71 protein-coding genes and 1 other annotated feature (1 of these 72 running past the window's edge) are annotated in these 55733 nt (G+C 44.5%); of the genes, 7 read left to right on the top strand and 64 right to left on the bottom strand.

What is annotated here, in order from left to right; translation table 11 throughout:
* Window positions 1–165: 165 nt before the first annotated feature.
* The 6 genes from AB5I83_RS21480 (at window position 166) to AB5I83_RS21505 (ending at window position 5359) form a co-directional block, all read left to right on the top strand.
* Window positions 166–858: a hypothetical protein gene (locus AB5I83_RS21480; protein WP_448978435.1), complete on the top strand. Its 693-nt coding sequence runs from the start codon at window positions 166–168 to the stop codon at window positions 856–858.
* Between the two features lie 555 nt (window positions 859–1413).
* Window positions 1414–2130, top strand: coding sequence for an SDR family NAD(P)-dependent oxidoreductase (locus AB5I83_RS21485; RefSeq protein WP_448978437.1), 717 nt, complete (start codon window positions 1414–1416; stop codon window positions 2128–2130).
* On the top strand, window positions 2130–3152 hold the full coding sequence (locus AB5I83_RS21490; RefSeq protein WP_448978439.1) for an S-adenosylmethionine:tRNA ribosyltransferase-isomerase: 1023 nt from the start codon (window positions 2130–2132) through the stop codon (window positions 3150–3152). The genes AB5I83_RS21485 and AB5I83_RS21490 overlap by 1 nt, the downstream gene beginning before the upstream one ends.
* A gap of 13 nt (window positions 3153–3165) precedes the next feature.
* Complete coding sequence (locus AB5I83_RS21495) at window positions 3166–3504, top strand: VOC family protein (RefSeq protein ID WP_448978441.1); 339 nt, start codon at window positions 3166–3168, stop codon at window positions 3502–3504.
* An 83-nt stretch (window positions 3505–3587) separates the two neighbouring features.
* On the top strand, window positions 3588–4706 hold the full coding sequence (locus AB5I83_RS21500; protein ID WP_448978443.1) for a GAF domain-containing sensor histidine kinase: 1119 nt from the start codon (window positions 3588–3590) through the stop codon (window positions 4704–4706).
* Window positions 4707–4717: 11 nt separating this feature from the next.
* Complete coding sequence (locus AB5I83_RS21505; RefSeq protein WP_448978445.1) at window positions 4718–5359, top strand: response regulator; 642 nt, start codon at window positions 4718–4720, stop codon at window positions 5357–5359.
* 108 nt (window positions 5360–5467) lie between these two features.
* Here AB5I83_RS21505 and rpsI read toward each other — a convergent pair whose 3' ends face one another.
* From rpsI to AB5I83_RS21725, 44 genes are all read right to left on the bottom strand, one after another.
* Window positions 5468–5860: a 30S ribosomal protein S9 gene (rpsI, locus tag AB5I83_RS21510; RefSeq protein ID WP_167834112.1), complete on the bottom strand. Its 393-nt coding sequence runs from the start codon at window positions 5858–5860 to the stop codon at window positions 5468–5470.
* A gap of 20 nt (window positions 5861–5880) precedes the next feature.
* Window positions 5881–6318 (bottom strand): 50S ribosomal protein L13, encoded by a 438-nt coding sequence (rplM, locus tag AB5I83_RS21515; protein WP_167834111.1) that lies wholly within the window; start codon window positions 6316–6318, stop codon window positions 5881–5883.
* 166 nt (window positions 6319–6484) lie between these two features.
* Window positions 6485–7255 (bottom strand): tRNA pseudouridine(38-40) synthase TruA, encoded by a 771-nt coding sequence (truA, locus tag AB5I83_RS21520; protein ID WP_448978448.1) that lies wholly within the window; start codon window positions 7253–7255, stop codon window positions 6485–6487.
* Window positions 7256–7259: 4 nt separating this feature from the next.
* Window positions 7260–8057 (bottom strand): cobalt ECF transporter T component CbiQ, encoded by a 798-nt coding sequence (cbiQ, locus tag AB5I83_RS21525; protein ID WP_448978450.1) that lies wholly within the window; start codon window positions 8055–8057, stop codon window positions 7260–7262.
* A complete protein-coding gene (locus AB5I83_RS21530; protein WP_448978452.1) occupies window positions 8054–8923 on the bottom strand; it encodes an energy-coupling factor ABC transporter ATP-binding protein in 870 nt (289 codons plus the stop codon). Before AB5I83_RS21530 ends, cbiQ begins: the two co-directional genes overlap by 4 nt.
* Window positions 8899–9738, bottom strand: a complete 840-nt coding sequence (locus AB5I83_RS21535) for an energy-coupling factor ABC transporter ATP-binding protein (RefSeq protein WP_448978454.1) — start codon at window positions 9736–9738, stop codon at window positions 8899–8901. Before AB5I83_RS21535 ends, AB5I83_RS21530 begins: the two co-directional genes overlap by 25 nt.
* Window positions 9739–10134: 396 nt before the next feature.
* The gene (gene rplQ, locus AB5I83_RS21540; RefSeq protein WP_144481247.1) at window positions 10135–10497 is read right to left on the bottom strand and encodes a 50S ribosomal protein L17; all 363 of its coding nucleotides are present in this window, start codon (window positions 10495–10497) and stop codon (window positions 10135–10137) included.
* A gap of 79 nt (window positions 10498–10576) precedes the next feature.
* Window positions 10577–11521, bottom strand: coding sequence for a DNA-directed RNA polymerase subunit alpha (locus tag AB5I83_RS21545; RefSeq protein WP_102264870.1), 945 nt, complete (start codon window positions 11519–11521; stop codon window positions 10577–10579).
* 176 nt (window positions 11522–11697) lie between these two features.
* On the bottom strand, window positions 11698–12087 hold the full coding sequence (rpsK, locus tag AB5I83_RS21550; RefSeq protein ID WP_023626407.1) for a 30S ribosomal protein S11: 390 nt from the start codon (window positions 12085–12087) through the stop codon (window positions 11698–11700).
* A gap of 24 nt (window positions 12088–12111) precedes the next feature.
* Window positions 12112–12477 carry a 30S ribosomal protein S13 gene (gene rpsM / locus AB5I83_RS21555; RefSeq protein ID WP_167834106.1) on the bottom strand — a complete coding sequence of 122 codons (366 nt, stop codon included), beginning with the start codon at window positions 12475–12477 and terminating at the stop codon, window positions 12112–12114.
* A gap of 23 nt (window positions 12478–12500) precedes the next feature.
* A complete protein-coding gene (rpmJ, locus tag AB5I83_RS21560) occupies window positions 12501–12614 on the bottom strand; it encodes a 50S ribosomal protein L36 (RefSeq protein WP_003156543.1) in 114 nt (37 codons plus the stop codon).
* Window positions 12615–12648: 34 nt separating this feature from the next.
* On the bottom strand, window positions 12649–12867 hold the full coding sequence (gene infA, locus AB5I83_RS21565; protein WP_019157108.1) for a translation initiation factor IF-1: 219 nt from the start codon (window positions 12865–12867) through the stop codon (window positions 12649–12651).
* A gap of 227 nt (window positions 12868–13094) precedes the next feature.
* Window positions 13095–13841, bottom strand: coding sequence for a type I methionyl aminopeptidase (map, locus tag AB5I83_RS21570; RefSeq protein WP_214740735.1), 747 nt, complete (start codon window positions 13839–13841; stop codon window positions 13095–13097).
* A complete protein-coding gene (locus tag AB5I83_RS21575) occupies window positions 13841–14491 on the bottom strand; it encodes an adenylate kinase (RefSeq protein WP_167834104.1) in 651 nt (216 codons plus the stop codon). Before AB5I83_RS21575 ends, map begins: the two co-directional genes overlap by 1 nt.
* Window positions 14492–14547: 56 nt before the next feature.
* The gene (gene secY / locus AB5I83_RS21580; protein ID WP_448978459.1) at window positions 14548–15843 is read right to left on the bottom strand and encodes a preprotein translocase subunit SecY; all 1296 of its coding nucleotides are present in this window, start codon (window positions 15841–15843) and stop codon (window positions 14548–14550) included.
* On the bottom strand, window positions 15843–16283 hold the full coding sequence (gene rplO, locus AB5I83_RS21585) for a 50S ribosomal protein L15 (protein ID WP_167834102.1): 441 nt from the start codon (window positions 16281–16283) through the stop codon (window positions 15843–15845). The genes secY and rplO overlap by 1 nt, the downstream gene beginning before the upstream one ends.
* A gap of 31 nt (window positions 16284–16314) precedes the next feature.
* Window positions 16315–16497, bottom strand: a complete 183-nt coding sequence (gene rpmD, locus AB5I83_RS21590) for a 50S ribosomal protein L30 (protein WP_023626413.1) — start codon at window positions 16495–16497, stop codon at window positions 16315–16317.
* A 13-nt stretch (window positions 16498–16510) separates the two neighbouring features.
* Window positions 16511–17011, bottom strand: coding sequence for a 30S ribosomal protein S5 (gene rpsE / locus AB5I83_RS21595; RefSeq protein ID WP_167834101.1), 501 nt, complete (start codon window positions 17009–17011; stop codon window positions 16511–16513).
* 24 nt (window positions 17012–17035) lie between these two features.
* On the bottom strand, window positions 17036–17395 hold the full coding sequence (rplR, locus tag AB5I83_RS21600) for a 50S ribosomal protein L18 (protein ID WP_125482129.1): 360 nt from the start codon (window positions 17393–17395) through the stop codon (window positions 17036–17038).
* 32 nt (window positions 17396–17427) lie between these two features.
* Window positions 17428–17964, bottom strand: coding sequence for a 50S ribosomal protein L6 (gene rplF / locus AB5I83_RS21605; protein WP_167834100.1), 537 nt, complete (start codon window positions 17962–17964; stop codon window positions 17428–17430).
* A gap of 32 nt (window positions 17965–17996) precedes the next feature.
* A complete protein-coding gene (rpsH, locus tag AB5I83_RS21610) occupies window positions 17997–18395 on the bottom strand; it encodes a 30S ribosomal protein S8 (protein WP_023626417.1) in 399 nt (132 codons plus the stop codon).
* A 30-nt stretch (window positions 18396–18425) separates the two neighbouring features.
* Window positions 18426–18611, bottom strand: a complete 186-nt coding sequence (rpsN, locus tag AB5I83_RS21615; RefSeq protein WP_009499044.1) for a 30S ribosomal protein S14 — start codon at window positions 18609–18611, stop codon at window positions 18426–18428.
* 25 nt (window positions 18612–18636) lie between these two features.
* A complete protein-coding gene (gene rplE, locus AB5I83_RS21620) occupies window positions 18637–19176 on the bottom strand; it encodes a 50S ribosomal protein L5 (RefSeq protein ID WP_167834099.1) in 540 nt (179 codons plus the stop codon).
* Between the two features lie 26 nt (window positions 19177–19202).
* A complete protein-coding gene (gene rplX, locus AB5I83_RS21625; protein ID WP_226086356.1) occupies window positions 19203–19514 on the bottom strand; it encodes a 50S ribosomal protein L24 in 312 nt (103 codons plus the stop codon).
* A 34-nt stretch (window positions 19515–19548) separates the two neighbouring features.
* On the bottom strand, window positions 19549–19917 hold the full coding sequence (gene rplN / locus AB5I83_RS21630; protein WP_023626420.1) for a 50S ribosomal protein L14: 369 nt from the start codon (window positions 19915–19917) through the stop codon (window positions 19549–19551).
* A 40-nt stretch (window positions 19918–19957) separates the two neighbouring features.
* Window positions 19958–20221: a 30S ribosomal protein S17 gene (rpsQ, locus tag AB5I83_RS21635; RefSeq protein ID WP_023626421.1), complete on the bottom strand. Its 264-nt coding sequence runs from the start codon at window positions 20219–20221 to the stop codon at window positions 19958–19960.
* 19 nt (window positions 20222–20240) lie between these two features.
* Window positions 20241–20441 carry a 50S ribosomal protein L29 gene (gene rpmC, locus AB5I83_RS21640; protein ID WP_023626422.1) on the bottom strand — a complete coding sequence of 67 codons (201 nt, stop codon included), beginning with the start codon at window positions 20439–20441 and terminating at the stop codon, window positions 20241–20243.
* Window positions 20431–20865, bottom strand: coding sequence for a 50S ribosomal protein L16 (gene rplP, locus AB5I83_RS21645; protein ID WP_167834097.1), 435 nt, complete (start codon window positions 20863–20865; stop codon window positions 20431–20433). The genes rpmC and rplP overlap by 11 nt, the downstream gene beginning before the upstream one ends.
* Before the next feature lies 1 nt (window position 20866).
* Window positions 20867–21523: a 30S ribosomal protein S3 gene (gene rpsC / locus AB5I83_RS21650; RefSeq protein WP_079504263.1), complete on the bottom strand. Its 657-nt coding sequence runs from the start codon at window positions 21521–21523 to the stop codon at window positions 20867–20869.
* A 3-nt stretch (window positions 21524–21526) separates the two neighbouring features.
* Window positions 21527–21868: a 50S ribosomal protein L22 gene (gene rplV, locus AB5I83_RS21655; protein ID WP_079504264.1), complete on the bottom strand. Its 342-nt coding sequence runs from the start codon at window positions 21866–21868 to the stop codon at window positions 21527–21529.
* Window positions 21869–21886: 18 nt separating this feature from the next.
* Entirely contained in the window at window positions 21887–22165 is a 279-nt protein-coding gene (gene rpsS, locus AB5I83_RS21660) for a 30S ribosomal protein S19 (RefSeq protein WP_023626426.1), read from the bottom strand.
* A 57-nt stretch (window positions 22166–22222) separates the two neighbouring features.
* Entirely contained in the window at window positions 22223–23053 is an 831-nt protein-coding gene (gene rplB / locus AB5I83_RS21665; protein ID WP_167834096.1) for a 50S ribosomal protein L2, read from the bottom strand.
* 29 nt (window positions 23054–23082) lie between these two features.
* On the bottom strand, window positions 23083–23367 hold the full coding sequence (gene rplW / locus AB5I83_RS21670; RefSeq protein WP_044393909.1) for a 50S ribosomal protein L23: 285 nt from the start codon (window positions 23365–23367) through the stop codon (window positions 23083–23085).
* Window positions 23367–23990 carry a 50S ribosomal protein L4 gene (gene rplD, locus AB5I83_RS21675; RefSeq protein ID WP_167834095.1) on the bottom strand — a complete coding sequence of 208 codons (624 nt, stop codon included), beginning with the start codon at window positions 23988–23990 and terminating at the stop codon, window positions 23367–23369. Before rplD ends, rplW begins: the two co-directional genes overlap by 1 nt.
* Window positions 23991–24016: 26 nt before the next feature.
* Window positions 24017–24646: a 50S ribosomal protein L3 gene (gene rplC, locus AB5I83_RS21680; RefSeq protein WP_167834094.1), complete on the bottom strand. Its 630-nt coding sequence runs from the start codon at window positions 24644–24646 to the stop codon at window positions 24017–24019.
* 37 nt (window positions 24647–24683) lie between these two features.
* A complete protein-coding gene (gene rpsJ / locus AB5I83_RS21685) occupies window positions 24684–24992 on the bottom strand; it encodes a 30S ribosomal protein S10 (protein ID WP_009791329.1) in 309 nt (102 codons plus the stop codon).
* Window positions 24993–25843: 851 nt separating this feature from the next.
* Window positions 25844–27031 carry an elongation factor Tu gene (gene tuf, locus AB5I83_RS21690; RefSeq protein ID WP_167834093.1) on the bottom strand — a complete coding sequence of 396 codons (1188 nt, stop codon included), beginning with the start codon at window positions 27029–27031 and terminating at the stop codon, window positions 25844–25846.
* A 124-nt stretch (window positions 27032–27155) separates the two neighbouring features.
* The gene (gene fusA / locus AB5I83_RS21695) at window positions 27156–29234 is read right to left on the bottom strand and encodes an elongation factor G (protein ID WP_167834092.1); all 2079 of its coding nucleotides are present in this window, start codon (window positions 29232–29234) and stop codon (window positions 27156–27158) included.
* Between the two features lie 48 nt (window positions 29235–29282).
* Window positions 29283–29753, bottom strand: coding sequence for a 30S ribosomal protein S7 (rpsG, locus tag AB5I83_RS21700; RefSeq protein WP_023626435.1), 471 nt, complete (start codon window positions 29751–29753; stop codon window positions 29283–29285).
* A 40-nt stretch (window positions 29754–29793) separates the two neighbouring features.
* The gene (rpsL, locus tag AB5I83_RS21705) at window positions 29794–30216 is read right to left on the bottom strand and encodes a 30S ribosomal protein S12 (protein WP_023626436.1); all 423 of its coding nucleotides are present in this window, start codon (window positions 30214–30216) and stop codon (window positions 29794–29796) included.
* A gap of 101 nt (window positions 30217–30317) precedes the next feature.
* Window positions 30318–30566, bottom strand: a complete 249-nt coding sequence (locus AB5I83_RS21710; protein WP_167834091.1) for a 50S ribosomal protein L7ae-like protein — start codon at window positions 30564–30566, stop codon at window positions 30318–30320.
* A gap of 181 nt (window positions 30567–30747) precedes the next feature.
* Entirely contained in the window at window positions 30748–34350 is a 3603-nt protein-coding gene (gene rpoC, locus AB5I83_RS21715; RefSeq protein WP_448978466.1) for a DNA-directed RNA polymerase subunit beta', read from the bottom strand.
* Window positions 34351–34463: 113 nt separating this feature from the next.
* Window positions 34464–38024, bottom strand: a complete 3561-nt coding sequence (gene rpoB / locus AB5I83_RS21720) for a DNA-directed RNA polymerase subunit beta (RefSeq protein ID WP_448978468.1) — start codon at window positions 38022–38024, stop codon at window positions 34464–34466.
* A 245-nt stretch (window positions 38025–38269) separates the two neighbouring features.
* Window positions 38270–38872 carry a class I SAM-dependent methyltransferase gene (locus AB5I83_RS21725; RefSeq protein ID WP_448978470.1) on the bottom strand — a complete coding sequence of 201 codons (603 nt, stop codon included), beginning with the start codon at window positions 38870–38872 and terminating at the stop codon, window positions 38270–38272.
* A gap of 149 nt (window positions 38873–39021) precedes the next feature.
* On the opposite strand from AB5I83_RS21725, the gene AB5I83_RS21730 reads away from it, so the two are divergent.
* On the top strand, window positions 39022–39258 hold the full coding sequence (locus AB5I83_RS21730) for a hypothetical protein (protein ID WP_448978472.1): 237 nt from the start codon (window positions 39022–39024) through the stop codon (window positions 39256–39258).
* Between the two features lie 49 nt (window positions 39259–39307).
* On the opposite strand, the gene rplL is transcribed toward AB5I83_RS21730, so the two are convergent.
* The 20 genes from rplL to clpC form a co-directional block, all read right to left on the bottom strand.
* Complete coding sequence (gene rplL / locus AB5I83_RS21735; protein ID WP_167834087.1) at window positions 39308–39673, bottom strand: 50S ribosomal protein L7/L12; 366 nt, start codon at window positions 39671–39673, stop codon at window positions 39308–39310.
* Window positions 39674–39730: 57 nt separating this feature from the next.
* A complete protein-coding gene (gene rplJ, locus AB5I83_RS21740) occupies window positions 39731–40231 on the bottom strand; it encodes a 50S ribosomal protein L10 (protein WP_448978474.1) in 501 nt (166 codons plus the stop codon).
* Between the two features lie 32 nt (window positions 40232–40263).
* Window positions 40264–40400, bottom strand: a sequence feature (ribosomal protein L10 leader region).
* Between the two features lie 50 nt (window positions 40401–40450).
* The gene (rplA, locus tag AB5I83_RS21745; RefSeq protein WP_167834085.1) at window positions 40451–41143 is read right to left on the bottom strand and encodes a 50S ribosomal protein L1; all 693 of its coding nucleotides are present in this window, start codon (window positions 41141–41143) and stop codon (window positions 40451–40453) included.
* A gap of 303 nt (window positions 41144–41446) precedes the next feature.
* On the bottom strand, window positions 41447–41872 hold the full coding sequence (gene rplK / locus AB5I83_RS21750) for a 50S ribosomal protein L11 (RefSeq protein ID WP_142999694.1): 426 nt from the start codon (window positions 41870–41872) through the stop codon (window positions 41447–41449).
* 172 nt (window positions 41873–42044) lie between these two features.
* A complete protein-coding gene (nusG, locus tag AB5I83_RS21755; RefSeq protein WP_167834131.1) occupies window positions 42045–42578 on the bottom strand; it encodes a transcription termination/antitermination protein NusG in 534 nt (177 codons plus the stop codon).
* 178 nt (window positions 42579–42756) lie between these two features.
* Window positions 42757–42939: a preprotein translocase subunit SecE gene (gene secE / locus AB5I83_RS21760; protein ID WP_167834084.1), complete on the bottom strand. Its 183-nt coding sequence runs from the start codon at window positions 42937–42939 to the stop codon at window positions 42757–42759.
* Window positions 42940–42990: 51 nt separating this feature from the next.
* Window positions 42991–43140, bottom strand: a complete 150-nt coding sequence (gene rpmG, locus AB5I83_RS21765; protein WP_079504286.1) for a 50S ribosomal protein L33 — start codon at window positions 43138–43140, stop codon at window positions 42991–42993.
* A 156-nt stretch (window positions 43141–43296) separates the two neighbouring features.
* A complete protein-coding gene (gene sigH, locus AB5I83_RS21770; RefSeq protein ID WP_079504287.1) occupies window positions 43297–43947 on the bottom strand; it encodes an RNA polymerase sporulation sigma factor SigH in 651 nt (216 codons plus the stop codon).
* 68 nt (window positions 43948–44015) lie between these two features.
* Window positions 44016–44525: an NYN domain-containing protein gene (locus tag AB5I83_RS21775; protein ID WP_167834083.1), complete on the bottom strand. Its 510-nt coding sequence runs from the start codon at window positions 44523–44525 to the stop codon at window positions 44016–44018.
* A 2-nt stretch (window positions 44526–44527) separates the two neighbouring features.
* Window positions 44528–45286, bottom strand: a complete 759-nt coding sequence (gene rlmB / locus AB5I83_RS21780) for a 23S rRNA (guanosine(2251)-2'-O)-methyltransferase RlmB (protein WP_226087788.1) — start codon at window positions 45284–45286, stop codon at window positions 44528–44530.
* Between the two features lie 290 nt (window positions 45287–45576).
* The gene (locus AB5I83_RS21785; protein ID WP_448978500.1) at window positions 45577–45981 is read right to left on the bottom strand and encodes a Mini-ribonuclease 3; all 405 of its coding nucleotides are present in this window, start codon (window positions 45979–45981) and stop codon (window positions 45577–45579) included.
* Window positions 45982–45984: 3 nt separating this feature from the next.
* A complete protein-coding gene (gene cysS, locus AB5I83_RS21790; RefSeq protein ID WP_448978477.1) occupies window positions 45985–47382 on the bottom strand; it encodes a cysteine--tRNA ligase in 1398 nt (465 codons plus the stop codon).
* Window positions 47372–48058 carry a serine O-acetyltransferase gene (cysE, locus tag AB5I83_RS21795; protein WP_448978479.1) on the bottom strand — a complete coding sequence of 229 codons (687 nt, stop codon included), beginning with the start codon at window positions 48056–48058 and terminating at the stop codon, window positions 47372–47374. Before cysE ends, cysS begins: the two co-directional genes overlap by 11 nt.
* A gap of 549 nt (window positions 48059–48607) precedes the next feature.
* Window positions 48608–50065 (bottom strand): glutamate--tRNA ligase, encoded by a 1458-nt coding sequence (gene gltX, locus AB5I83_RS21800; protein WP_448978481.1) that lies wholly within the window; start codon window positions 50063–50065, stop codon window positions 48608–48610.
* A gap of 73 nt (window positions 50066–50138) precedes the next feature.
* Entirely contained in the window at window positions 50139–50621 is a 483-nt protein-coding gene (gene ispF, locus AB5I83_RS21805; protein ID WP_448978483.1) for a 2-C-methyl-D-erythritol 2,4-cyclodiphosphate synthase, read from the bottom strand.
* A gap of 41 nt (window positions 50622–50662) precedes the next feature.
* Window positions 50663–51358: a 2-C-methyl-D-erythritol 4-phosphate cytidylyltransferase gene (gene ispD / locus AB5I83_RS21810; RefSeq protein WP_448978485.1), complete on the bottom strand. Its 696-nt coding sequence runs from the start codon at window positions 51356–51358 to the stop codon at window positions 50663–50665.
* 161 nt (window positions 51359–51519) lie between these two features.
* Entirely contained in the window at window positions 51520–52611 is a 1092-nt protein-coding gene (locus AB5I83_RS21815; RefSeq protein WP_167834078.1) for a PIN/TRAM domain-containing protein, read from the bottom strand.
* Window positions 52612–52856: 245 nt separating this feature from the next.
* The gene (gene disA, locus AB5I83_RS21820) at window positions 52857–53930 is read right to left on the bottom strand and encodes a DNA integrity scanning diadenylate cyclase DisA (protein ID WP_167834077.1); all 1074 of its coding nucleotides are present in this window, start codon (window positions 53928–53930) and stop codon (window positions 52857–52859) included.
* Between the two features lie 4 nt (window positions 53931–53934).
* Window positions 53935–55314: a DNA repair protein RadA gene (gene radA / locus AB5I83_RS21825; RefSeq protein WP_167834076.1), complete on the bottom strand. Its 1380-nt coding sequence runs from the start codon at window positions 55312–55314 to the stop codon at window positions 53935–53937.
* 314 nt (window positions 55315–55628) lie between these two features.
* Window positions 55629–55733: the end of an ATP-dependent protease ATP-binding subunit ClpC gene (clpC, locus tag AB5I83_RS21830; protein WP_448978488.1), read on the bottom strand. Its footprint extends 2334 nt past the window's final position; the window shows 105 of its 2439 coding nt (coding positions 2335–2439); its start codon lies beyond the right edge, outside the window — the gene reads right to left on this strand; its stop codon occupies window positions 55629–55631.

Raw genomic sequence — 55733 nt, forward strand, 5'->3', positions numbered from 1 at the left:
CCGTTTTAGCTTCCATTCCTCTTTTTCGGGCAATGCAGAAGCTTTTGTCTGCTCTCACATTGTCCCCGAGCTAACCCGCCTTCTCCATTTCCTCTAATTTACTAACACCAAAAATGTTCATCTTAGGGCAAGCTAATCGAGAATACAGAGGAAGGGATGATTTCTATGTCTATGGAATGGTTTGATCGGGTAGTTGGAGAGCTGCAGGACCATCTTGAATCTATTTGTGAAAAATATGATCAGGAAGGCCAGATGGCTGTTGAGAGAGGCGCGAAACATCCGCGGATCCAGTTCTTTGTGGACTATGATGATGGCGAAAGAGATTATTTCTATATATTATACTTTGACCCGCATAATGAGGAATTTTATACGGAAACGATTGACGAAGACCTTGGGCAGCCAGCGCGTGTCATTCTTTCAGATATTGATGATATTGTTGATGCGGTTCACCAGGGTTTCCACGATTACATAAACGACGATGGTGACGAACTCGATATCGTTTATGCAACGGAGGAAGATGATACTGTCTATTATGAAGATGACGGAATCGGTGAAGATGATGAGCTGTATGTGGCTGAGCTGATCGATGAGGACGATATTCTCGAGGAAATCGATGTCGAGTGGGAAACTCCCGAAGTTACGGCCTTCCTAATGGAAGATGATGTGGAAGTGACCTATCAGTTTGGGCTTGTGCAGGATACAGGTGACGGAGTCCTTCGCCGCATCAATCGGATTTGGACAGAGGATGACGAAATGATTAAAGACGAAACGAACTTCATTTTTACAAAAGAAGAGGCCCCTACCATTATCGCGATGATTGCAAGCCACATGGATTCAATGCTGGGATACGAAGATTAAACTACTTAGGCGGAGGCACGGAATGGTGCCTCCGCTTTTTTCAGGCTTGGTTCACCATTAATGAGGACAAAATTAGGTTCCCACTTTACTTTCGCTTATAAAAGGAGCAAAATACGCGATTTATACAGCTTCCAGCACCTGTATTTTTAACTGGCAAAAGTTTTATTGGCGATGTTCACAACTTTATTGGCGATTTTCCGATTTTATTGGCGAAAATTTTATTTTTTTTGGCGATAATCACCTACTTATTGGCGAAAATCAAGTTTTATTGGCGACTTGGAAATTCCGGTCGTTTTTTTCCAGTGCGCCAACAATATGACTTCCAAAAAAACACCGAAGGTTAAACAGAACTCCTCCCCCAGCAAGCTTGCAAACGCAATTTAATTTCATAAGTCTCCTCTCTTCTCCCACCACATCCAAAAAACAACTAAATCAACAACCTCCCATTTTTCTCATCCAAAAGTTGTAGGAAAAGTTCAAGCTTTCTCCTGAGGGAAATTTTGTTAATTCCCTTTATGCTTAATACAACAAGCAAATAAGGAGAGATGATGATAAATGAATAAAAAAGTAGTGATGATAACTGGTGCCTCTAAAGGTTTAGGAAAAGCATTAACAATGGCATTCGCGAGGGAAGGAGCAAGACTTGCGATCTGCTCGAGGTCCGAGAAAAGCCTGGAGAAAGTAAAACAAGAAGCCGAGGTTTTTGGTGCAGAAGTATTGGCGATACGAGCGGATGTATCACAGCCTGGGGATGTGGAACGTTTCGTAGCTTTAACTCAGGAAGCATATGGACGAATCGATGTGTTGATCAATAATGCTTCCGTATTAGGCCCTAGTCCAATGCCTTTGCTTCTGGATTATCCTGAAGAGGATTTTGCAGAGGTGTTAAGAGTCAATGTAGTCTCAGCATTTCTAGTTAGCCAAAGAGTCATCCCTATCATGCTTGAGCGCAATGAAGGTTCCATTATCAATGTGACGTCTGCAGCTGGTCACGTTGGATATGCAGGCTGGGGCGCATATGGGATATCAAAATTCGCTGTGGAAGGCCTTACTCAAACTTGGGCAGATGAGTTAAGTGATACCAATGTTCGTGTCAATATGGTCGACCCGGGCGAGATGGACACTGAAATGCATCAATTAGCTGTTCCTGATTGCGATTACCCTTTAGCAAAACCTGAGGATGTCGTGGATATCTTCCTTCATTTAGCATCGGATAAGGCAAAAGACATTAATGGGCAGCGGTTTGAGGCCCAATCAGAGGGGGGATTGTAATGGAAACAGGTATAATGGATTTTCATCTACCTGAAAACCTGAATGCGAGCCTTCCTCCGGAAAAAAGAGGCTTAAGAAGGGATCAAGTAAGATTGATGACACTGAACCGAAAAACCGGAGAAATGAAACACGATCATTTTTATAATCTCCCCCACTACCTTCAGCCTGGAGATGTGATCATTTTAAACAATAGCCGCACCATCCCTGCTTCATTACATGGCAGCTGGTTAAGAAGAGGAGTTCATATTTCTCCAAGAGTGGAAATCCGTTTAGCGAGACGAATTTTTGATGACACTTGGGAAGCTCTCATCATCGCCAATCCAGTCAGAGTGGGTGATGTTCTGCGCTTTTCAGAAAAATTGACTGCTACGGTCATCGCTGAGAAGAAGACATCCCCGTTAAAGACAGTAAGATTCAACAAAAACGGGAGTGAGCTACTAGATCTAATCTATGTTCTTGGCTCCCCGATCCGGTATGAATATATCGAACAACCATGGGACCTGAATTATTATCAAAATGTCTTTGCCACCCACCCTGGTTCTGTGGAAATGCCATCTGCGGGCAGGGCCTTTAGCTGGGAGCTGCTCTTTGAATTGAAGAAGAAAGGCATTCAAATTGATTTCATTCAATTGCATACAGGACTGAGCTATCTGCTGGAGGATCATGTGGACCCAAAAGAAAATCCCGAGGAATATCACATATCAGAACATACAATGAAAAAAATTATCCAGGCTCATTCTTCTGGCAAAAGAGTCATCGCAGTGGGAACAACTGTCGTCCGTGCCCTTGAGAGTGCAGCGAGAAACGGAGATCTCTCAGGTGCTACAAATTTATATATTAACCAGGAGTCAAATCTAAAAATAGCAGACGGAATCATTACTGGTTTGCATGAGCCAAAGGCCAGCCATCTGGATATGCTGACTGCCTTTTTACCTGAACATCACTTGTTACATGCCTATCATCAGGCGATTGACGAAGGCTATTTATGGCACGAGTTTGGTGATATGAACCTGATCATATAGGAGGATGTATTTCATGCGCTTTCATCATTACGGACTGGAAGTGTCCAATCTTGAAGAATCAATAACGTTTTATACAAACTTAATGGGCTTAGAACTGGAAAGCAGGCATTCTTTTCTGGGGGAAGAGATTGCGTTCCTATCATCCACTCATTTCCGGCTTGAACTGGTATGTCATCCACATAGCACAAACTCTGCCCATCTATGTTTTGAAGTATCCGACCTTCAGCAAGTGATCAACACTTTCGGATCTAATCAGATCACTGAAGGACCTTATAAACTTCCCAACGGCTGGGAAACTGTCTTTTATCAAGGACCTAATCATGAAATAATCGAGTTTTTACAGACCTCATAAAGCGCACACCAGTTTTTAACATCCAATGGTGAAATATGAGCTATAATGACATTAGATACTAGGACGGTGAAGGTGATGCTGGAATGACTGAGGAAACGCAATATGAAGAAATCGGCATTCTAAAGGAAATTGCAGAGCTATTGAACGAAGGAACAGACACGAAGACCATGTTATCTGATGTCTTAAGAAGGCTTTTGCATATTACAGGACTTCATACTGGCTGGATCTTTCTTATCGATGCTCACGGAAACCACGAGCTTACAGCAGATTTCGCTCTTCCTCCTGCTTTAGCCTTTAATCAGAAGGAAAGAATGTGCCACGGTGAGTGCTGGTGTGTGAATAAATACAATAACCAAACCTTAAATAAAGCCACGAATATCATTGAGTGTAAGCGAATTGAAGACGCACTTGATGAAGGAGCTGGGGAGACCTGTGGATTGACCCATCATGCTACTGTCCCCCTTCGCGCTGGAAATGAACGGTTCGGCTTATTGAATGTGGGTTCGCCAAACAAAAAACATTTTCATAAAAATGAACTTGCTTTGCTTGAAGCAATTGCCTATCAAATTGGCACAGCATTAAAACGCATCAAACTTACACAGCGCGAACAAGAAACCGCTCTTGTTGCGGAAAGAAACCGGCTTGCACGGGACCTCCACGATTCGGTGAACCAGCTATTGTTCTCTCTCAGCCTGACCGCCAGAGCTGGAGTGGAAATGACAGAGGATGAAGAAGTAAAACAAACATTTAGCTATATGCAGGACTTGACTCAAGATGCACTTGGGGAGATGCGGTCACTTATTTGGCAGTTGAAACCTCAGGGTCTTGAAAATGGACTCGTCAGCGCGCTTAAAAGTTATGGGGAAATGCTTGGTCTGACGATTGTGGCTAAGGTGACGGGAGCGACCAGCATGCCCGGAAAAGTTGAAGAAGCTATATGGCGAATTGGACAAGAAGCAATCGCCAATTGTAAAAAGCATTCCGGTGTCCAAGAGGTATTTTTATCACTTCAAGCTTCCGAAAATGAGGCCATTTTAACGATTAAGGATGAGGGCTGCGGTTTTCACTATAATGATAACCTGTTAATTCCTTCATTAGGATTAAAGAACATGAAAGCAAGGACAGAAGCACTGAACGGCTTGTTTCAATTACGAAGCCAATTGGGAAGTGGAACTCAAATAAAAATAACCATTCCACTCTAGGGGGAGAAACAATGAGCATACGCATATTAATCGCAGACGATCATCATATTGTCCGAAGAGGCCTCGTCTTTTTCCTTAAAACCCAAAAAGACCTTGAAATTATCGGAGAAGCCGAAAATGGCAGGAAAGCGGTTGAAATGGCAAAAGAGCTCAAGCCTGATATTATCTTGATGGACTTAGCTATGCCTGAAATGGATGGAATTGAAGCGACGAAGATGATTAAAGCAGAAGAACCAAGCATTAAAATCATGATTCTCACTAGTTTCTCCGACCAGGACCATGTCATCCCTGCACTAGAAGCAGGTGCCTCCGGATTTCAATTGAAGGATATCCAGCCTGATGAGCTCGTCTCATCCATCAAGAAAATGGTTAATGGAGAGAGCCAGCTCCACCCGAAAGCCACATCCCATTTACTAGCCAATTTATCACACAGCAGCAATCCGAAAAAAAAGTTACTAGATGAATTAACGAAAAGAGAACTGGATGTCTTAAAAGAAATCGCGAAAGGAAAGAGCAATAAAGAGATTGCCGCCTCCTTGTATATTACCGAAAAAACGGTAAAGACCCATGTATCTAACTTGCTCGCGAAACTCGAGTTGGCTGATCGAACGCAGGCTGCTCTTTTTGCCGTGAAAAATGGATTGGTAAAATAAGAGAAATCAATAAACTGCAGCATATCCCTATTCAGCATTGAACAATGGAAAAATCAAAAAAAAAGCTCCCAACCAAAATGGTTGAGAGCTTTTTTGAAGCGCCAAAAATTAACGCTTTGAGAACTGAGGTGCACGACGAGCGCCTTTAAGACCGTATTTCTTACGTTCTTTCATACGAGCGTCACGAGTCAGTAGTCCAGCACGCTTAAGTGTTGGACGGAATTCTGGATCAGCTTGAAGCAATGCACGAGAGATACCGTGACGGATTGCGCCAGCCTGGCCAGTGTATCCACCGCCATTTACGTTAACGTGGATATCGTAGCTTCCTACAGTTTCAGTAGCAACAAGTGGTTGCTTAACTACTTCACGTAGAGCTGCGAATGGGATATAATCTTCAATTTCACGATCGTTGATTGTAATTTTTCCAGTGCCTGGTACTAAACGAACTCGCGCAACGGAGCTCTTACGACGACCGGTACCGATATATTGAACCTGTGCCAAGTTAATTACCTCCTTAATAATTATCCGCGAAGTTCGTAAACTTCAGGTTGTTGTGCTTGATGTGGATGCTCGTTACCAGCATATACATGAAGCTTTTTAAACATTTGGCGTCCAAGAGAGTTCTTTGGAAGCATGCCTTTGATTGCAAGTTCAAGCATCTTTTCAGCGTAGTTTGTACGCATTTCAAGAGCTGTTCTTTGCTTCAATCCACCTGGGTGCATTGTGTGGCGGTAGTAGATTTTGTCAGTCAATTTCTTACCAGTTAGTTCGATCTGAGAAGCGTTGATGATGATTACGTGATCACCAGTGTCAACATGTGGTGTGAAAGTTGGTTTATGTTTACCACGTAGAATAGCTGCAACTTCAGTTGAAAGGCGACCTAGAGTCTTGCCTGCAGCGTCAACTACGTACCATTTACGCTCGATATTGTTGGCATTTGCCATAAACGTTGTACGCATGAGTTTCCCTCCTAAATAGTCAAAAAAAAATCAAGTTCATTTGGTATATTTTCAAACACGATAAAGCTCTTCCGGGGCTGATCGTGGGTTTAAAATACATACATATGATATCTTAACCTGTGGTTGAGAGATTGTCAACACCAGGATTAGTTGTCATATCATTTTTTTAAAATTTATTTTCGAATCGAAGGTCTTCTTCTTCATAAAAAACCTTCCAGAGATACAGTCCTTGTCCTGGCGCGGTCTTGCCAGACAGGGTACGATCCTTCACTAAAAGCAGCTGCGGCATGCTGTCGGCAGGTCTTCTGCCTGTCCCTACCTCCAGCAAGGTCCCGACAAGGATCCTTACCATATTGTACAGAAAACCATCCCCTACGAACCTAAATACAAGCAGGCCGTTCTCTTCGAAAAAATCGATTTCCTGCAATGTCCTTACCCGATCTTCTACCTCGGTTTTGGCTGAACAAAAACTAGTGAAATCATGTTTGCCAAGAAGCAGCCTCGCCGCTTCCCTCATTGCGTCGAGGTCGAGATCATATTGGAACTGATAAGCAAAATTCCGCTGGAAAGGATCACGATGCTTGGATGGCAGCAAAAAATAGCGGTACTCCTTGCCGACAGCGTCAAAGCGTGCGTGGAAATCAGGTCTTGCATATTCAACCGAAATTACGGCAATATCATCAGGCAATAAGGAATTAAGCGCGATTTGCCACCTGGCAGGCTCAATTTCAAGTTTTGTATCGAAGTGAATCACCTGGCCGCGGGCATGCACTCCTGCGTCTGTACGGCCTGACGCACTGACTCTGATGCTCGTTCCCTTGTTCAGCTTTTCCAAAGCCCTTTCCAACTCTCCCTGGACAGTCCTTTTGCCAGGCTGTACCTGGTAGCCGGAAAAACCGGTGCCATCGTATGAAACTATGCATTTGATTCGCGGCATAATATTACCCTCTTAAAACAATTAATAGAACCGTGACAGCAGCCAGGAACAGGATCATCACAGTATCCGGCCCACCCCAGGTCAGCTGGCGGTATTTTGTACGTCCTTCGCCGCCCTTGTAGCCTCTTGCCTCCATAGCGACTGCTAGCTCCTCAGCCCGTTTGAAGGAGCTGATGAACAATGGAATCAGCAATGGAACAATTGCTTTGATCCGCTCTTTGATCGGTCCGCTGTTATACTCCACTCCCCTGGCAGTTTGCGCCTTCATGATTTTGTCGGTTTCCTGCATGAGCGTCGGTATGAATCTCAAAGAAATCGACATCATCAACGCCAATTCATGGACGGGGAATTTAAATTTCTTCAACGGGTTCAATAATGTCTCAAGGCCATCCGTAATCTCGATCGGAGTCGTGGTCAAGGTCAATAGTGACGTGATCAGAATCAGCAGCAGGAATCTCAATGAAATAAAGATACCTTGCCTGAGTCCTTCTTCATATATTTTCAGCCATCCCAATTCGAAGACGACATCGCCCTCTTTGGTCATGAAGATATGAAGCAAGAACGTGAAAATGACCAGCAAAAATACAGGCTTGAGGCCTCCGTATAGGAATCTTATCGGAACCTTAGAGAGTCCTACCATAATGAATGTATAAGCAGCTAAAACCCCATAGGTCACTGCATTGTTCGCGATGAACACAACAATGACGAACAGGAATACGGTGATCAGCTTGGAACGAGGATCCATCCGATGAAGAATGGAATCTCCCGGTACATAGCGGCCAAAAATCATTTTCTCTATCATTGACGGCCGCCCCCTTCCATGAACTCTGCCACCATTTCGGCGAGTTCTTCTTCGGAAAGGCTGATTTTCTTGAATTTTGTTCCGAAGGCTTCTTCGATCATTAATTGCAACCCTACTACTTCAGGTACATCAAGACCCAATTCGATCAATGCCTTAGGGTTCGAGAAAATCTCGTCAGGCGTTCCTTTTGTAAATACCTTCCCCTGATGCATGACGACAATATCATCTGCATAACGGGCAGCATCTTCCATACTGTGGGTCACGAGAACGGTTGATAGATTTCTTTTTTTATGAAGTGAATAAAATAAGTCCATTATTTCTTTGCGGCCTCGTGGATCAAGGCCTGCAGTAGGCTCATCCAATACTATGACCTCTGGTTCCATTGCCAGTACTCCGGCAATCGCTACCCGGCGCATTTGTCCGCCCGAGAGATCGAAGGGCGATTTTTCAAGAATTTCTTCAGGCAGTCCGACAAGATTGATAGAAGCTTTTGCCCTTGCCTTCGCTTCCTGCTCTGTAACACCAAAGTTCATCGGGCCAAACATAATATCCTTTTCGACTGTTTCTTCAAATAACTGATGCTCAGGAAATTGGAAAACAATGCCCACCTTTTCGCGGACACCCTTTAAATTCTTCTCCTTGCGTCCAGCCTTGATCTCCCTGCTGCCAATCAATACAGAACCTTTAGTAGGCTTCAAAAGGACGTTCAGGTGCTGCAGCACGGTTGACTTGCCAGAACCCGTATGCCCAATTACTGCAAGATACGTTCCTGAAGGTATATCGATGGAGACATCCGAAATAGCGAGTCGCTCGAAAGGAGAATCAGCCTGGTAACGATATTCTACATTTTTGAGTGAGATGTCCATAGTTCCGTCACCAGCTCTTCTTCTGTCAAATATGATTTAGATAATGCAATTCCTTTTTTTCGCATGATTTTACTCATTTTTACAGGGAAAGGAATATCCAGTCCCAGTTTAATCAGCTCTTCATCCATTTCAAAAATTTCTTCGGGACTTCCTTCACGGTATAGCTCCCCTTTGTTCATGACGATGATTCTATCCGCTTTCGCAGCTTCTTCTAGATCATGGGTGATCGAAATGACCGTTAAGTTTTCACGATCTTTCAACTCACGGACTGTATCGATGACTTCTGCACGTCCCCTTGGATCTAGCATGGATGTCGCTTCATCCAAAATAATAATCGACGGCTGCAGTGCCAGGACACCAGCAATGGCCACCCGCTGTTTTTGGCCGCCAGACAGATGGTGCGGCTCTTGATTTAGAAAGGTTCCCATATTGACTTTATCAAGTGAAGTCTGCACGCGCTCTACCATGATCTCTCTTGGTACGCCGTGATTTTCCAGACCAAAAGCCACATCATCCCGAACCGTTGTTCCAACAAACTGATTGTCAGGATTCTGAAAAACCATTCCTACATTTTCTCTTACATCCCAAATCGTATCCTCTGACAATGTGAACCCACATACCTCGATCGAACCTTCCTGCGGAAATTGCAGGCCATTTAAAAGCTTCGCAAGAGTGGATTTGCCAGAACCATTATGACCGACAATGGCCAGCCACTCACCTTCTGAAATATCAAAGCTGATATTATTTAATGCGGGAGTCTGCTGCCCTTCATAACTGAAAGATACATTTTCTATTTTCACTATCGGGTTGCTCATCTCCGCCCTCCTCTCAACTCTTCTTAACTGTCTCTTCTATTTGATTCTAATTCTATTGCAAAAAAATTTTTGGATATAAAAAAAGCCTGCACCTCTCCCCGGGCGGAAGCGATCCGCATAGTGCAGGGTCCTGAATGGACTGGGGAGAAGTACATGAGCTAGACGAGACAGGCAGAACAGCTCCGGTTATCACTAACCGATTCAGGAGTGCCCTGAAGTAACCGGCCGATGGGGCCAGTGAACTCTTCTTTCCCAATGGCCTGCGCATCATAACGCTCGTTTTTGGCTTGTGCTGCTTTTTTTAGTTTTCGTAAGGGAAGACCCTCTAAAGCAAAAAAGGGGATGAAACAAGTTTGTATAAACTGTCCATCGCCCTTGTTTGAGTGTTTAATGGTATTAAACTAACTCGATAATTACCATTGGCGCACCGTCACCGCGACGTGGTCCAAGTTTCATAATACGAGTGTATCCACCTTGGCGCTCTGCGTAGCGTGGAGCGATGTCAGCAAATAGTTTTTGAACTGCATCTTGGTTTGTTTCAGCGTTTGCAACTTCGTGGCGAACCCAAGCAGATGCTTGACGGCGAGCGTGAAGATCTCCGCGCTTTCCAAGAGTAATCATTTTCTCAACAACTGAACGAAGCTCTTTCGCACGTGTTTCAGTAGTTTCAATACGCTCATTGATAATCAAATCAGTTGTTAAGTCACGTAGCATTGCTTTACGCTGGGCACTTGTGCGTCCTAACTTTCTGTATCCCATGAGTGTTTCCCTCCTTTGTTGAAGTCATGAGCCGGCAGTTTTAGTACTGACAGCAAAATGCCTAGTTAATCTGCATTAACTAGTCATCCTTGCGTAAGCCTAAGCCTAGCTCTTCTAGTTTTGCTTTTACTTCTTCTAGTGATTTTCTGCCAAGGTTGCGAACCTTCATCATATCTTCCTCTGTCTTGTGAGCAAGCTCCTGGACAGTGTTGATACCGGCACGCTTTAAGCAGTTATATGAACGAACAGAAAGATCGAGTTCCTCAATTGTCATTTCCAGAACTTTTTCTTTTTGGTCTTCTTCTTTCTCTACCATGATCTCAGCATTTTGAGCTTCGTCAGTCAAACCGACAAAAATATTCAAGTGCTCAGTCAGGATTTTTGAACCTAGTGCAATAGCTTCCTTAGGACCTGTGCTGCCATCTGTCCATACGTCAAATACCAGCTTGTCATAATTCGTCATTTGCCCTACGCGAGTGTTTTCTACTTGATATGATACGCGTGAAACCGGTGTATAGATTGAGTCGATAGGAATGACACCGATCGGCTGATCTTCCCGCTTGTTTTGGTCAGCAGGATTGTATCCGCGTCCTCTTCTTGCAGTCAGGCGCATACGCAATGAACCTTTGCTAGAAAGTGTAGCGATATGAAGATCCGGGTTAAGGATTTCAACGTCACTATCATGCGTGATTGCAGCTGCAGTCACTGGACCCTCGCCCTGTAAATCGATTTCAAGTGTCTTCTCTTCATCAGAGTAGATTTTCAACGCTAATTTCTTAACGTTCAAAATGATTGATGTTACATCTTCTACGACGCCTTCAATTGTTGAGAACTCATGAAGTACTCCATCGATTTGAATCGATGTGACAGCTGCACCTGGGAGTGAGGATAATAGGATACGACGTAAGGAGTTACCCAAAGTTGTACCATATCCACGCTCAAGCGGTTCTACGACAAACTTGCCGTACTTGGCATCATCGCTGATCTCAACCGTTTCGATTTTTGGTTTTTCTATTTCGATCATCAAATATACCCTCCTTCAAAACGTCGAAACCCCGGCAGGCTCTTTACCTTACCGAAATTCCCCCATGTATACGTTCCCGTTTGTGCACAACAACTGGATTAATGATTTCTGTATACCTAGAAAATATTTGTATCATATCCCATTATAGACAGGACTACAAATTCTATACAGAAAAATTAAACACGGCGACGTTTTGGCGGGCGGCAGCCGTTATGTGGAACTGGAGTTACGTCTTTGATTGCTGTAACTTCAAGACCTGCTGCTTGAAGAGCACGGATTGCTGCTTCACGGCCAGCTCCTGGTCCCTTAACAGTAACCTCAAGAGTTTTCAAACCATGTTCCATAGAAGTTTTAGCTGCAGTTTCTGCTGCCATTTGTGCTGCGAATGGAGTGGATTTACGTGAACCCTTGAAACCAAGCGCACCTGCACTAGACCATGATAATGCATTACCATGTACGTCTGTAATTGTTACGATAGTATTGTTGAAAGTTGAACGAATATGCGCAACTCCACTTTCAATATTCTTTTTGACGCGGCGTTTGCGTGTATTAGTTTTACGAGCCATTTAAATGTTACCCTCCTTTACGGATTATTTTTTCTTGTTAGCTACAGTCTTACGTGGACCTTTACGAGTACGTGCGTTGTTCTTCGTGTTTTGACCGCGAACAGGCAAGCCACGACGATGACGCAAGCCACGATATGAACCAATTTCCATTAGACGCTTGATGTTTAATGAAACTTCACGGCGAAGGTCACCTTCAACCTTTAACTTGTCGATGATATCACGGATCTTGTTAAGTTCCTCTTCAGTAAGATCGCGAACGCGAGTGTCTTCAGAAACACCAGCCTCAGCAAGAACTTTCTCAGCAGTAGGTCTGCCGATTCCGAAAATATATGTTAAAGCAATAACTACACGCTTTTCACGTGGAATATCTACACCAGCAATACGTGCCATCTAGATGCGCACCTCCTTTAAAATTATCCTTGTTTTTGTTTATGTTTAGGGTTTTCACAGATCACCATAACTTTGCCTTTTCTGCGAATAACTTTACATTTTTCACAGATCGGCTTAACAGATGGTCTCACTTTCATTACTCTAACCTCCTTGATAGTACGGAGTCACGGTTTATTTAAAGCGGTAAGTAATTCTTCCGCGAGTCAAATCATATGGAGAAAGCTCTACTGTTACTTTGTCTCCTGGCAGGATTCGAATGAAGTGCATTCTAATTTTACCGGAAACATGAGCCAACACTGTATGACCATTCTCTAATTCTACCTTAAACATTGCATTCGGCAAAGTTTCCAATACTGTGCCTTCAATTTCAATTACATCATCTTTCGCCATAAACTGGTCTCCCTTCCTTGTTCAAATCGTATTAAATCATATACTCCGCGTTGACGGAATGTAGCTTCCTATTTGTGACACGTTCTAAGCAGCAAGCAATTGAGAAATATCATTGAGAAATACTCAACCTTATGATTATAACATAAAGCTGGCATCCCGTCCGCATAGAAATCTCATTTCCGCCTATTTAAAGACTAAAAACAGAACCAGACGGCCAATCACGCTGATCAGGCTTTGGTTAAAATCTCAAAACCAGTTTCTGTGATCGCGATCGTATGCTCAAAGTGGGCACACATTTTACCGTCAACCGTTACAACAGTCCAATCATCGGCTAACGTATTCACATAGCGGCTTCCTGCATTCACCATCGGTTCTATGCAAAGAACCATACCAGGCTTCAGCCTCGGTCCTCTGTTAGGAGGTCCGTAATGAGGAATTTGCGGGTCCTCATGCAATTCTTGCCCAATTCCATGGCCGACATACTCACGAACAATAGAAAAGCCTTCTGATTCCACATACGTTTGAATCGCATGGGAGATGTTCGAAAGACGTTCCCCTGGCTTGGCTTCTTTCAAGCCTATGAACAAAGACTCTTCTGTCACGTCCAAAAGACGCTGGGCTTCCTCATCAATCTTTCCTACCGGGTAAGTCCATGCAGAGTCCCCGTGGTATCCGTTGTACTTTGCTCCGATATCAATACTGATGATGTCGCCTTCGTTAAGAACCCGTTCGCCAGGAATCCCGTGAACTAGTTCGTTATTAACTGATGCACAGATGCTGCCGCGAAAACCATTATAACCTTTAAAAGAAGGAGTTGCACCTTGTTTGCGGATGAAATCCTCTGCAATTGCATCCAGTTCTTTAGTTGTAATGCCAGGAGCAATATGTTTTTTTAACTCCTGATGAGTCATCGCTACAATGCGACCTGCTTCTCGCATAATTTCTATTTCACGAGGGGTTTTACAAACGATCATTAATTCAAGCCCCCGAGCAATTCTTCGATGTCAGCGAACACGACATTAATGTCTTGCTGACCGTTGATATTGCGTAAGTAGCCTTTATCTTCATAGAAGTTCAACAGAGGCTTTGTTTGCTGGACATTTACATCCAGACGGTTTTGAACGGTTTCGGCATTGTCATCAGCGCGCTGGTACAGCTCGCCTCCACAACGGTCACAAACGCCTTCCTTTGCAGGTGGGTTGAACACGAGGTGGTAAGTAGCGCCGCAGTTCTTACAAATCCTGCGTCCTGTCAAACGTTCCATTAGGATGCTTTGATCAACATCAATGTTGATGACATAATCAATTTTTTTGCCAAGATCAGCAAGCATAGTATCCAGAGCTTCAGCCTGGGCAACTGTACGAGGGAACCCATCCAATAGGAATCCTTTTTCACAGTCAGCTTTGCTTAAGCGCTCACGGACAATCCCGATGGTTACTTCATCAGGAACTAGCTCTCCTTTGTCCATAAATGATTTTGCCTGTAATCCAAGTTCCGTTCCTTCTTTGATAGCTGCACGGAACATATCTCCTGTTGAGATATGAGGGATGTTGTATTTACCAACAATTTTATCGGCTTGCGTGCCCTTACCGGCACCCGGAAGCCCCATCAGAACCAAATTCACAAGATTTCCCCCCTCAGTCTCTATTAAAGATTCAAGGGACACATGTCCCCTAAATCTTATTTTATAAAGCCTTTATAATGGCGTTTTACAAGCTGAGCTTCAAGCTGCTTCATCGTTTCAAGCGCAACGCCGACCACGATCAGCAAACTTGTTCCGCCAATCTGTACCGATTGAGGCAGGCCAGCAAATTGAATGAAAAATACTGGCAGCACAGAGATTACTGAAAGGAAGATAGCGCCGACGAACGTCAGGCGGTAAAGGACCCTAGTCAAGTATTCCTGTGTGTTTTTACCCGGACGGATGCCTGGGACATATCCACCTTGCTTCTTCAGGTTCTCGGCCACTTGTTCAGGATTCACCTGGATGAACGCATAGAAATACGTGAACGCAATGATCAACGCCACATAGACGATCATACCGATCGGCTGTGTGTAATCAAACGTCTTCTGGATCCAGAGAGTCACATCATTCGTACCGAAGAACTGTGCGATTGTCGGAGGTGTAACGATAAACGAAATGGCGAAGATAACCGGGATGACACCAGCAGCATTCACTTTCAATGGAAGGTGAGTGTTCTGGCCGCCAACCGCGTTGTTTCCAGCGCTCATGCGTTTAGCGTACTGAATCGGTATCTTACGAGTTGCCTGCTGGATGAAGATAACCCCAACCACGATCGCGATAACAGCCAATAAGATCAGCAGCATAGTCACGATACGAAGGAACAAAGCGTCTCCCGCATCAGAAAACTGTTGTGCATAAATCTGGTTGACCATTGTCGGGATACCAGCAACGATACCTGCAAAGATAATGATTGAAATACCGTTTCCTACACCTTTTGAAGTAATCTGCTCACCTAACCACATCAGGAATGCAGTTCCGGCAGTCAAGACGACAGCAATCAGTAAGTAAGTTGCGATACCGGCATTCTGGATCAGTAATCCGCCTGCCATATTGTTAAAGCCATAAGACATACCTAGTGCCTGGATAAAACCAAGAACGATCGTGAAATAGCGGGTAAACTGAGCTAATTTACGGCGTCCGACTTCTCCTTGTTTGGACCATTCAGTAAACTTTGGCACAACATCCATCTGCAAGAGCTGGATGATGATTGAAGCAGTGATGTACGGCATGATTCCCATCGCGAAGATGGAGAAGTTCTGCAGCGCACCGCCGCCGAAGGTATTCAGCACTCCGAAGACACTCATGTCATCTTGTGCTTTTAAAATATCTGCATTTACGTTCGGTACAGGAATAAATGTACCGAGACGAAATACAATCAACATTAAAAGGGTGAAGAGAATTTTATTTCTAATTTCACCCACGCGCATAAAATTGGAGATTGTCTGGAACATTAAATCACCTCAGTTTGACCGCCGGCAGCTTTGATCGCTTCTTCGGCTGCAGAGGAGAACTTATGAGCTTTAACAGTTAATTTCTTCTCAAGGCTTCCCTTAGCAAGGATCTTAACTCCTGCTAGTTCTTTCCTGACAAGACCTGTTTCGATTAAAAGTTCTGGAGTCACTTCAGTTCCATCTTCGAATACGTTAAGTGCATCAAGGTTAACTACTGCGTACTCTTTGCGGTTGATGTTTGTGAAACCGCGTTTCGGCAAGCGTCGGAATAAAGGAGTTTGACCACCTTCAAAACCAGGGCGTACACCGCCGCCAGAACGAGCGTTTTGACCTTTATGACCTTTACCAGCAGTTTTACCTTGCCCAGAACCGATACCACGTCCAAGACGTTTGCGTTCTTTACGGGAACCTTCTGCAGGCTTTAATTCATGAAGTTTCATGTTGGCACCTCCTTATTTTAAAAAGGATAAATTATTTTTCGTTTACAGTAACAAGGTGAGAAACTTTGTTGATCATGCCGCGGATTGCAGCATTATCTTGTTGCTCAACTGTTTGGTTCATTTTACGTAACCCAAGAGCCTTAACTGTTTCGCGCTGATCTTGCGGACGGCCGATCAGGCTGCGAGTGAGGGTAATTTCTAATTTGTTAGCCATTTGATTTCCCTCCTTATCCTAACAGTTCTTCCACAGATTTACCGCGAAGTTTCGCTACTTCCTCTGCACGCTTAAGTTGAGAAAGACCTTCTAGAGTTGCACGAACCATGTTGATTGGAGTGTTCGTTCCTAGAGACTTAGACAGGATATCAGCAACACCTGCTAATTCTAGTACCGCACGAACTGGTCCACCAGCGATAACTCCAGTACCTTCAGAAGCAGGCTTCAGAAGGATCTCACCAGCACCAAAGTGTCCGATAACCTGGTGTGGAATTGTAGTACCAACCATAGGTACATGGATTAGGTTCTTCTTCGCATCTTCGATAGCTTTGCGAATCGCTTCAGGTACTTCTTGTGCTTTACCAGTACCGAAACCGACATAACCGTTTTTATCTCCTACTACTACTAGAGCAGAAAAACGGAAACGGCGTCCACCTTTAACAACTTTCGCTACTCGGTTAACCGTAACTACGCGTTCTTCAAGTTCAAGTTTGTTTGGATCAATACGACGCATCTTTTTGTGTCCCTCCTTTTTCTATTAAAATTCTAAGCCGTTTTCGCGGGCAGCATCAGCAAGCGCCTGGATGCGGCCATGATAGAGGTATCCGCCACGGTCAAATACTACTGACTTATAACCTTTTTCCACAGCACGCTTAGCGATCAATTCACCGATTTGCTTTGCTGCTTCCAGGTTATTGCCTTCAACGTTCACTTCTTTATCTAAAGTAGAAGCACTCGCTAGAGTTACTCCATTTACATCGTCGATTAATTGAGCATAAATGTGCTTGTTTGAACGGAACACATTTAGACGAGGACGAGCTTCAGTTCCGCTAAGTTTCGCACGGACACGAGCGTGTCTCTTACGGCGAGTAGCGTTTTTATCAGCCTTCGTAATCATTTACGTCACTCCTTTCGTTAACCTATGCGGCATTACTTACCTGTTTTACCTTCTTTGCGGCGTACATATTCGCCTTCATAACGAATACCTTTGCCTTTGTAAGGCTCTGGTGGACGTACGTCACGGATGTTAGCAGCTAATGCGCCAACACGCTCTTTGTCAGTTCCCTTTACAATCACCTTAGTGTTTGAAGGTACTTCGATTTCAAGGCCTTTTTCTGCCTCGATTTCAACTGGATGAGAGTATCCTACGTTAAGTACAAGCTTGTTACCTTGCTTAGAAGCACGGTAACCGACACCTACTAGCTCAAGACCTCTTTCGAATCCTTTAGATACACCCTCAACCATGTTAGCAAGAACCGCGCGAGTCGTTCCGTGCAAAGCACGATGTTCTTTGTTATCAGTTGGACGAGAAATGTTGATTACGTTCTCTTCGATCTTGATTTCGATGTCAGAGTGAAAAGTACGAGACAATTCACCTTTTGGTCCTTTTACTGTTACGTGATTGTTATCAAGAGTAACAGTAACACCAGCTGGAATTTCAATTGGTTTTTTACCTACGCGTGACATTTGTTGCACCTCCATTCATTCAGAAAAATCTATTACCAAACGTATGCTAGAACTTCTCCGCCCACTTGCTTAGCGCGAGCTTCTTTGTCAGTTAAAACGCCGTTTGAAGTTGAAACTAGAGCAATACCTAAACCGTTAAGTACGCGTGGTACTTCAGTTGATTTTGCATAAACGCGAAGTCCTGGCTTACTGATTCTCTTAAGACCAGTGATAACACGCTCGTTGTTTGCACCGTACTTCAAGAAGATACGGATGATACCTTGCTTGTTGTCTTCGATATATTCAACGTCACGCACGAAACCTTCACGCTTAAGGATCTCAGCGATTTCTTTTTTAATGTTAGAAGCAGGTACTTCTAATTTTTCGTGACGAACCATATTCGCGTTACGAATACGAGTTAGCAAATCTGCAATCGGATCTGTCATGACCATTTAATTTACCTCCTTCCAGAGCTTTCAGTTTTACCAGCTAGCTTTTTTCACACCAGGAATTTGTCCTTTGTATGCTAATTCACGGAAACAAATACGGCAAAGCTTAAATTTGCGGTATACAGAGTGCGGACGGCCGCAGCGCTCACAGCGAGTGTACTCTTGTACTTTATATTTAGGCGTGCGTTTTTGTTTCGCAATCATTGATTTCTTAGCCACGTTTTCGCCTCCCTCTTATTAGAGATTACTTTTGAAATGGCATTCCGTATTGTGTTAATAGTTCACGAGCTTCTTCATCAGTGTTAGCAGTCGTTACAATAACAATGTCCATGCCACGTACTTTATTTACTTTATCGTAATCAATTTCAGGGAAGATTAACTGTTCTTTAACACCAAGTGTGTAGTTACCGCGTCCGTCGAAAGACTTCTTAGAGATACCGCGGAAGTCACGTACACGTGGTAAAGATACTGAAATTAACTTGTCGATGAATTCGTACATGCGCTCACCGCGAAGTGTTACTTTCGCACCGATTGGCATACCTTCACGAAGGCGGAAGCCAGCGATTGATTTCTTAGCACGAGTCACAACTGGCTTTTGACCAGTGATCGTTGCTAATTCCTCAACTGCAACATCAAGAGCTTTAGCGTTGGCAACAGCGTCACCTACACCCATGTTGATTACGATCTTTTCAAGTTTAGGAACTTCCATAATTGACTTGTAGTTAAACTTGCTCATTAGAGCAGGAGTAATTTCATTGTTGAACTTTTCTTTTAGGCGGTTCATCGATTGTACCTCCCTTCTTCAATAGACTATTTATCTAGAACTTCACCGGAATTTTTAGCAACGCGTACCTTCTTACCGTTCTCGACAGTGTAACCAACTCGGGTTGGCTTGCCAGACTTCGGATCTACAGGCATTACGTTTGATACATGGATAGGTGCTTCCTGGTTCAAGATTCCACCTTGTGGATTTACTTGAGAAGGCTTAGCGTGTTTTTTCACGATATTGATTCCTTCAACAAGAACGCGGCTTTGCTTTGGATAAGCTTCAAGGATGATCCCTGTTTTGCCTTTGTCCTTACCAGAGATGACCATTACTTTGTCACCTTTTTTTACATGCATCTGTGTGCACCTCCTTAAAGGCATTTGAAATAGATTATAGTACTTCTGGAGCTAATGAAACGATCTTCATGAAGTTGTTGTCACGAAGCTCACGTGCAACTGGTCCGAAGATACGAGTACCACGAGGACTCTTATCGTCACGGATGATTACACAAGCATTCTCGTCAAATTTGATGTAAGAACCGTCAGTACGGCGCATACCAGTTTTTGTACGAACGATAACTGCTCTGACGACGTCACCTTTTTTAACAACGCCACCTGGTGTTGCTTGTTTCACTGTGCAAACGATAACGTCTCCGATATTAGCAGTCTTACGGCCAGAACCGCCAAGAACCTTAATAGTAAGAACCTCACGTGCACCTGAATTGTCAGCAACTTTTAAACGTGTTTCCTGTTGGATCATGCGAGTAACCTCCCTTCGGAATAAACCTTAATCCGAACAATTAGATAATAACAGCTTTTTCCACCACTTCTACAAGGCGGAAACGTTTTGTGGCAGATAGCGGACGAGTTTCCATGATACGTACTACGTCGCCGATTTTTGCCTCGTTTTGCTCATCATGAGCTTTGAATTTCTTAGAGTATTTTACACGCTTGCCGTATAAAGGATGCTTTTTGTAAGTTTCAACAAGAACAGTAACAGTTTTGTCCATCTTGTCAGATACTACGCGTCCAGTATAAACTTTGCGTTGGTTGCGTTCACTCATTGTGAGAACCTCCTCTCAATTATCTGTTAACGCCGATCTCTCGTTCACGAATTACAGTTTTCATGCGAGCAATCGCTTTGCGTACTTCACGAATGCGAGCTGTGTTTTCAAGTTGTCCAGTCGCTAATTGAAAGCGCAGGTTGAATAGCTCTTCTTTTAATGATTTAACTTTTTGTTCAATTTCAGCAGTGGTAAGGTCACGAATGTCATTAGCTTTCATTAGATTCACCACCAATTTCTTCTCGTTTAACAAACTTGCACTTTACAGGAAGCTTGTGTGATGCAAGGCGTAATGCTTCGCGAGCGACTTCTTCAGAAACGCCAGCAACTTCGAACATTACTTTGCCTGGTTTAACAACTGCTACCCAACCTTCAGGAGCACCTTTACCAGAACCCATTCGGACTTCTAGAGGCTTTGCAGTATATGGCTTGTGAGGGAAAATCTTGATCCAGACTTTACCGCCACGTTTCATGTAACGAGTCATTGCAATACGGGCAGATTCGATTTGACGGTTTGTGATCCAAGAAGCTTCAAGAGCTTGCAAACCGAATTCACCGAAGTTTACTTCAGTACCGCCTTTAGCTTGACCGCGCATCTTGCCACGGTGTTGACGGCGATATTTAACGCGTTTAGGCAATAACATATTATTTGCCTCCTTCCTCAGTTTTCTTCTTCGTAGGAAGGACCTCTCCACGATAAATCCATACTTTAACGCCTAGCTTACCGTAAGTTGTATCTGCTTCTGCAGTAGCATAATCGATATCGGCACGAAGAGTATGAAGTGGAACTGTTCCTTCGCTGTATTGTTCTGAACGAGCGATGTCTGCACCGCCAAGACGGCCGGATACCATTGTCTTGATACCTTTTGCGCCAGCACGCATTGCACGTTGGATAACTTGCTTCTGTGCGCGACGGAAAGATACACGGTTTTCCAATTGGCGTGCGATGTTTTCAGCAACCAATTTCGCATCGATATCAGCTTTTTTGATTTCAAGAATGTTTATATGAACACGTTTGCCTGTAAGTTCATTTAGCGCTTTACGAAGTGCTTCAACTTCTGTACCGCCCTTACCGATAACCATTCCTGGCTTCGCTGTGTGGACAGTTACATTCAAGCGATTTGCAGCACGCTCGATTTCTACTTTAGAAAGAGATGCATCGCGTAAACGCTTAGTGATGTACTCACGAACCTTAAGGTCTTCGTGTAAAAGATCAGCGTAGTCTTTGCCTGCGTACCATTTTGATTCCCAATCACGGATGATCCCGACACGCAAACCGACTGGATTTACTTTTTGACCCACTGATTATCCCTCCTTCTTTTCTGATAAAACGATTGTAATATGGCTAGTACGTTTGTTAATTGCACTTGCACGGCCCATAGCACGTGGACGGAAACGTTTCAACGTTGGTCCTTCGTTAGCGTAAGCTTCGGATACGACAAGGTTATTAACATCCATCTCATAGTTGTGCTCTGCGTTCGCTAATGCAGATTTCAACACTTTTTCTACGATTGGAGAAGCTGCCTTAGGGGTAAGGTTTAAGATAGCAACTGCTTCACCAACTTGCTTTCCTCGAATTAAATCTAGAACTAAGCGAGCTTTACGAGGAGCAATACGAACTGTTCTTGCAACAGCTTTAGCTTGCATTTGGATGCCCTCCTCTCATTAACGTCTTGTTTTCTTATCGTCATTACCATGTCCTTTGTAAGTACGAGTTGGAGCGAATTCTCCAAGCTTGTGGCCTACCATGTCTTCAGTGACATAAACAGGTACATGTTTGCGACCATCGTAGACAGCAATCGTGTGTCCGATGAATTGTGGGAAGATCGTTGAACGGCGAGACCAAGTTTTAACAACTTTCTTCGCTTCAGTTTCATTTAACTTTTCGATCTTTGTGATTAAGTGCTCATCAACAAAAGGTCCTTTTTTTAAGCTACGACCCATGATTGAACCTCCCTTCGTGATTGCGCTACGGTTCCCGTGAACCGTAGATCAATCCCGTTATTTTTTACGACGACGTACAATAAACTTGTCGGATTTGTTCTTCTTCTTACGAGTCTTGTATCCAAGAGTCGGCTTGCCCCATGGTGACATTGGTGATTTACGTCCGATTGGAGAGCGTCCTTCACCACCACCGTGTGGGTGATCATTAGGGTTCATTACAGATCCACGAACTGTTGGGCGCTTGCCTAACCAGCGTGAACGACCTGCTTTACCGATGTTGATCAATTCGTGTTGTTCGTTACCAACTTGACCTACAGTCGCACGGCACTCAGCAAGGATCATACGTACTTCGCCTGAGTTCAAACGAATCAATACATATTTACCTTCTTTACCAAGAACCTGTGCAGAAGTTCCTGCAGAACGAACTAATTGTCCGCCTTTACCAGGCTTCAATTCGATGTTGTGTACTACTGTACCAACTGGAATGTTAGCTAGTGGAAGAGCGTTACCTACTTTGATGTCAGCTGTTGGGCCAGACATAACTTCCATACCTACTACTAGGTTTTTAGGAGCTAGGATATATCTCTTTTCACCATCTACATAATTAATTAACGCAATGTTTGCTGAACGGTTTGGATCATACTCAATTGTGGCAACGCGTCCTGGAATGCCATCTTTTGTACGTTTAAAATCAATGATTCTGTACTGACGCTTATGGCCGCCACCTTGATGACGAACAGTTAACTTACCCTGGTTGTTACGACCGCCTTTTCTGTGCAACGGAGCAAGCAAGGATTTTTCCGGCTTGTCAGTTGTAATTTCAGCAAAATCAGATGCTGTCATATTACGACGACCGTTGGAGGTAGGTTTGTACTTTTTAATCGCCATTTCGTTTCCCTCCTCTTCTTATTGGATTATTATACTTCGAAGAATTCGATTTCTTTGCTGTCTTGAGTAAGTTTAACGATAGCTTTACGACGCTTGTTTGTGTAACCGCCGAACTTGCCCATACGCTTGAACTTACCTTTGTAGTTCATGATGTTAACTTTTTCAACGTTTACGCCGAAAATAGTTTGAATAGCATCTTTAACTTGAGTTTTGTTCGCTCTTGTATCAACTTCGAAAGTGTACTTCTTCTCAGCCATTAGATCAGAAGAACGTTCTGTAATAACGGGGCGCTTAATGATATCGCGTGCATCCATTATGCAAGCACCTCCTCTACTTTTTCAACAGCTGCTTTTGTCATGATCAGCTTGTCATGATTTAGAACATCCAATACGTTGATTCCGTCTGCAGTAACAACAGTTACTCCTGGGATGTTACGTGCTGAAAGTGCTACGTTCTCTTCAAGACCTGCTGTTACGATCAATGCTTTCGTGTTAACAGAAAGACCGCTAAGTACGTTTTTGAATTCCTTTGTCTTTGGAGCTTCAAAAGCAAGGCTTTCAAGAACAAAGATATTTTCAGATTGTACTTTTGATGATAAAGCAGATTTGATCGCTAAACGACGAACTTTCTTAGGCAATTTATAGCTGTAGCTGCGTGGAACTGGTCCAAATACAGTACCGCCACCGCGCCATTGTGGAGAACGGATAGAACCTTGACGCGCGCGTCCAGTTCCTTTTTGTTTCCACGGCTTACGTCCACCGCCCGCTACTTCAGAACGAATTTTAGTTTTATGAGTTCCCTGACGTAATGAAGCTCTCTGCATTACTACCGCTTCGAACATTACGTGGTTGTTAGGCTCAATACCAAATACTGAATCGTTAAGTTCGATTTCTCCAACTTGTGAACCAGTTTGGTTGAATAATGCTACTTTAGGCATTCTTATTTCCTCCTTTCCTGTAAAAATTACTTAGCTTTTACAGCACCTTTGATTTTTAGAAGGGCTTTTCTAGCACCAGGAACGTTTCCTTTGATAAGAAGCAGGTTACGCTCTGTGTCAACTTGAACGATTTGCAGGTTTTGAACAGTGATCTGCTCTCCACCCATGCGTCCAGGTAATAGTTTACCTTTGAATACGCGGTTTGGAGCAACAGGACCCATTGAACCAGGGCGGCGGTGGTAACGAGAACCGTGAGCCATTGGTCCGCGAGATTGTCCGTGACGCTTGATAGCACCTTGGAAACCTTTACCCTTTGAGATTCCTGTAACATCTACGATATCGCCTTCTGCGAAAATATCAACTTTGACTTCCTGACCAACTTCATATCCTGCTACATCGACTCCGTTGAATTCTTTTACGAAGCGCTTAGGAGCAGTGTTTGCCTTTGAAGCGTGGCCTTTTTCCGGTTTGTTAGAAAGCTTTTCGCGCTTGTCTTCAAAGCCAAGCTGGATTGCTTCGTAGCCATCTGTCTCAGCAGATTTCACTTGAAGCACTACGTTTGGAGAAGCTTCTACCACAGTAACCGGGATAAGGTCGCCGTTTTCAGCAAATACTTGAGTCATACCGATCTTTCTTCCTAAGATTCCTTTGGTCATTTCAGTCACACCTCCTGTGAATTATAATGTTTATTTATTAAAGTTTGATTTCAATATCTACACCTGATGGCAGGTCTAAACGCATTAGTGAGTCGACCGTTTGCGGAGTCGGATTGATGATGTCAATCAGACGCTTATGCGTACGCATTTCGAACTGCTCACGAGAATCCTTGTACTTATGCACCGCACGAAGAATTGTGTAAATTGACTTTTCTGTAGGTAGTGGGATTGGACCAGACACCGCCGCACCAGAACGTTTCGCAGTTTCAACAATTTTCTCTGCGGATTGATCAAGAATCCTGTGATCATAAGCTTTCAAACGGATACGAATTTTTTGTTTTGCCATTACTTTCCCTCCTTTTCGCCTATTTTAAAATAGACATTCTCCGCGAAAATTTCCCACACACTCGCCATGGCAAAGCGGCCGGGTGTGTCAGCAACCTTTCGCATCATCGCAGTCAAAGACCAACATTGTCTATTATACATAAAACATAACCCAAATGCAAGAAGTATTCCGCTTTTTAATTATGTTCAACACACTTTTACTATTATAGCGGGCGCATTCGTATTTTACAAGTAGGGAAAGAGATTTCTAACTATTTGGACGGGGAGAAAATAATTCCTGTCATGCGTGGGTTTATAAATTGAGAGGTATAGATGCATGTTTGGATTGTGTATATATTATAGAAAGAACTGGTTTAATTCTTAGGGTGAGTTCCTGTTAATTTTGTACGCCAGGAATAAGCTTTGCAACTTGTCCATTGACTTAAATTAGTTTCTGGTAATCATGCTGCAGAAAATTAGATGAAAACGAATCAGCTGTGTGACGATAAATCCTTTTGCTTCTTTTTTATCTGTCCATTAGGGCTATTAATGTAACGATAAACTTTCAAGAAGCTTTCTTATCCGCACATTATTTGCTTTAATGTGACGACAAAATCAGTTAGTTTCCTTTTATCTGCACATTATTGGCTTTGATGTCACGATAAAATCAGTAAGTTCCCTTTTATCCGCACATTATTACAGTTGATGAGCCATGATCTGTTTGTTTCTCCCACAACGGAATACATTCTAATAACATTACCATACATATTCTTATCTATAAGATTCCAATCAGAAACCTTTCACCTTCATTCAGAAAACATAAAAAAGCAGCTGGATCGTCATCCAGCTGCTTTCATTGTTTTTTATTAAAAATTACTCTTGGATAGTCGCAACTACGCCAGCGCCTACAGTACGGCCGCCTTCACGAATTGAGAACTTAGTTCCTTCTTCGATAGCGATTGGAGCGATTAGTTCAACAGTCATTTCGATGTTGTCGCCAGGCATAACCATTTCTACGCCTTCAGGAAGGTTACAAATACCAGTTACATCAGTTGTACGGAAGTAGAACTGTGGACGGTAGTTTGTGAAGAATGGAGTGTGACGTCCACCTTCTTCTTTTGAAAGAACGTATACTTCAGCTTTGAACTTTGTGTGTGGCTTAACAGAACCTGGCTTAGCAAGTACTTGACCACGTTGGATATCTTCACGAGCTACCCCACGAAGAAGTGCACCGATGTTGTCTCCAGCTTCTGCATAGTCAAGAAGCTTACGGAACATTTCAACACCTGTTACAGTAGTTGATTTTGGCTCTTCAGTCATACCGATGATTTCGATTACGTCACCGACTTTAACTTGTCCACGCTCAACACGTCCTGTAGCAACTGTTCCACGGCCAGTGATTGAGAAAACGTCCTCAACAGGCATCATGAATGGCTTTTCAGTGTCACGTGTTGGTGTTGGGATGTACTCATCAACTGCAGCCATAAGCTCAGTGATTTTTTCTTCCCACTCAGGAGCACCTTCAAGGGCTCTTAGAGCAGAACCTTTGATAACTGGAATGTCATCGCCAGGGAATTCGTATTCAGAAAGAAGGTCACGTACTTCCATTTCTACCAATTCAAGAAGTTCTTCGTCGTCAACCATATCACACTTGTTCATGAAAACAACAAGGAAAGGTACGCCTACCTGACGAGAAAGAAGGATGTGCTCACGAGTTTGTGGCATTGGGCCATCAGCTGCAGAAACAACTAGGATTCCGCCGTCCATTTGAGCAGCACCAGTGATCATGTTCTTAACATAGTCAGCGTGTCCTGGGCAGTCAACGTGTGCATAGTGGCGAGTAGCAGTTTCGTACTCAACGTGTGCAGTAGAGATTGTGATACCACGCTCGCGCTCTTCAGGTGCTGCGTCGATTTGGTCATATCCGCGTGCTTCACCGCCGCCTACCTTAGAAAGTACAGTAGTGATAGCAGCTGTTAGAGTAGTTTTACCATGGTCAACGTGACCAATTGTACCAATGTTAACGTGTGGCTTCGAACGATCGAATTTAGCTTTTCCCATTAGAAAAATCCTCCTTTAATATATGCAAATTAAGTATATTTTAATGTGCTGTGAAATAAGTTCCCCTATTTCACAGCGTTATGCTTACATTAGTAGTTATACTTGATTAATAGGTGAAAATCAATTATTCACCTTTATTTTTTTTGATGATTTCTTCAGAAACAGATTTAGGAACTTCTTCGTAGTGGTCGAAGTGCATTGAGAATACACCGCGTCCTTGTGTGCTTGAACGAAGAGCAGTTGCATAACCGAACATTTCTGAAAGTGGAACCATCGCACGAACAACTTGTGCGTTACCACGAGCATCCATACCTTCGACGCGTCCGCGACGAGCAGTAATCATACCCATGATATCTCCAAGATATTCTTCAGGGATAACAACTTCAACCCTCATGACAGGCTCAAGGATAACTGGCTTACACTTAGAAGCAGCATTCTTAAGTGCCATTGAAGCAGCGATCTTAAACGCCATTTCAGAGGAGTCAACATCGTGGTAAGAACCATCGAATAGTCTTGCTTTGATGTCAACTAGTGGATATCCTGCAAGGACACCACGGTCAAGAGCGTCTTCAAGACCAGCCTGTACCGCTGGGATGTATTCACGTGGAACTACACCACCGACGATTCCATTCTCGAACTCGAACCCTTTTCCTTCTTCGTTTGGAGAGAACTCGATCCAAACGTGTCCGAATTGACCACGTCCACCGGACTGACGTGCGAATTTACCTTCAACAGAAGCTGATTCGCGGAAAGTTTCACGGTATGCAACCTGAGGTGCACCAACGTTTGCTTCCACTTTAAATTCACGACGCATACGGTCAACGATGATATCAAGGTGAAGCTCACCCATTCCAGCGATGATAACTTGTCCAGTTTCCTGGTCAGTATGCGCACGGAATGTTGGATCTTCTTCTTGAAGTTTTTGCAATGCAGTTGTCATTTTGTCCTGGTCAGCTTTTGACTTAGGCTCAACTGATAACTGGATTACAGGCTCTGGGAACTGCATGGACTCAAGAATAACTAGAGACTTTTCGTCACATAGAGTGTCACCAGTAGTTGTATCTTTCAGACCAACAGCTGCAGCGATGTCACCAGCGTAAACCGTTGAGATTTCCTGACGGCTGTTTGCGTGCATCTGGAGGATACGTCCGATACGTTCACGCTTTCCTTTGGTTGAGTTCTGGACATAAGAACCAGAATCAAGAGTACCAGAGTAAACGCGGAAGAATGTTAATTTACCAACATAAGGGTCAGTCATAACTTTAAACGCAAGAGCAGAGAACGGCTCGTTGTCGTCAGAGTGACGCTCAACCACATCTTCAGTGTCCGGAAGATGGCCCTGGATCGCAGGTACATCCAATGGAGATGGAAGGTAGTCGATTACAGCGTCAAGCATTAGCTGAACACCTTTGTTTTTGAATGCTGAACCACAGATAACTGGGTAGAATTCAACATTTGTAGTACCTTTACGGATAGCAGCTTTGATCTCTTCGACTGTAAGCTCTTCTCCGCCAAGGTATTTTTCCATTAGTTCTTCGTCAAGCTCAGCTACCGCTTCGACTAGCTTTTCACGGTACTCTTCAGCTTTTTCCATATATTCTTCAGGAATTTCCCCAACAGTGATTTCTGTTCCAAGGTCATTACCGTAGAAAATAGCTCTCATTTCAACTAAGTCGATGATTGCTTCGAACTCATCTTCAGCACCGATCGGAAGTTGGATCGGGTGAGCGTTCGCTTGAAGGCGATCATGGATAGTTGATACTGAGTATAGGAAGTCCGCGCCTAGCTTATCCATTTTGTTAACGAATACTACACGTGGAACTCCATAAGTAGTAGCCTGGCGCCAAACTGTTTCTGTTTGAGGCTCAACACCTGACTGTGCGTCAAGTACTGCTACTGCACCATCAAGTACACGAAGTGAACGTTCAACTTCAACAGTGAAGTCTACGTGTCCTGGTGTATCGATGATGTTTACGCGGTGTTCTTTCCATGAAGCTGTTGTCGCAGCAGAAGTGATCGTGATTCCACGCTCTTGTTCCTGCTCCATCCAGTCCATTTGAGAAGCACCTTCGTGTGTTTCGCCGATTTTGTGAATACGGCCAGTATAATAAAGAACACGCTCAGTTGTTGTTGTTTTACCAGCATCAATGTGAGCCATGATTCCAATATTACGAGTTTTTTCTAAGGAGAACTCTCTTGCCATTTGGTCTTTCTCCTTCCTAGTATGAGTGTTTTTAGATTGAAGGTAATTCTACCAACGATAGTGAGCGAATGCTTTGTTTGCTTCCGCCATTTTGTGTGTATCTTCGCGCTTCTTAACAGAAGCACCAGTGTTGTTAGCAGCGTCAAGAATTTCGTTAGCAAGACGCTCTTCCATTGTCTTTTCCCCACGAAGACGTGAGTAGTTTACCAACCAACGAAGACCAAGTGTTGTACGGCGGTCTGCACGCACCTCAACTGGTACTTGATAGTTTGCTCCACCTACACGGCGTGCTTTTACTTCTAGAACAGGCATGATGTTCTTAAGAGCTGCGTCGAATACTTCAATTGGCTCTTTGCCTGAACGCTCACGAATGATATCAAAAGCTGAATAAAGGATCTTTTGTGATTTACCTCTCTTACCATCGATCATCATTTTGTTGATCAGGCGAGTGATAAGCTTTGAGTTATAAATCGGATCCGGCAATACGTCTCTCTTTGCAACTGGACCTTTACGTGGCATGTAATTTCCTCCTTTCAAAAAGGGTTAATAGTTTGGTTTATTATTTCTTAGCAGCTTTCGGTCTCTTAGTACCGTACTTAGAACGGCCCTGCATACGGTTGTTAACACCAGCAGTATCAAGAGCACCACGAACGATGTGGTAACGCACACCCGGTAAGTCTTTTACACGTCCTCCACGGATAAGAACAACGCTGTGCTCTTGAAGGTTGTGCCCGATACCAGGGATATAAGCTGTTACCTCGATTCCGTTAGTCAAACGTACACGAGCGTATTTACGCAACGCTGAGTTCGGCTTCTTTGGAGTCATAGTACCAACACGAGTACATACACCACGCTTTTGTGGAGATGAAACGTTAGTTTGTGCTTTTTTGAAGCTGTTGTAACCTTTATTTAGCGCCGGAGATTTTGACTTCTCCTCTTTTGAGCTACGTGGCTTGCGCACTAATTGGTTAATTGTAGGCATGATCATTTTCCTCCCTTCACATTTTGTGTAAGCCCACACATCCAGGTGGTTCATTTTTTTACAAAAAACAAAGTTCTTGCAGACTGCTGCAAAAACAGTTTTTACTTGGTTATCGCTACAGCTGAGGCTCCAACGGCAATCCCGCATGCCTTCCCTAGTTTTATCATAGAGTCGACATAGGTGATGGCGGTGTTCATGTCCCTGGCTGTCTGCAATAGATTCGCTGTCACTTTCATGTCAGCATCCTTCGCAATGACCAGTTCAAGTACTTCGCCAGCCTTCAGTGCTTTCACTGTTTGCTTTGATCCTACTATAATCTTTTTAGCTTGAGCTACTTTTTCATAAGACATGAAATCCTCCAAAGTAACCGGTAAATAGGAGCACCTTTGAAATATTAACACTTAGTGCAAGGGATGTCAACAACATTGAAAAACTTTTTTCGCTAGAATGTTGTTTTTATTCATAGAATCAATCTATTTTCTTTAAAAAGGCGGCACTTTCTGCCGTAGCAGAGAGCACCGCGCTCTTATTTTATTCTACAGTGATTGCATCTTCGGCATTTTCTTCTTCCATTGAGATTGGTTCAGCTCTTCTGTATCGCTGCATACCAGTTCCAGCTGGAACAAGTTTACCGATGATAACATTTTCTTTCAGGCCGAGAAGCTCATCGCGCTTGCCTTTGATTGCAGCATCTGTAAGCACTCTTGTTGTTTCCTGGAAGGATGCTGCAGACAGGAATGAATCCGTCTCAAGTGATGCTTTAGTAATACCAAGCAATACTGGACGTCCTGTTGCCGGCATTTTGCCTTCAAGAAGTGCTTTGCGGTTGGCGTCGGTGAACTGATGGATCTCAAGCAATGTGCCTGGAAGTACATCTGTTTCACCAGCGTCAATTACCCTGATTTTGCGCATCATCTGGCGCACCATTACTTCAACGTGCTTGTCGCCGATTTCAACACCCTGCATACGGTATACTTTTTGAACTTCTTTCAATAAGTATTCCTGTACGGACTGAACATCTTTGACTCTTAATAGTTCCTTAGGGTCGATCGAACCTTCAGTGAGTTCCTGTCCGCGTTCAACATGGTCATTCACAGCCACTTTCAAGCGAGCTGTGTATGGCGCATTGTAAGTACGGCTTTCGATTTCACCTTGGATCACGATTTCCTGCTGACGGTCTTTTCCTTCGTTGATGCCGACTACGACACCTTCCAATTCAGAAATGACAGCCTGCCCTTTAGGATTACGTGCTTCGAACAATTCCTGGATACGCGGAAGACCTTGTGTGATATCGTCTCCTGCAACACCACCCGTATGGAATGTACGCATTGTAAGCTGTGTACCTGGCTCACCGATTGACTGGGCAGCGATGATACCGACCGCTTCGCCAACTTCGACTTCCTGGCCAGTCGCAAGGTTGCGACCGTAACACTTTTTACATACACCATGACGAGTATTACATGTAAATGCAGAACGGATCCACACTTCCTCGATTCCAGCTTCAGTTACTTCAACTGCCAAGTCTTCTGTGATCAATCCGTTTTCAGGTACAATCACAGTTTTCGTTTCAGGATGCTTGATCGCCTTTCTTGCATAGCGGCCAATCAGACGCTCTTCTAGAGGTTCGATTACTTCGGTACCATCTTTTAGCGATTTGATAAACAGGCCTCTATCTGTACCACAGTCGTCTTCGCGAACGATGACATCCTGCGCTACGTCTACAAGACGACGAGTCAGGTAACCTGAGTCAGCAGTCTTAAGTGCTGTATCGGCAAGACCTTTACGAGCACCGTGAGTGGAGATAAAGTACTCCAATACTGTCAGACCTTCACGGAAACTTGACTTGATCGGCAACTCGATGATTCGTCCAGCCGGGTTGGCCATCAGACCACGCATACCAGCAAGCTGCGTGAAGTTGGACGCGTTACCACGGGCACCGGAGTCACTCATCATGAAGATTGGGTTTGAATTATCTAGTGATTTCATCAGCTTAGCCTGGATATTATCCTTCGCCTGGCTCCAGATGGAAATAACACGATCGTAACGCTCGTCCTCGGTGATCAAACCGCGTCTGAACTGCTTAAGAACATTGTCTACCTTCGTCTGTGCTTCTGAAATGATTTCCTGCTTCTCTTTAAGAACCACGATATCAGCCACACCAACCGTAATACCCGCTTTAGTGGAGTATGTGAAGCCAAGTCCCTTCATACGGTCTAGCATTTTTGATGTTTCCGTGATTTTGAACTTCTTGAACACTTCAGCAATGATGTTTCCAAGAATTTTCTTCTTGAACGGATCCACCAATGGCATTGACTTGATGACTTCCTTTACATCTGCACCCTTTTCAACAAAATACTTCTCAGGAGTTTTCTCCTCAAGGTTTTCTTTTGAAGGCTCATTGATGTATGGGAATGACGCTGGAAGGATTTCGTTGAAAATCAGCTTTCCAACTGTCGTGATCAATAGCTGGCCATTTTGCTCTTCCGTAAATGTCTGGTTGCCAAGTGATGCTGCCGCAACAGCGATACGAGTGTGAAGATGTACATAACCATTCTGGTATGCGATTAACGCTTCATTCGTATCCTTGAACACCATACCTTCGCCAACAGCTGCTTCTCTTTCCAGAGTCAGGTAGTAGTTACCTAAAACCATATCCTGGGAAGGAGTAACAACTGGCTTTCCATCCTTAGGGTTCAGGATGTTCTGAGCAGCAAGCATCAATAGACGTGCTTCTGCCTGTGCTTCTGCTGAAAGTGGTACGTGGACCGCCATCTGGTCACCATCGAAGTCAGCGTTGTAAGCTGTACATACGAGTGGGTGAAGACGGATAGCGCGTCCTTCTACCAATGTAGGTTCGAACGCCTGGATTCCAAGTCTGTGAAGTGTCGGTGCACGGTTAAGCAATACCGGATGCTCCTTGATGACATCTTCAAGCACATCCCAGACTTCCGGCTGTACGCGCTCGATCTTGCGTTTGGCAGACTTTATGTTATGGGCTAAGCCCTTTTGTACAAGTTCTTTCATGACGAATGGCTTGAATAGCTCAAGAGCCATTTCCTTAGGCAATCCGCACTGATACATATGCAGGTTTGGACCTACGACGATAACCGAACGGCCTGAGTAGTCAACACGCTTACCAAGAAGGTTTTGACGGAAACGGCCTTGCTTACCCTTCAGCATATGGGAAAGGGACTTCAATGGACGGTTACCCGGTCCTGTTACTGGACGGCCGCGACGGCCATTGTCGATCAAGGCGTCAACAGCTTCCTGAAGCATGCGCTTTTCGTTCTGGACGATGATGCTTGGAGCACCAAGGTCAAGAAGACGCTTCAGACGGTTGTTACGGTTGATAACACGGCGGTACAGGTCGTTCAGGTCGGATGTTGCGAAACGTCCTCCATCAAGCTGTACCATCGGGCGAAGTTCAGGCGGGATGACAGGAAGTACATCAAGAATCATCCATGACGGCTCATTGCCTGACCCACGGAACGCTTCAACTACCTCAAGACGTTTGATCGCACGAGTACGACGCTGGCCCTGTGCAGTTCTTAATTCTTCCTTCAGCATATCTGCTTCTTTATCTAGGTCGATGTCAGAAAGCAGCTTTTTGATTGCTTCCGCTCCCATGGCAGCCTGGAACTTGTTTCCGTATTTTTCGCGGTAAGCACGGTATTCTTTCTCTGACAACAATTGCTTCTTTTCAAGAGCAGTGTCACCAGTTTCCGTTACCACATACGAAGCAAAGTAAATAACTTCTTCTAGTGCGCGAGGAGACATGTCAAGGACTAGTCCCATGCGGCTAGGAATACCTTTGAAATACCAAATGTGAGATACAGGAGCTGCAAGCTCAATGTGTCCCATTCTTTCACGACGGACTTTTGCGCGTGTTACTTCAACGCCGCATCGGTCACAGACTACGCCTTTGTAGCGGACTCTTTTATACTTTCCGCAATGACATTCCCAGTCCTTTGTCGGTCCGAAGATACGCTCACAGAATAAGCCGTCTTTTTCTGGTTTTAAAGTACGATAGTTGATTGTTTCCGGCTTTTTAACTTCACCGAAAGACCACGAACGGATCTTGTCTGGTGAAGCGAGACCAATTTTCATGTACTCAAAATTATTAACATCTAGCAAGGGGCCTACCTCCCTTTTAATCTAGGGTTTTACCCTTATGGCCATCCAAAAAGGAACACACGTGGACAATACTGTTATTCAACTGTTTGTACACGTGTGCCAATTAGATGGACCTATTCTTTCATTCCTACTTTTTCAGAATCCATTTCTTCTGCTTCAGGAGCGATCGTCAATGTTTCTGCATGCTGCAATTCTTCATCATCGTCAAAATCGCGCATTTCGATTTCTTTTTCATCGCCTGACAGGATCTTAACGTCCATACCTAAACTCTGAAGCTCCTTCATCAATACTTTGAATGATTCAGGAACGCCTGGCTCAGGAACGTTTTCTCCTTTTACAATCGCTTCATATGTTTTAACACGTCCAACAACATCATCGGACTTGACAGTTAAGATTTCCTGCAATGTGTAAGCAGCGCCGTATGCTTCAAGCGCCCAAACCTCCATCTCCCCGAAACGCTGTCCGCCGAACTGGGCTTTACCGCCAAGTGGCTGCTGCGTAACAAGTGAGTATGGTCCAGTAGAACGAGCGTGAAGCTTATCGTCTACCATGTGAGCAAGCTTGATCATGTACATGACACCGACAGATACACGGTTATCGAATGGTTCACCTGTACGTCCATCATATAGGACAGTCTTCGCATCTCTGGCCATACCAGCTTCCTGGATTGTTGACCATACATCTTCTTCGGTAGCACCGTCGAATACAGGAGAAGCAACATGGATTCCAAGGTAACGCGCTGCCATACCAAGGTGAAGCTCAAGCACCTGACCGATATTCATACGTGATGGTACCCCTAGTGGGTTAAGCATGATATCGACTGGTGTTCCATCCGGCAAGAAAGGCATATCCTCTTCCGGAAGGATTTTGGAAATAACCCCTTTGTTACCGTGGCGTCCTGCCATTTTGTCACCCTCAGAAATCTTACGCTTCTGAACGATGTAAGCACGGACAAGCTGGTTCACGCCTGGAGGAAGCTCATCGCCATCTTCACGGTTGAACACTTTGACGTCAAGAACAATTCCGCCGCCGCCGTGTGGTACACGCAATGAAGTATCACGGACTTCCCTTGCTTTTTCACCGAAGATTGCATGAAGGAGACGTTCTTCCGCAGTCAATTCAGTAACCCCTTTAGGCGTTACCTTACCAACTAGAAGATCTCCATCTTTCACTTCAGCACCGACACGGATGATTCCACGCTCGTCAAGATTTCTCAATGCATCTTCCCCGACGTTTGGAATATCACGTGTGATTTCTTCAGGTCCAAGCTTTGTATCACGGGACTCTGATTCATATTCTTCTATATGGATCGATGTATAAACATCATCCTTAACGAGGCGCTCACTCATGATGATCGCATCCTCGTAGTTGTAACCATTCCATGTCATGAAGCCAACAAGGACGTTACGGCCAAGTGCAAGTTCTCCTGCTTCCATAGAAGGACCATCAGCAAGGATTTCCCCCTTGGTTACACGGTCGCCAACGCTTACGATTGGGCGCTGGTTGTAGCATGTACCCTGGTTGGAACGGATGAACTTCAGCATACGGTACTTATCAAGGTCGCCCTTGACTTCCTGTCCGTCTACTTCTTTGACACGGCGTACCCAGACTTCACGGGCTTCAACATGCTCAACGATCCCTTCATGCTTACAGATGACTGCAGCACCGGAATCCTTGGCAGAAACGTGTTCCATTCCAGTTCCGACTCTTGGTGCTTCAGGCTGCATCAATGGAACAGCCTGACGCTGCATGTTCGCACCCATCAAGGCACGGTTGGAGTCATCGTTTTCAAGGAACGGGATACACGCAGTCGCCGCAGATACAACCTGCTTAGGTGATACGTCCATATAATCGACGCGATCACGCTTAACTACTGTGTTTTCACCGCGGAAACGGGCAATTACTTCATCATCAACGAAGGAACCATCATCAGCTAGACGAGCGTTCGCCTGTGCTACTACATAGTTATCTTCTTCATCAGCTGTTAAGTAATCGAAGTGGCTTGTCACTTTACCTGTTTCAGGATCAACACGGCGGTATGGAGTCTCGATGAATCCGAAACGGTTGACCTTCGCGAAACTAGAAAGTGAGTTGATCAAACCAATGTTTGGACCTTCCGGCGTTTCGATCGGGCACATACGGCCGTAGTGGGAATAGTGAACGTCACGCACTTCAAAGCCAGCGCGTTCACGTGTAAGACCACCAGGTCCCAATGCAGAAAGACGCCTTTTATGTGTCAATTCAGCCAGCGGGTTTGTCTGATCCATGAACTGTGAAAGCTGAGAGCTTCCAAAGAACTCTTTAATGGACGCAATAACCGGACGGATATTGATTAATTGCTGTGGTGTAATCGTATTTGTGTCCTGGATGGACATTCTTTCACGGACTACACGTTCCATTCTGGACAAACCAATACGGAATTGGTTCTGAAGCAGCTCACCTACAGAACGAAGGCGTCTGTTTCCTAAATGGTCGATGTCATCTGTGTCGCCAACACCATGCAGCAAGTTAAAGAAATAGCTGATGGATGCAATGATATCAGCAGGCGTGATATTTTTGATTGGTTCAGGAACATAGGCGTTACCAAGAACATTAATTTCCTTCTCGCCCTCATCATTCGGAGCATAGATCTTAATGCTTTGTAAAGTTACATCCTCTTCAACCACGCCGCCATAAGGGCTGATTGACTTGAAGCCAACATTGCTCTCCAGCGCAGGGATGATTTTATCCAGAGTACGGCGGTCAAGTGTGACGCCCTTTTCTGCGATGATTTCCCCTGTTTCAGGATCCACTAATGTTTCTGCAAGCTTTTGCCCGAATAAACGGTTCTTAATATGAAGCTTTTTGTTGATCTTATAACGCCCTACGTTTGCGAGGTCATAGCGCTTTGGATCAAAGAATCTTGATACCAGAAGGCTCTTTGCATTTTCAACTGTAGGCGGTTCGCCAGGACGGAGGCGCTCATAGATTTCAAGTAGCGCTTTTTCCGTGCTTTCCGTATTGTCTTTTTCAAGAGTATTACGGATATATTCATTATCTCCGATCAGATCAATGATTTCTTGATCAGAACCGAACCCTAATGCACGCAAAAGAACCGTAACAGGGAGCTTCCTCGTACGATCGATCCTTACATATACAACATCCTTGGCATCTGTTTCATACTCCAACCAGGCACCGCGGTTCGGGATTACGGTCGCAGTGAACCCTTTCTTCCCGTTTTTATCAAGCTTCCCGCTGTAGTATACACTTGGTGAGCGCACTAACTGGGAAACGATAACCCTTTCAGCACCATTAATCACAAACGTGCCAGTTTCTGTCATAAGCGGGAAATCGCCCATGAAAACATCCTGGTCCTTTACTTCACCTGTTTCCTTATTCACAAGGCGGACCTTTACTCTTAATGGTGCAGAGTAAGTAACGTCTCTTTCTTTTGATTCTTCCACTGGATATTTCGGTTCGCCAAGACTGTAATCGATAAACTCTAACGATAAGTTACCAGTAAAGTCTTCAATCGGTGAAATGTCCTGGAACATTTCACGGAGGCCCTCATCAAGAAACCACTGATAGGAAGAGGTTTGAATTTCAATCAAATTCGGCAATTCCAAAACTTCACTGATGCGAGCATAACTTCTACGTTGGCGGTGTCGTCCATACTGAACTAGTTGACCTGTCAACTGATTCACCCCTCAAATCAAGCGTTATTATTCATCTATCCCTGTCTTGTCCATGAAGTTTCCTCCATTTCAAAAGACAAAAAGAAAAAGGGTTTTCACCTAAAAACCACATTTCCTGCAACGAACAATTATTTTGTTAGTTTTCCCTTAATGCCCAAAATTATACAACTTTCGATGAAAATAGCAATTGAAAAGGAAACTAATATATTGGCATTTTATAATATTAACATAGCGGTTTTCTCACGTCAACATTTAACAGATTTGAGAATAAAGTATCCTTTACTTTTCGCCTCAACCTCTACATCGCCAAAAAGTTCTTTCATTTTTTCCATCGCGGATGGAGCACCCTGCTTTTTCTGGATGACCACCCAAAGCTCTCCGCCTTCAGCTAAACGCTGAAAACTTTGCTCGAAAATAACATGCACTATCTTTTTGCCGGCCCGGATCGGCGGGTTTGTCAGGATTGCATTGAAACCTTCCTCCTCCACTCCATTAAGCCGGTCGCTTTCATAGATTTTCACATTGTCCACTTTGTTCTCGGACGCATTTTCTTTCGCAAGCATAATCGCTCTTTCATTTACATCCACCATGTGGACCGTCGCTTCTGGATAGGCCCTGGCAATTGAAAGTCCGATCGGGCCATAGCCACAGCCAACATCAAGAATCAATCCGTTCGCTCTAGTTAGTTCGAACGTGTCAATTAATAATCTTGAACCAAAATCGACTTCCTTTTTCGAGAAAACACCACTGTCCGTCTTGAAGCGGAAGCTATTCCCTTTCAATTCACTTTGCCATTTTACAGGATTGCTGTCGGTACTGGGTTTGCGGGAGTAATAATGTTCAGTCAAAATCTCTCACCTCCACGGGGATTCATTTGAAGAATGCGATCGCGGATTGCATTGCTACTGCGGTATTATAAACTTTTAAATATTAAAAAGCAAAAATCGAAAAGCTGAAGCGCCTTGGTCAGCTCCGAAAAGCGCTGGAGGGCCGACCGGTGAAGTCGTTCTTTGACTTCATTGGGCGGACCGAAATCGAAATGTATAGCCGACTGCCCAGAAACGCAGAAACTGGAGACTCCGACAAAGAAGCGCTTTTTGCTTCTGCCGGCGGAGTTGAAGTTTCGGAGTTTCTAGGAGGCGAAACTAGACAAGCGTCTCGAGGGCTAGGCGCCGAAGCTAGACATTTATCGAAGTTAATATCTTGCAACTTCATTTACCCACCTAAAATATAAAGCGAAAAAAAAGCCCGCTTTAGCAGCGAGCTTTTTATTGTAAGGTTGATTACTTAACTTCGACGTTAGCTCCAACTTCTTCAAGCTTAGCTTTGATTTCTTCAGCTTCTTCTTTAGAAACGCCTTCTTTAAGAGCTTTAGGAGCGTTGTCAACAACTTCCTTCGCTTCTTTAAGACCAAGTCCAGTGATTTCACGAACAACTTTGATAACCTTGATCTTCTGATCGCCAGCAGATGCAAGAACTACGTCAAACTCAGTTTGTTCTTCAGCAGCGCCGCCTGCAGCAGCTCCACCCATCATTGCTACTGGTGCAGCAGCAGTAACGCCGAATTCTTCTTCGATTGCTTTTACTAGATCGTTAAGTTCTAAAACAGTCATATTTTTAACTGCTTCAATGATTTGTTCTTGAGTCATGATTTGTTTCCTCCTAATAGGTTAGTTTTTTATTGTTAAACAGTGATTATTTTTAACTTACGCGCCTTGCTCTTCTTTCTGTTCTGCAACAGCTTTTGCAGCAAGAGCAAGATTGCGGATTGGAGCTTGAAGTACGCTGAGTAGCATTGAAAGTAGACCTTCGCGAGACGGTAGGTCTGCAAGTGCCTTGATTTCTTCTACTGTAACGATGTTGCCTTCAACGACGCCTGCCTTGATTTCAAGGGCTTCATGTTTCTTAGCGAAATCGTTAAGAATCTTCGCTGGTGCAACTACATCTTCAGTACTGAACGCGATTGCGTTAGGACCAGTTAAAGATGTGTTTAAGCCAGCAAGTTCAGCAGCTTCAGCAGCACGGCGTGTCATTGAGTTTTTGTAAACTTTGAATTCAACACCAGCTTCACGAAGCTCCTTACGAAGTTCAGTTACTTCTGCAACTGTTAGTCCACGGTAATCAACAACGATAGTTGATTTGCTTTCTTTAAGTTTGCCAGCAATCTCGTCTACGATTTGCTTTTTCACTTCGATAATTGCGCTCATCCTTACACCTCCTGTAGATTTCTGCATTTATACCGATCAAATAAAAACCTCCGCATCAGTGCAGACGCGGAGGAAGTATACAATAGTAAAAGTGTTGCTCTATCGTATGACCTCGGCAGGATATTAAGCAATAAGCCCCTGCTGTCTGCGGTACAAATGTTATTCTATTTTCACAACAAGAAGAATTATATCCAATCCTTCGTTGATTGTCAAATACTATTATTTTACAGTTGAAGGATCTACTTTAACGCCAGGTCCCATAGTAGTAGAGATCGTAACGTTCTTCATGTAAGTTCCTTTAGCTGCAGCTGGCTTAACCTTCATCATAGTTTCGAAGATTGTGTTGAAGTTTTCAACAAGCTTGTTGTCTTCGAAAGAAACTTTTCCGATAGGTACATGGATGTTACCAGACTTGTCAACGCGGTATTCTACTTTACCAGCCTTGATTTCGTTAACTGCTTTAGTTACATCGAATGTAACTGTGCCAGTCTTAGGGTTTGGCATTAAGCCTTTAGGTCCCAATACGCGACCAAGCTTACCAACTTCACCCATCATGTCAGGTGTAGCAACGATTACATCGAATTCGAACCAACCTTGTTGGATCTTGTTGATGTATTCTGCATCGCCAACATAGTCTGCGCCAGCAGCTTCTGCTTCTTTTAACTTTTCGCCTTTAGCGAATACTAGTACACGCTGAGTTTTACCAGTTCCGTTTGGAAGCACAACTGCTCCACGGATTTGCTGGTCAGCTTTCTTAGGGTCTACACCCAGACGGAAAGCAGCTTCAACTGTAGCGTCAAATTTAACTGTGCTTGTCTTTTTAGCAAGCTCAACTGCTTCAGCAGCTGTATATGCTTGAGAGCGATCTACAAGCTTAGCAGCTTCAAGATACTTTTTGCCTTTTTTAGCCATTTTTATTTCCTCCTAAATTGTGGTTTTAACGGAATAACCTCCCACGATGAAAAGCGGAGGCGCCTCGTCCAGCCCCGACAAGCGCTGGAGGGCCGACCGATGAAGTCGTTCTTTGACTTCACCGGGCGGACCGAAGCGGTCGAGGGGCTAGGCGCCGGAGCTAGACAACGAAAAGCGGTGGCACCTTTTTCCAAAGCACCAGAGCTCGAAAAGCGAAGGCGCCATAAAGGCGCCATTTCAGACAAAAGGTTGCGGGTGAAATCTAATTCAGCTCCGCAACCCATTCATCCTCTGCAGCAGAAATTAGTCTTCGATATTGATTCCCATGCTGCGTGCAGTACCTTCAACCATGCGCATTGCTGCTTCAACGCTAGCTGCGTTTAGGTCAGGCATTTTCTGTTCAGCAATCTCACGTACTTTCTCACGCTTGACTGTTGCTACTTTATTACGGTTTGGTTCACCAGAACCAGACTGGATTCCAGCTGCTACCTTCAAAAGAACTGCAGCAGGAGGAGTTTTCGTAATAAATGTAAATGAACGGTCCTCAAAAACCGTGATTTCGACAGGAATGATTAGTCCAGCTTGGTCAGCTGTACGAGCGTTAAACTCCTTACAGAATCCCATGATGTTAACACCGGCTTGACCTAGTGCAGGTCCAACTGGTGGTGCCGGATTGGCTTTACCAGCAGGGATTTGCAACTTAACCATCTTAATTACTTTTTTAGCCACGAGACACACCTCCTTAAAGTCCGTGATGTGGTAATAGGGGATTTTCCCCTCCCACTCATTTTAAAAGTCTTTATATGAAATAAAGAACTTGACATATATCTGTCAATCGTCCAAGACATACTGACCTATGAAATATTAACACTTTTTAAAGTTGATTTCAAGTTATTTCAGATTATAATTTTTCAATCTGTGAAAATTCAAGCTCAACCGGAGTATCACGGCCGAACATATTGACAAGAACTTTCAACTTGGCTTTGTCCTTATCGATCTCTTCAATTGTACCTGTGAAGTTCGCGAATGGCCCTTCGCTTACCTGAACAGTTTCACCAAGTTCGAAGTTGACATCAACCTTCTTCTCTTCCATACCCATGCGCTTGAGGATGAAAGTTGCTTCTTCAGGCAATAGCGGAGTTGGTTTAGAACCTGCACCAGCAGAGCCGACGAATCCAGTAACACCCGGCGTGTTTCGGACCACATACCAGGAATCATCCGTCATGACCAATTCTACCAGGACATAACCAGGGAAAGTCTTTCTCTTCACAACTTTCTTTTTACCATTTTTGAAATCTGTTTCTTCTTCTTCAGGTACGATCACACGGAAGATCTTATCTTGCATGCCCATTGTTTCAACACGCTTCTCAAGATTCGTCTTGACCTTGTTCTCATAGCCTGAGTAAGTATGCACTACATACCAATTCTTTTCCATCATCGAGGACTAATTCGTCCGTCCCTCCCCATTTCCAGACGCCCGGGCGTTACCGTATGTGTACACTGAAGCCCCGGCATTGAATGCGAATTTTTTCAAGCAAATAAAAAACCCGTTATCCGGGCTTTTAAACTTGTCCTGCGTTTATATTTTCCATTATACCATGAGTGCGTATTGGTTATTCAAGAATTATGCGAATCAATTCAGAAATACCAAGGTCTAACACTGCGAAGAATAGAGCGGCAAAAGCAACTGTAGACAGAACCGTAATCGTGTAGCGAGTCAGTTCTTTGCGTCTAGGCCAGCTGACCTTCCTCATTTCACGTCCAACTTCACTGAAAAAATTAGTGATGCGCTGCATTTTGTAACCTCCAACTTATCGGGATTCCATATGATGATCTATCTGAAAACCTTATTTCGTTTCCTTATGAACTGTATGGGCACCGCAGTTGCTGCAGTACTTTTTCAGCTCCAGTCGTTCTGTTTGCGTTTGCTTGTTGCTCGTTGTGGAATAATTGCGGGAACCGCATTCCTGACAAGCAAGAGTCACTTTGTTATTCATTGACACTCACACCCGCTTCAACAGGCTGATTTCAATCTGATGCTATGAAACCGCCATCTATTATATCTTTAAAAAGATACCACGGCTGATAGCTTGTGTCAATAAGTGGTTAGGAGATTAAAAGTCAGTTTTGTGGCTATATTGCGGCAATTCAGCCTACACCGACAGCTCTCTCAGTTCAAGATACCGCTCAAGTTTCCGCTTCACACGCTGAAGCGCATTGTCAATTGACTTAACATGGCGATTCAGCTCTTCGGAAATTTCCTGGTAGGATTGTCCATCCAAATATAATGCGAGCACTTTTCGCTCAAGATCACTAAGCAGCTCAGACATTTTCACTTCAATCTGGTCAAATTCTTCCTGATTGATAAATAACTCTTCGGGGTCCATCACTTTGGCTCCGGATAAAACATCCATCAGTGTCCTGTCCGATTCTTCATCATAAATCGGCTTGTCCAGGGAAACATAGGAGTTAAGCGGGATGTGTTTTTGCCTTGTGGCCGTCTTGATGGCCGTAATGATCTGACGGGTAATGCATAGTTCTGCAAATGCTTTGAATGATGTTAGCTTGTCCTCCCGGAAATCACGGATAGCTTTATATAGCCCGATCATTCCTTCCTGCACGATGTCCTCTTTATCTGCTCCAATCAGAAAATATGAACGTGCTTTCGCCCGAACAAAATTCCTGTATTTGTGAATCAGAAAATCAAGTGCATCACTTTCTCCTCTGTGAACTGCTTCTACAATTTCTTCATCTTCCAGCAATAAATAAGCGTCATTTAAACGATTCCCGATGTCAGCACTCATTTCGATCCCCCCGCCCGCACATACAGTTAGAAATATTATACAGCAGGCTTTTTTAAGGCGTCAACAGGTCATTGCTCTCCTCTGCGCCATTTTTCAAAAATTTCTGCCACTTCTTTTGTAAGCGGAATCTTGGCACTTGGCTTCTTTTCCTGGATTACTTTCACGCTTTTCTCAATTTTTTTGCTGATTAAATTTGTTTCATTAAGCAGCTCCCTCGCTGATTTCCTCAAGGCTCCCTGTCCAAAAATGGCCCATTGCTCAGTATAGTCAGAGGTGGCTACGTGAATCTGTGTTTTGCGGTTACTTAGGTCGATCGCCAGCCTTTCAATTCGTTCATCAGCTGTTTCATTTTCTTTTGTAAAAATAACTTCCACTTTATAATTTCTATATTTCTTTTGCGTTCCTGATACAAAATGAGCGTCAAAAACAATGATGACGCGATAGCCGGTATACGCCTGGTACTCTGCCATGATTTCCACCAGCCGGTCCCTGGCGGCGGAAAGCTCTTTCTTCTTCAAGCTGACCAGCTCCGGCCATGCGCCAATGATATTGTAGCCGTCAACAAGCAGGATATCCATCCCTATTCCCCTAGCGGTTGTCGTTTACGATGGACTTCATACATCAGGAGTGCCGCAGCCACTGATGCATTCAAGGAAGTTACATGTCCAACCATTGGAAGGCTTAATAGAAAATCACACTTGTCCCTGATCAATCTTCCCATGCCTTTTCCCTCGCTGCCAATTACCAGGCCAAGAGGCAATGTTCCATCCATTTGACGAAAATCCTGTTTTGCCGATGCATCCGTTCCGGCTATCCAGACACCGCGTTCCTTCAATTCATCGATGGTCTGTGCCATATTCGTGACTCTCGCAACCGGAATATATTCGATTGCGCCTGTAGATAGTTTGGCTACTGTCGCCGTCAGCCCAACTGCTCGCCTCTTTGGAATGATGATCCCGTGTGCTCCCGAGGCATCCGCTGTCCTCATGATCGAGCCCAGGTTGTGGGGGTCTTCAATTTCATCGAGAAGCAAGAAGAAAGGTGCCTCGTTTTTCTTTTCGGCTAAAGCGAACAAATCATCAATCTCTGCATATTCATACGCTGCAACCTGAGCGATGACACCCTGATGGTTGCCATCAGCAAGCTGGTCGATCTTCTTCTTCGGAACGAATTGGACGATGACATTGGCTTCCTTCGCCATTCCGATGACTTGCTGCATCTGCCCGCTTTGTGAACCTTCTGCAATCAGTATTTTGTTGATGTCCCGTTCAGATTTCAAGGCTTCGATTACCGGATTCTTCCCGATTATGTAATCCTGGTTTTCGTTTTGTTCTTGAATCTGGTCTGTTTTTTGCCCATGCTTCCGGTCACGTTTGGGCTCGCGTTTACTATCGCGTTTTGGCTCGCGTTTCTGGTCTTGCCTTGGTTCATGTTTTCTATCGCGTCTTGACTCATGTTTTTGGTCACGGCCCGCTTCATGTTTCTGATCCTTGCCTCTGGCTGTTCTGCTTTTCGACTGATCATCCTGCCTTTGCCCCTGGTTCCGCGCTGGCTTCCGCTTTTTATCATCAACTGGCTTTTGCCTAGTATTCCGGTTCTGTTTCTGGCTCATGGAATCTTTCCTCCCTTCTATTCTTCAGCAAGTGCAAATATTGTGGTAATCAGTTCTTCTATCCTTTTCTCATCGCCTGCCAGATACAAATAACCGATCAGGGCCTCAAAGGCGGTACTGTAACGGTATGTTTGGACATCGGTGTTTCTCGGGACAGATCCTGACTTTGCATTCCGGCCTCTTTTTACAATCGTTACTTCCGCTTCGGACAGCTTCTCCATTTCGATAAGCTTGTGAAGGTACTTCGCCTGCGATTTTGCCGATACATAAGCGGTCGCTTCTTTATGCAGCTTGTTTGGCCGGACCTTGCCGCTTTGCAGCAGGTGATGCCGGACATATAGTTCATATACGGCATCACCCATGTAAGCAAGGGCAAGGCTATTCAATTGTTTTTCATCTACTTTGTGTTCGTAATGCAGCATCATTTAGCCTCTTTTCCATCTGATGCCTTGCGGAGTGTCTTCGATGATGATCTTCATTTCCTTCAGCTGGTCACGAATTTCATCCGCAAGCTGGAAATTCCTGTCCTTGCGTGCCTGTGTACGCTTTTCAATCAAGGCTTCGATCTCTTCGTCAAGCAATTCTTCGTCTTTTAACGAGAGGCCGAGAACTTCGAACAATGTCTCAAATTCATTCATGAATGCATGGATGACTTCCTCGGAAGTGTTTTTCTCCATCAAGTACAGATTGGATAGCTTCGAAAGCTCAAATAGGGTGGATACGCCATTGGCTGTGTTGAAGTCATCATCCATATCCTTGATGAATTGCTCACGAAGACCGGCGATTTTATCCATCCAGTCCTGGTTATCATCGGTAAGGTTCGCGCTAGCTCCAAGGCGGTGCTTCAGGTTTTGATAAGAAGTCTTCAAACGATCGAAGGCGGCCTTGGTCTTTTCAAGCAGCTCCTGGCTGTAGTTGATCGGATTCCGGTAATGAACTGAAATCATGAAAAATCTTAATACCTGTGGATCAACTTGCTTAATGATGTCATGCACTGTGACAAAATTGCCAAGTGACTTGGACATCTTTTCATTATCAATATTGATGTATCCATTATGCATCCAGTAGCGGGCAAATGTCTTTCCTGTCAAAGCCTCTGACTGGGCGATTTCATTTTCATGGTGCGGGAAGGCGAGATCCTGTCCGCCAGCATGGATATCAATTGTATCTCCAAGATATTCGCGGGCCATTGCCGAGCACTCAATATGCCAGCCTGGACGGCCTTTTCCCCATGGACTATCCCAGGAAATCTCACCTTCTTTAGCCGATTTCCATAGCACAAAATCAAGGGCGTCCTGCTTCTTTTCACCAACTTGGATTCTCGCTCCGACCTTCAGCTCTTCAATGGATTGATGGGAAAGCTTGCCGTATTCTTTGAATTCTCTCGTGCGGTAGTACACGTCTCCGCCTGATTCATAGGCAAAGTCCTTTTCAATCAATGCGTTGATGAATTCAATAATCAAATCCATGGTTTCCGTTACCCGCGGATGGGCATCAGCTGTCTTGCAGCCAAGGGCGTGAACATCATCAAAATAGGCGTTGATAAAACGTTGGGCAATTGTCGGTACGTCTTCGCCCAGTTCATTCGCCGCTTTGATCAGCTTGTCATCGACATCAGTGAAGTTCGAAACATAGCGGACATCATAGCCGCGGAACTCAAGATAGCGGCGGACCGTATCGAAAACGATAGCCGGACGGGCATTGCCAATATGAATATAGTTATAGACGGTAGGACCGCAAACATACATTTTCACTTTTCCCTCTTCTAAAGGGATAAACTCTTCCTTATTCCGAGTGAGTGTATTATAAATTTTAATTCCCATTTTCCATGCCCCTTCCCTGCTTGGCAACTTCAAGTTCTTCTTGTAATTTGACTAATTCAAGTTCTTTTCTCAAATTCACTAATTCCATTTCGATTTCCTGACATCGATCAGCCACAGGATCCGGCAGATCACGATGATTGAAATCCTTCTTGACTCTGACGCCGTCCTGGATGACGATTTTACCCGGGATGCCGACAACAGTGGAGTTCGGCGGAACATCTTTCAGGACAACCGATCCTGCGCCTACTTTAGAATTCTCCCCAATCGTAATCGAACCTAAAACCTTAGCCCCGGTCGCAATCAAGGCATTATCTTTTACCGTGGGGTGGCGTTTGCCTTTTTCTTTGCCCGTACCGCCCAGAGTCACTCCCTGGAACACCGTCACATTATCACCAATCTCACACGTTTCACCAATGACGACCCCCATTCCATGGTCGATGAAAAAACGTCTGCCGATCTTGGCTCCCGGATGGATTTCTACCCCCGTGAAAAAACGGCTGATTTGCGATATAGCCCTTGCAATAAAATAAAACTTCCGTTTGTAAAATGCATGTGCAAACCGATGGGCCCATATCGCGTGCAGGCCTGCGTAGGTCAAGACCACTTCCAGCACGCTCCTGGCAGAAGGGTCCTGATCAAAAACAACATCTATGTCTTCCTTCATCATCTTAAACATGGTGAAATCCTCCTTCTTTAAAAAAATACATTCTAGTCATTGCTCACTAATGAGCACCTTTAAAGCTGACATTGGGTTACAGCCTTACTCTTTGGGATTTATGTGACCGTAATCTCGACGCTCCGCCTTTTTCGGGCACATATTCCTTGTTTATGTGACCGTAATCTCGTTGTGCCGGCTTTTTCGGGCACATACCCTAACTTGCCTGCCAGTACACATATAAAAAAGCGCCCCTGTCGTATACGACAGAGACGCTTGGTATGCGCGGTTCCACTCTGTTTAGGCTGCCTTTGAAACGGCATAACCTCAACTTTCACCTGTTAACGGGAGGTCCCGCCCGATACTACTCAGGCACTGATGGCCTTTTCGCAAAGGGACTCCGAGGCGCATTTCGAAAAATGAGAGGCCTGAACCACTTTCAGCCGGTGATGGTTCTCTCTAATAAGCGTCATCTTACTACTTTTCCTCTTCAACACTTTGGTTTTATAGAATTACTCTTACTATATTACATTTTTTAGTTTCTGTTAACTAAAAGAGCTTAAAAAGTTATTAGCCCAATAGTTTTTGGACTCTTTCCTTGACCTTGTCTTTTCCGATCAGTTCCATCGCAAGCATCAGGTCCGGTCCATGTGTCTGGCCTGTCGCCGCCGCACGGATTGGCATGAACAGCTTCTGGCCTTTATGGCCTGTGCCCTTTTGGACTGCCTTCACCGCTGCTTTGATTCCATCCGCCTTGAATTCTTCAAGCTGATCGATTTCACCGAGGAACGCATTCAGCACTTCAGGAACCTGCTCGCCCGCAAGAACTTCTTTTGCTTCTTCATCATAGTTTACCTCATCGCGGAAAAATAAATCCGACATCTCGACGATTTCCGCTCCGAAACTCATTTTATCATGGTACAGGGAAATGAGGCCGCGAACCCAGGCATCTTCTTCCGCTGAACGGCTCTCGCAGACCTTTCCAGCTTTGATGAGATGTGGAAGTGCAAGCTCAACTACCCTGTCAAGGTCTGCTTTTTTCATATATTGATTGTTCATCCAGGCAAGCTTCTGCTGGTCAAAGAGTGCAGGGGATTTTGAGAGTCTTGCAGGGTCAAAAATCTCGATGAACTCATCCTTTGAATAAACCTCCTCTTCACCAGATGGAGACCATCCAAGCAATGTTATGAAGTTGAACAAAGCTTCTGGAAGATATCCAAGCTCCTCGTACTGCTCGATGAACTGGATGATCGATTCATCACGCTTGCTCAGCTTCTTGCGGCTTTCGTTGACAATCAGTGTCATATGTCCGAACACCGGCGGCTCCCAGCCAAGTGCTTCATAAATCACAAGCTGCTTCGGTGTATTCGAGATGTGGTCATCCCCGCGAAGAACGTGGGAAATCTTCATCAGATGGTCATCGACGACAACCGCATAATTATAAGTCGGTGTGCCGTCTTTTTTAACGATGACAAAGTCACCCATCCCGTCTGATTCAAAGCTCACGTCGCCCTTTACCATATCATCAAACTTCAGAATCTGCCCTGCAGGCACCTTGAAGCGAAGGCTCGGCTGGCGTCCTTCTTTTTCAAACTGCTCCTTCTGTTCTGCTGTCAGGTTGCGGCAGCGTCCGGAATATTGAGGCGTCTCATTTCGGGCAGACTGCTCTTCGCGTTCCGCCTCCAGTTCTTCCTCTGTGCAGTAGCACTTATAGGCATGGCCTTTTTCAAGAAGCTCCTGATTGTATTGCTCATAGATGTGGTTACGCTCTGATTGGCGGTATGGTCCGTATTCGCCGCCCACATCGACGCTCTCATCCCAGTCGATCCCAAGCCACTGAAGGTACTTCAATTGGCTTTGCTCTCCGCCTTCGATATTTCGTTTTTTATCTGTATCTTCAATGCGGATGATGAACTTTCCGCCTCTGTTGCGTGCGAATAGATAATTAAATAATGCAGTACGGGCATTCCCGATATGTAAATGTCCAGTCGGACTCGGAGCATATCGCACCCGGATATCTGATGACATAGTGAATCCTCCTCTAATATAGCTGTTCATTATTGTATCATTATCGATATATAAAGCGGAAGTAGCACTGAATTTATTTCTCTGTCTGCTTCAGCAACACGGTTGCCTGAGAAGCGATGCCTTCTCCCCGTCCAGGGAATCCCAGCTTTTCTGTTGTCGTCGCCTTGACGTTCACCTGCTCGGAAGTCCCTTCAAGCAGCCCTGCAATCCTTTCACGCATCGCTTCGATATGCGGTGCCATCTTGGGTTGCTGTGCAATAATCGTGCAGTCGATGTTAACAAGCTCGTACCCTTTTTCCTTTACAATCTTCCACACATGCTCAAGCAATTTAGCTGAATCGGCATCCTTGAATTCAGGGTCAGTATCCGGAAAATGTCTGCCAATGTCCCCTTCGCCGATTGCGCCAAGGCATGCATCAGCAACTGTATGCAGCAGCACATCGGCATCTGAGTGCCCAAGCAGTCCTTTTTCATACGGAATCGTGATTCCGCCAATGATCAGCGGCCTGCCCTCCGTTAATTGATGTACATCAAAACCTTGTCCAATACGAAACATAATGAATTACTCCTTTTAAAATTAGGCTATTATATGCTCTCTTAAACACTGGATTCTTTCCGTTTCCGCAAAATCGCTTCTGCGAAATATAAATCTTCTGGTGTTGTCAGCTTAATATTATCATAGTCCCCTTCGATGATGCTGACTGGATGCGGGATTCGTTCGACAAGGCTTGATTCATCTGTACCAATGAATTGTTCCCTCATTGCCTTGTTATGCGCCTCAAGCAATACGGAAGCGCGGAAAGCCTGTGGAGTCTGGACCGCCCATAAGCTTGAACGTTCAACTGTTTCGGCTACCGTGCCGTCCATCGCTTTCTTGATTGTATCTTTAACAGGAACAGCCACGATTGCCCCGCCATCTTTGCTTGCTGCCTCCACAAGTTTGTGGATTGTTTCCATTTTTATGAATGGGCGGGCAGCGTCATGGACCAGCACGATCCCATCCAGGGAATGGACGGCTTTCAGACCGTTATACACACTGTCCTGGCGTTCCTTTCCGCCATTGACCAGTGATGATACCTTATGTATACCATACTCGTTCAATAAAGACTTGAACTGTTGCTCATCATTCGGACTGATGGCGAGAATGATGCCAGTGCATTCAGCATCTGCTTCAAACACCCTGAGTGTATGGATCAGGATCGGTACACCTTCCAATGTGAGCAGCAATTTATTCTTTCCTGCTCCCATCCTCTTTCCCTGACCCGCAGCAGGAATGATAACCTGATAAGGCATGATGTTAATCCCCCCAATCTATTTTCTGCTATTGCAACCTTTTTGATAAAACGACTTTTAACATATAAACGGGCAGTCGAGGCCCTGCTTCACGCCTTCAGGGAATCCATGAAGGAAGCGGGAATCAACTGCCCATATAGGCTTGATCCATCCGGGATGGATCAACTGATTATGCTTTTTTCCAACTGTTTTGGCTTTGCGAAAATCATCCTGCCAGCTGATGTTTGCAACACACTTGTCACAAGCACATCAATGCGCTTTCCGATATAATCACGGCCTTCTTCGACGACGATCATTGTGCCGTCATCCAGGTACGCAATGCCCTGATTATGTTCCTTGCCATCCTTGATTACCTGGATGCTCAATTCTTCTCCAGGAAGAACGACTGGTTTCACCGCATTGGCAAGGTCATTGATATTCAGCACAGCAACCTTCTGCAATTCACATACTTTGTTCAGATTGAAATCATTTGTGACAACAACGCCATTTGTCAGCTTTGCCAGCTTCACAAGCTTGCTGTCGACTTCCTGGATATCATCAAAATCACCTTCGTAAATTTCAACCTTAATCTTAAGTTCCTTTTGAATACGGTTAAGGATGTCCAATCCGCGGCGTCCGCGATTTCGCTTCAACACGTCAGATGAATCAGCGATATGCTGTAATTCTTCCAGGACAAATTGCGGAATGACAATGGTCCCTTCTAAGAATCCAGTCTGGCAGATATCTGCCACCCTGCCATCAATAATCACACTTGTATCAAGAATCTTCCACTCTCTTGCACGACTTTCCTTTTCCACTTCTTCTTCAGTGCCCTTTTTCTTTGAGCGTGAAAATAAACCAAGCAGTTCATCTCGCTTTTTGAAACCGACCTGGAAACCAAGATAACCAAATAAAAGTGTCAGGAGTGTCGGTGCAACTGTATTCACAACAGGCACCTGGATTGCATTAAGGGCAAATCCAACTAAGAATGCCACCAGCAAACCAAAGAAGAGGCCAACACTTCCAAACAGGACGTCAGTTATCGGTGCCTTGATCAGTGACTCTTCAGCCCACTTCACAAAATTGGTCACAGGATCCACAGCCCAAAAAGTAAGAAGATAAAAAATAAGTGCGCCTAAAACAGCAGTAACATAAGGATTATTGATGAGAGTCATGTCTCCCGCGTTCATTAATGATAATAAATCAGGAATTAAGAATATACCAAGCGTTCCCCCGATAATCAGGAAGCAGGCTTGAATGATACGTCTTAACATCCTTTCACCTCCTTTTAATCATTATAAACAACTTCCAAAATTTGAAACCCTCGTAATCAAACATTTTCTTTAAAATAAACATCCAAATGATTATACGATTTTACCATGGCAAAGGTTACGGATTTTGTACAAATAAAATCACAATACAGTAAGATTGCCATAATCCTAATAGGAGTAAATCTCTTCTTTAACGTAGCACCAGGGCATGTTGGTGTCAATTAAAAGCAGGCCGCCAATGTTTGGGATTACATTTGACGGTCTGCCATCAGCTGGTCCCTGATGAGTTTGAAGCCTTCCTTGATTTTCCGCGCTCTTACCTCACCAATGCCCTCTACATCGTCCAGCTCTGCGACGGAAGCTGCAATCATTTTGGTGAATTTGCCAAAACGTTTGATCAAATTCTCCGTGATGATCATCGGCAGACGCGGAATTTTATTCAGCATCCGATAACCTCTAGGACAGATAAACTCATCCATATGCACATATCCCTGATGGCCGAGCAGCTTGAGAATGGCTGAATCCTCGATGACTCCGGCTTTTGAAAGTTCCTGGAACCGGGCCATCACAACATCTGCCCTTACTTCCTGTTCCGCAGAATAATCTTTGATGACAAGTAATGCTTCCCTTTCCATTTCGGATAACAGTTCCTGCATTTGCAGACGGATCAGCCGCCCTTCTAAACCAAGTTCACTCAAATACGTCAAAAGTTCCGTTTTGATTCTCAGCACCATTTCAAAGCGATGGATCACCTGAAGCAAGTCATTATAGGTTACAAGATCTTCAAACTCGAGGATTCCCAGGTTGGTGATGCTTTGTTCAAGCACGACCTTATACTTTTCCAACGTCTGGATTGCCTGGTTCGCCTTCGTTAGGATAACCCCGATTTCCTGCATGGCATAACGAAGGTTCCCCTGATACAGGGTGATGACATTCCTTCTCTGGGAAATCGCGATGACGAGTGCTTTTGTTTGCCTCGCCACCCGTTCCGCTGTCCTGTGCCTCATCCCTGTCTCAGTCGAGGGCACTCCCGTATCCGGCGCTAACTGGGCGTTGGCGAATAATATTTTGCTGCCAGTCTCGTTTAAAATGATCGCGCCATCCATCTTCGCCAGTTCATAAAGATAGCTGGGGCTGAACCTGCAGTTGATTTCAAATCCGCCATCCACCAGGTTTTTGACCTTTTCATTGTATCCAAACACAATCAATCCGCCTGTCTTGGCCCGGAGCACATTATCGATTCCAGCCCTTAGAGGTGTACCTGGAGCGATAAATTGAAGGATTTCACCTAACTCTTTTTCCTCAAGCTCTCTATGTTCCAATCCATCAACCCCCTAAGGTGACTTTTAATGCATGGCTGACCGATGATACCCCGATAAGCTCCACTCCCCTTGGCGGTGTCCATCCACCAAGATTATTCTCCGGTAAAATAATTCTTTCAAAGCCAAGCTTAGCCGCTTCCTGGACGCGCTGTTCGATCCTAGAGACCCTCCTGACTTCACCTGTCAGGCCTACCTCGCCAATGATGCAGTCCGAAGCGCGAGTCGGTTTATCCCTGAAGCTTGAAGCAATGCTGACTGCCACCGCAAGGTCAATCGCCGGTTCATCCAGCTTCACTCCGCCGGCGACCTTCAAATAAGCATCCTGATTAGCCAGCAGCAAACCGACACGCTTCTCCAGCACGGCCATCAGCAGCGATACACGATTATGGTCGATACCGGTAGCCATTCTCCTTGGATTCCCAAAGCTCGTTGGCGAAATCAGCGCCTGGATTTCAACCAATACAGGCCGCGTTCCTTCCATAGAAGCCACAACCGTTGAACCGGAAGCCCCCTGGGATCTTTCCTCTAAAAAAATCTCTGATGGGTTTGCCACTTCTTCCAGTCCGACTTCCTTCATTTCAAAAATACCCATTTCATTCGTCGACCCAAATCGGTTTTTTACAGCCCGGAGGATTCGATACGTATGGTGCCTCTCGCCTTCAAAATAAAGAACGGTGTCGACCATATGCTCCAGAAGTCTTGGTCCTGCAATGGATCCTTCCTTCGTAACATGCCCGACGATAAAAATCGCAATTCCCTTCGTTTTTGCAATCCTCATTAACTCAGCTGTACATTCCCTTACCTGCGACACGCTCCCTGGAGCGGAGGTCACTTCCGGATGGAATATGGTTTGAATGGAATCCACAATAACAAAGTCGGGATTGCTGTTTTCGATCGTAAGACTGATTTCATGCAGGTTTGTTTCCGAATATACAAGCAGATTATCCGATGTTACACCAAGCCGATCCGCGCGCAGTTTCGTTTGCCTCATCGACTCCTCACCAGAAATATACAGGACTGAATGAGCCTTCTTAGCCAGCTGGTAAGAGACCTGCAGCAATAAGGTCGATTTCCCGATACCCGGGTCCCCGCCAATCAGCACAAGTGACCCTCTGACTACCCCGCCTCCAAGTACACGGTTCAACTCATTCAAGTCTGTTGTAATGCGCGGCTCGCTTACTGTTTCAATACTGGTGATCGGAGTGGCCTTTGCGGCAACACCCGTATTTCCTGTATTGGCAAAAGCACCTCTTCTTGTCGAGCCTGTGCTTTCCACTTCCTCGACCATCTTATTCCATTGCCCGCATCCCGGACATTTCCCCATCCATTTTGGAGATTCATAGCCACATTCCTGGCACATGAATTTTGTTTTTCTTTTTGCCATTTTCTTAGCCTCTCAATAAATAAAGTTATTATCTTAATAATAAAGCCAAACAAGTAATAAAAGAAATGATAGCGACTGAAGTGGGTATGTAATTTTTTAATCACATTGGCTACTTAAATTATGTTCATAACAATATGCTGCGATTCCAACTATTTTAGGAAAACGTTTGGGCTGGTTTGGGCTTTGCACTTCCATCAGGAATTTTTTTGCATGGTGGCAAATTTTTTAGGGGGATTCCAATAAAACTTTCCTTTAGTAAAAAAGGGGTACACGTATTTGTACGTATACCCCTTCCGTTTACATGTTAAGCCATTTTAAGCTTTTGCTGTTCCTTCTGGAGCCTTGACAACAAATTCGCCATTTTCAACATCTATGACGACATTTTGCCCAGTGAGTACGGTTCCTTTAAGCAATTCTTC

This window comes from Mesobacillus sp. LC4 (genome assembly GCF_053543455.1).

Coding starts and splice junctions, on each gene's coding strand:
- AB5I83_RS21545 (WP_102264870.1), bottom strand. CDS start 11,521: ATGATCGAAATAGAAAAACCAAAAATCGAAACGGTTGAGATCAGCGAT.
- rpsL (WP_023626436.1), bottom strand. CDS start 30,216: ATGCCTACAATTAACCAATTAGTGCGCAAGCCACGTAGCTCAAAAGAG.
- AB5I83_RS21815 (WP_167834078.1), bottom strand. CDS start 52,611: ATGTTAAGACGTATCATTCAAGCCTGCTTCCTGATTATCGGGGGAACG.
- rplV (WP_079504264.1), bottom strand. CDS start 21,868: ATGCAAGCTAAAGCTGTTGCAAGAACAGTTCGTATTGCTCCTCGTAAA.
- gltX (WP_448978481.1), bottom strand. CDS start 50,065: ATGTCATCAGATATCCGGGTGCGATATGCTCCGAGTCCGACTGGACAT.
- AB5I83_RS21480 (WP_448978435.1), top strand. CDS start 166: ATGTCTATGGAATGGTTTGATCGGGTAGTTGGAGAGCTGCAGGACCAT.
- rplB (WP_167834096.1), bottom strand. CDS start 23,053: ATGGCGATTAAAAAGTACAAACCTACCTCCAACGGTCGTCGTAATATG.
- rplF (WP_167834100.1), bottom strand. CDS start 17,964: ATGTCACGCGTAGGTAAAAAACCAATTGAAATTCCAGCTGGTGTTACT.
- rpsQ (WP_023626421.1), bottom strand. CDS start 20,221: ATGAGTGAACGCAACCAACGCAAAGTTTATACTGGACGCGTAGTATCT.
- ispD (WP_448978485.1), bottom strand. CDS start 51,358: ATGCCTTATCAGGTTATCATTCCTGCTGCGGGTCAGGGAAAGAGGATG.
- AB5I83_RS21485 (WP_448978437.1), top strand. CDS start 1,414: ATGAATAAAAAAGTAGTGATGATAACTGGTGCCTCTAAAGGTTTAGGA.
- infA (WP_019157108.1), bottom strand. CDS start 12,867: ATGGCGAAAGATGATGTAATTGAAATTGAAGGCACAGTATTGGAAACT.
- rplM (WP_167834111.1), bottom strand. CDS start 6,318: ATGCGTACAACGTTTATGGCAAATGCCAACAATATCGAGCGTAAATGG.
- AB5I83_RS21775 (WP_167834083.1), bottom strand. CDS start 44,525: ATGGATATCCTGCTTGTTGACGGCTACAATATCATTGGCGCATGGCCG.
- rpsE (WP_167834101.1), bottom strand. CDS start 17,011: ATGCGTCGTATTGATCCAAACAAACTTGAACTTGAAGAACGCGTAGTT.
- radA (WP_167834076.1), bottom strand. CDS start 55,314: ATGGCAAAAAGAAAAACAAAATTCATGTGCCAGGAATGTGGCTATGAA.
- rplJ (WP_448978474.1), bottom strand. CDS start 40,231: ATGAGCGCAATTATCGAAGTGAAAAAGCAAATCGTAGACGAGATTGCT.
- rplL (WP_167834087.1), bottom strand. CDS start 39,673: ATGACTCAAGAACAAATCATTGAAGCAGTTAAAAATATGACTGTTTTA.
- rpmC (WP_023626422.1), bottom strand. CDS start 20,441: ATGAAAGCTAATGACATTCGTGACCTTACCACTGCTGAAATTGAACAA.
- fusA (WP_167834092.1), bottom strand. CDS start 29,234: ATGGCAAGAGAGTTCTCCTTAGAAAAAACTCGTAATATTGGAATCATG.
- rplE (WP_167834099.1), bottom strand. CDS start 19,176: ATGAACCGCCTAAAAGAAAAGTTCAACAATGAAATTACTCCTGCTCTA.
- rplP (WP_167834097.1), bottom strand. CDS start 20,865: ATGTTATTGCCTAAACGCGTTAAATATCGCCGTCAACACCGTGGCAAG.
- rplN (WP_023626420.1), bottom strand. CDS start 19,917: ATGATCCAACAGGAAACACGTTTAAAAGTTGCTGACAATTCAGGTGCA.
- AB5I83_RS21505 (WP_448978445.1), top strand. CDS start 4,718: ATGAGCATACGCATATTAATCGCAGACGATCATCATATTGTCCGAAGA.
- AB5I83_RS21490 (WP_448978439.1), top strand. CDS start 2,130: ATGGAAACAGGTATAATGGATTTTCATCTACCTGAAAACCTGAATGCG.
- rplC (WP_167834094.1), bottom strand. CDS start 24,646: ATGACCAAAGGAATCTTAGGAAGAAAGATCGGTATGACTCAAGTATTT.
- tuf (WP_167834093.1), bottom strand. CDS start 27,031: ATGGGAAAAGCTAAATTCGATCGTTCGAAGCCACACGTTAACATTGGT.
- nusG (WP_167834131.1), bottom strand. CDS start 42,578: ATGGAAAAGAATTGGTATGTAGTGCATACTTACTCAGGCTATGAGAAC.
- rplQ (WP_144481247.1), bottom strand. CDS start 10,497: ATGGGATACAGAAAGTTAGGACGCACAAGTGCCCAGCGTAAAGCAATG.
- rplD (WP_167834095.1), bottom strand. CDS start 23,990: ATGCCTAAAGTAGCATTATTCAACCAAACTGGTTCACAAGTTGGAGAA.
- AB5I83_RS21710 (WP_167834091.1), bottom strand. CDS start 30,566: ATGTCTTATGAAAAAGTAGCTCAAGCTAAAAAGATTATAGTAGGATCA.
- rplR (WP_125482129.1), bottom strand. CDS start 17,395: ATGATTACGAAGGCTGATAAAAACGCTACTCGCCGTAAGAGACACGCT.
- cbiQ (WP_448978450.1), bottom strand. CDS start 8,057: ATGATAGAGAAAATGATTTTTGGCCGCTATGTACCGGGAGATTCCATT.
- rplX (WP_226086356.1), bottom strand. CDS start 19,514: ATGCATGTAAAAAAAGGTGACAAAGTAATGGTCATCTCTGGTAAGGAC.
- cysS (WP_448978477.1), bottom strand. CDS start 47,382: ATGGGAATTAAAATTTATAATACACTCACTCGGAATAAGGAAGAGTTT.
- rpmJ (WP_003156543.1), bottom strand. CDS start 12,614: ATGAAAGTGAGACCATCTGTTAAGCCGATCTGTGAAAAATGTAAAGTT.
- secY (WP_448978459.1), bottom strand. CDS start 15,843: ATGTTCCAGACAATCTCCAATTTTATGCGCGTGGGTGAAATTAGAAAT.
- AB5I83_RS21530 (WP_448978452.1), bottom strand. CDS start 8,923: ATGGACATCTCACTCAAAAATGTAGAATATCGTTACCAGGCTGATTCT.
- AB5I83_RS21500 (WP_448978443.1), top strand. CDS start 3,588: ATGACTGAGGAAACGCAATATGAAGAAATCGGCATTCTAAAGGAAATT.
- cysE (WP_448978479.1), bottom strand. CDS start 48,058: ATGTTTAAGATGATGAAGGAAGACATAGATGTTGTTTTTGATCAGGAC.
- rpsS (WP_023626426.1), bottom strand. CDS start 22,165: ATGGGTCGTAGCTTAAAAAAAGGACCTTTTGTTGATGAGCACTTAATC.
- rplW (WP_044393909.1), bottom strand. CDS start 23,367: ATGGATGCACGCGATATCATTAAGCGCCCCGTTATTACAGAACGTTCT.
- rpsG (WP_023626435.1), bottom strand. CDS start 29,753: ATGCCACGTAAAGGTCCAGTTGCAAAGAGAGACGTATTGCCGGATCCG.
- AB5I83_RS21785 (WP_448978500.1), bottom strand. CDS start 45,981: ATGCTGCATTACGAACACAAAGTAGATGAAAAACAATTGAATAGCCTT.
- rpmD (WP_023626413.1), bottom strand. CDS start 16,497: ATGGCTAACAAATTAGAAATTACCCTCACTCGCAGCCTGATCGGCCGT.
- map (WP_214740735.1), bottom strand. CDS start 13,841: ATGATCGTTTGTAAAACCCCTCGTGAAATAGAAATTATGCGAGAAGCA.
- truA (WP_448978448.1), bottom strand. CDS start 7,255: ATGCCGCGAATCAAATGCATAGTTTCATACGATGGCACCGGTTTTTCC.
- sigH (WP_079504287.1), bottom strand. CDS start 43,947: ATGAGTGCTGACATCGGGAATCGTTTAAATGACGCTTATTTATTGCTG.
- rpsH (WP_023626417.1), bottom strand. CDS start 18,395: ATGGTCATGACAGATCCGATTGCAGATTTGCTAACTCGTATTCGTAAC.
- AB5I83_RS21495 (WP_448978441.1), top strand. CDS start 3,166: ATGCGCTTTCATCATTACGGACTGGAAGTGTCCAATCTTGAAGAATCA.
- AB5I83_RS21535 (WP_448978454.1), bottom strand. CDS start 9,738: ATGAGCAACCCGATAGTGAAAATAGAAAATGTATCTTTCAGTTATGAA.
- rpsM (WP_167834106.1), bottom strand. CDS start 12,477: ATGGCACGTATTGCTGGTGTAGATATTCCACGTGAAAAGCGTGTAGTT.
- secE (WP_167834084.1), bottom strand. CDS start 42,939: ATGCAGCGCATCACTAATTTTTTCAGTGAAGTTGGACGTGAAATGAGG.
- rpmG (WP_079504286.1), bottom strand. CDS start 43,140: ATGAATAACAAAGTGACTCTTGCTTGTCAGGAATGCGGTTCCCGCAAT.
- rpsJ (WP_009791329.1), bottom strand. CDS start 24,992: ATGGCAAAACAAAAAATTCGTATCCGTTTGAAAGCTTATGATCACAGG.
- rplO (WP_167834102.1), bottom strand. CDS start 16,283: ATGAAACTTCATGAATTAAAGCCTGCAGAAGGTTCCCGTAAAGAACGC.
- rplA (WP_167834085.1), bottom strand. CDS start 41,143: ATGGCTAAAAAAGGCAAAAAGTATCTTGAAGCTGCTAAGCTTGTAGAT.
- ispF (WP_448978483.1), bottom strand. CDS start 50,621: ATGTTTCGTATTGGACAAGGTTTTGATGTACATCAATTAACGGAGGGC.
- rpsK (WP_023626407.1), bottom strand. CDS start 12,087: ATGGCTCGTAAAACTAATACACGCAAACGCCGCGTCAAAAAGAATATT.